53 protein-coding genes and 2 tRNA genes (2 of these 55 cut by a window edge) are annotated in these 57304 nt (G+C 58.1%); 32 read left to right on the top strand and 23 right to left on the bottom strand.

Annotated elements, in window-relative coordinates; translation table 11 throughout:
* A protein-coding gene (locus tag DIC75_RS10530) for a hypothetical protein (RefSeq protein ID WP_250987997.1) crosses the window boundary here: on the bottom strand, positions 1-11 show its 5' portion. The gene continues 358 nt to the left of window position 1, outside the view; 11 of the gene's 369 nt are visible here — the first part of the coding sequence; it begins with the start codon at positions 9-11; the stop codon falls past the left edge of the window.
* Between the two features lie 45 nt (positions 12-56).
* Positions 57-1010: a methyltransferase domain-containing protein gene (locus tag DIC75_RS10525; protein WP_250987996.1), complete on the bottom strand. Its 954-nt coding sequence runs from the start codon at positions 1008-1010 to the stop codon at positions 57-59.
* Between the two features lie 71 nt (positions 1011-1081).
* Here DIC75_RS10525 and DIC75_RS10520 point away from each other — a divergent pair, with 71 nt between their 5' ends.
* Positions 1082-1264 carry a hypothetical protein gene (locus tag DIC75_RS10520; protein WP_250987995.1) on the top strand — a complete coding sequence of 61 codons (183 nt, stop codon included), beginning with the start codon at positions 1082-1084 and terminating at the stop codon, positions 1262-1264.
* Here DIC75_RS10520 and DIC75_RS10515 read toward each other — a convergent pair.
* Positions 1243-2010 (bottom strand): class I SAM-dependent methyltransferase, encoded by a 768-nt coding sequence (locus tag DIC75_RS10515; protein ID WP_250987994.1) that lies wholly within the window; start codon positions 2008-2010, stop codon positions 1243-1245. The genes DIC75_RS10520 and DIC75_RS10515 overlap by 22 nt on opposite strands.
* A 166-nt stretch (positions 2011-2176) precedes the next feature.
* Between DIC75_RS10515 and DIC75_RS10510 the strand changes: the two genes are divergently transcribed.
* Positions 2177-2389: a hypothetical protein gene (locus tag DIC75_RS10510; protein WP_250987993.1), complete on the top strand. Its 213-nt coding sequence runs from the start codon at positions 2177-2179 to the stop codon at positions 2387-2389.
* Positions 2390-2477: 88 nt separating this feature from the next.
* Here DIC75_RS10510 and dnaJ read toward each other — a convergent pair whose 3' ends face one another.
* From dnaJ to DIC75_RS10495, 3 genes are read right to left on the bottom strand one after another with little or no spacing between them, the layout of a single operon-like run.
* Complete coding sequence (gene dnaJ / locus DIC75_RS10505; RefSeq protein WP_250987992.1) at positions 2478-3620, bottom strand: molecular chaperone DnaJ; 1143 nt, start codon at positions 3618-3620, stop codon at positions 2478-2480.
* Between the two features lie 5 nt (positions 3621-3625).
* Positions 3626-5449, bottom strand: a complete 1824-nt coding sequence (dnaK, locus tag DIC75_RS10500) for a molecular chaperone DnaK (RefSeq protein WP_250987991.1) — start codon at positions 5447-5449, stop codon at positions 3626-3628.
* A 4-nt stretch (positions 5450-5453) separates the two neighbouring features.
* Positions 5454-5963, bottom strand: a complete 510-nt coding sequence (locus DIC75_RS10495; RefSeq protein ID WP_250987990.1) for a nucleotide exchange factor GrpE — start codon at positions 5961-5963, stop codon at positions 5454-5456.
* Between the two features lie 294 nt (positions 5964-6257).
* Between DIC75_RS10495 and purH the strand changes: the two genes are divergently transcribed.
* The 20 genes from purH to DIC75_RS10395 all read left to right on the top strand — a co-directional run bounded on the left by purH (position 6258) and on the right by DIC75_RS10395 (position 27223).
* Entirely contained in the window at positions 6258-7742 is a 1485-nt protein-coding gene (gene purH, locus DIC75_RS10490; protein WP_250987989.1) for a bifunctional phosphoribosylaminoimidazolecarboxamide formyltransferase/IMP cyclohydrolase, read from the top strand.
* 75 nt (positions 7743-7817) lie between these two features.
* Entirely contained in the window at positions 7818-8261 is a 444-nt protein-coding gene (locus DIC75_RS10485) for a GNAT family N-acetyltransferase (RefSeq protein ID WP_250987988.1), read from the top strand.
* Positions 8262-8442: 181 nt separating this feature from the next.
* Positions 8443-9147 carry a DUF4013 domain-containing protein gene (locus DIC75_RS10480; RefSeq protein ID WP_250987987.1) on the top strand — a complete coding sequence of 235 codons (705 nt, stop codon included), beginning with the start codon at positions 8443-8445 and terminating at the stop codon, positions 9145-9147.
* Positions 9148-9356: 209 nt separating this feature from the next.
* Positions 9357-10007: a DUF4013 domain-containing protein gene (locus DIC75_RS10475; RefSeq protein WP_250987986.1), complete on the top strand. Its 651-nt coding sequence runs from the start codon at positions 9357-9359 to the stop codon at positions 10005-10007.
* 252 nt (positions 10008-10259) lie between these two features.
* Complete coding sequence (locus DIC75_RS10470; protein ID WP_250987985.1) at positions 10260-10955, top strand: DUF4013 domain-containing protein; 696 nt, start codon at positions 10260-10262, stop codon at positions 10953-10955.
* Positions 10956-11056: 101 nt separating this feature from the next.
* Positions 11057-11734, top strand: a complete 678-nt coding sequence (locus DIC75_RS10465) for a DUF4013 domain-containing protein (RefSeq protein ID WP_250987984.1) — start codon at positions 11057-11059, stop codon at positions 11732-11734.
* A 96-nt stretch (positions 11735-11830) separates the two neighbouring features.
* The gene (locus DIC75_RS10460; RefSeq protein ID WP_250987983.1) at positions 11831-13342 is read left to right on the top strand and encodes a 2-isopropylmalate synthase; all 1512 of its coding nucleotides are present in this window, start codon (positions 11831-11833) and stop codon (positions 13340-13342) included.
* On the top strand, positions 13314-14990 hold the full coding sequence (ilvB, locus tag DIC75_RS10455) for a biosynthetic-type acetolactate synthase large subunit (protein ID WP_250987982.1): 1677 nt from the start codon (positions 13314-13316) through the stop codon (positions 14988-14990). The genes DIC75_RS10460 and ilvB overlap by 29 nt, the downstream gene beginning before the upstream one ends.
* Positions 14987-15490 (top strand): acetolactate synthase small subunit, encoded by a 504-nt coding sequence (gene ilvN, locus DIC75_RS10450; RefSeq protein ID WP_250987981.1) that lies wholly within the window; start codon positions 14987-14989, stop codon positions 15488-15490. Before ilvB ends, ilvN begins: the two co-directional genes overlap by 4 nt.
* A gap of 204 nt (positions 15491-15694) precedes the next feature.
* Entirely contained in the window at positions 15695-17275 is a 1581-nt protein-coding gene (locus tag DIC75_RS10445) for a sodium:solute symporter family protein (RefSeq protein ID WP_250987980.1), read from the top strand.
* Positions 17276-17505: 230 nt separating this feature from the next.
* Complete coding sequence (locus DIC75_RS10440) at positions 17506-18348, top strand: EFR1 family ferrodoxin (RefSeq protein ID WP_250987979.1); 843 nt, start codon at positions 17506-17508, stop codon at positions 18346-18348.
* Between the two features lie 9 nt (positions 18349-18357).
* Complete coding sequence (locus tag DIC75_RS10435; RefSeq protein ID WP_250987978.1) at positions 18358-19017, top strand: DUF4332 domain-containing protein; 660 nt, start codon at positions 18358-18360, stop codon at positions 19015-19017.
* Between the two features lie 323 nt (positions 19018-19340).
* Positions 19341-20099, top strand: coding sequence for a 4Fe-4S binding protein (locus DIC75_RS10430; RefSeq protein WP_250987977.1), 759 nt, complete (start codon positions 19341-19343; stop codon positions 20097-20099).
* Positions 20100-20123: 24 nt separating this feature from the next.
* Positions 20124-20891 (top strand): 4Fe-4S binding protein, encoded by a 768-nt coding sequence (locus DIC75_RS10425; RefSeq protein WP_250987976.1) that lies wholly within the window; start codon positions 20124-20126, stop codon positions 20889-20891.
* A 169-nt stretch (positions 20892-21060) separates the two neighbouring features.
* Positions 21061-22461, top strand: a complete 1401-nt coding sequence (locus tag DIC75_RS10420; RefSeq protein WP_250987975.1) for an NAD(P)H-dependent oxidoreductase — start codon at positions 21061-21063, stop codon at positions 22459-22461.
* A gap of 79 nt (positions 22462-22540) precedes the next feature.
* Positions 22541-23659 carry an epoxide hydrolase family protein gene (locus tag DIC75_RS10415; protein WP_250987974.1) on the top strand — a complete coding sequence of 373 codons (1119 nt, stop codon included), beginning with the start codon at positions 22541-22543 and terminating at the stop codon, positions 23657-23659.
* Positions 23660-23800: 141 nt separating this feature from the next.
* Complete coding sequence (locus DIC75_RS10410) at positions 23801-25120, top strand: protoporphyrinogen/coproporphyrinogen oxidase (protein ID WP_250987973.1); 1320 nt, start codon at positions 23801-23803, stop codon at positions 25118-25120.
* Entirely contained in the window at positions 25117-26094 is a 978-nt protein-coding gene (locus DIC75_RS10405; protein ID WP_250987972.1) for a glycosyltransferase family 4 protein, read from the top strand. Before DIC75_RS10410 ends, DIC75_RS10405 begins: the two co-directional genes overlap by 4 nt.
* Positions 26091-26789, top strand: coding sequence for a glycosyltransferase family 2 protein (locus DIC75_RS10400; RefSeq protein WP_250987971.1), 699 nt, complete (start codon positions 26091-26093; stop codon positions 26787-26789). The genes DIC75_RS10405 and DIC75_RS10400 overlap by 4 nt, the downstream gene beginning before the upstream one ends.
* An 8-nt stretch (positions 26790-26797) precedes the next feature.
* Positions 26798-27223, top strand: coding sequence for a PaaI family thioesterase (locus DIC75_RS10395; protein WP_250987970.1), 426 nt, complete (start codon positions 26798-26800; stop codon positions 27221-27223).
* Positions 27224-27654: 431 nt separating this feature from the next.
* Here the strand turns inward: DIC75_RS10395 and msrA are convergent, their stop codons facing one another.
* Entirely contained in the window at positions 27655-28146 is a 492-nt protein-coding gene (gene msrA / locus DIC75_RS10390; protein ID WP_250987969.1) for a peptide-methionine (S)-S-oxide reductase MsrA, read from the bottom strand.
* A gap of 92 nt (positions 28147-28238) precedes the next feature.
* Between msrA and DIC75_RS10385 the strand changes: the two genes are divergently transcribed.
* Entirely contained in the window at positions 28239-28784 is a 546-nt protein-coding gene (locus DIC75_RS10385; RefSeq protein WP_250987968.1) for a ferredoxin domain-containing protein, read from the top strand.
* A gap of 12 nt (positions 28785-28796) precedes the next feature.
* Positions 28797-29879 carry a GHMP family kinase ATP-binding protein gene (locus tag DIC75_RS10380; protein WP_250987967.1) on the top strand — a complete coding sequence of 361 codons (1083 nt, stop codon included), beginning with the start codon at positions 28797-28799 and terminating at the stop codon, positions 29877-29879.
* Between the two features lie 205 nt (positions 29880-30084).
* On the opposite strand, the gene DIC75_RS10375 is transcribed toward DIC75_RS10380, so the two are convergent.
* The 4 genes from DIC75_RS10375 to DIC75_RS10360 form a co-directional block, all read right to left on the bottom strand.
* Positions 30085-31839 carry a PKD domain-containing protein gene (locus DIC75_RS10375; protein ID WP_250987966.1) on the bottom strand — a complete coding sequence of 585 codons (1755 nt, stop codon included), beginning with the start codon at positions 31837-31839 and terminating at the stop codon, positions 30085-30087.
* A gap of 841 nt (positions 31840-32680) precedes the next feature.
* The gene (locus DIC75_RS10370) at positions 32681-33862 is read right to left on the bottom strand and encodes a bifunctional 5,6,7,8-tetrahydromethanopterin hydro-lyase/3-hexulose-6-phosphate synthase (protein ID WP_250987965.1); all 1182 of its coding nucleotides are present in this window, start codon (positions 33860-33862) and stop codon (positions 32681-32683) included.
* A gap of 374 nt (positions 33863-34236) precedes the next feature.
* Positions 34237-34440: a hypothetical protein gene (locus tag DIC75_RS10365; RefSeq protein ID WP_250987964.1), complete on the bottom strand. Its 204-nt coding sequence runs from the start codon at positions 34438-34440 to the stop codon at positions 34237-34239.
* 284 nt (positions 34441-34724) lie between these two features.
* Positions 34725-34878, bottom strand: a tRNA-Trp gene (locus DIC75_RS10360).
* Between the two features lie 92 nt (positions 34879-34970).
* On the opposite strand from DIC75_RS10360, the gene DIC75_RS10355 reads away from it, so the two are divergent.
* Together DIC75_RS10355 and DIC75_RS12305 are read left to right on the top strand one after the other, a co-directional pair.
* Positions 34971-36671: an AMP-binding protein gene (locus DIC75_RS10355; RefSeq protein ID WP_250987963.1), complete on the top strand. Its 1701-nt coding sequence runs from the start codon at positions 34971-34973 to the stop codon at positions 36669-36671.
* A 274-nt stretch (positions 36672-36945) separates the two neighbouring features.
* Entirely contained in the window at positions 36946-38208 is a 1263-nt protein-coding gene (locus DIC75_RS12305; protein ID WP_284738485.1) for a hypothetical protein, read from the top strand.
* Between the two features lie 98 nt (positions 38209-38306).
* Here the strand turns inward: DIC75_RS12305 and DIC75_RS10340 are convergent, their stop codons facing one another.
* Together DIC75_RS10340 and DIC75_RS10335 are read right to left on the bottom strand one after the other, a co-directional pair.
* A complete protein-coding gene (locus DIC75_RS10340) occupies positions 38307-39614 on the bottom strand; it encodes an amidohydrolase family protein (RefSeq protein WP_250987962.1) in 1308 nt (435 codons plus the stop codon).
* Positions 39611-40282, bottom strand: a complete 672-nt coding sequence (locus DIC75_RS10335; RefSeq protein WP_250988322.1) for an MTAP family purine nucleoside phosphorylase — start codon at positions 40280-40282, stop codon at positions 39611-39613. The genes DIC75_RS10340 and DIC75_RS10335 overlap by 4 nt, the downstream gene beginning before the upstream one ends.
* Positions 40283-40427: 145 nt before the next feature.
* Between DIC75_RS10335 and DIC75_RS10330 the strand changes: the two genes are divergently transcribed.
* From DIC75_RS10330 to DIC75_RS10315, 4 genes are all read left to right on the top strand, one after another.
* Entirely contained in the window at positions 40428-41564 is a 1137-nt protein-coding gene (locus DIC75_RS10330) for a nicotinate phosphoribosyltransferase (RefSeq protein WP_250987961.1), read from the top strand.
* Positions 41565-41622: 58 nt separating this feature from the next.
* Positions 41623-41694, top strand: a tRNA-Ala gene (locus DIC75_RS10325).
* A gap of 340 nt (positions 41695-42034) precedes the next feature.
* A complete protein-coding gene (locus DIC75_RS10320) occupies positions 42035-43429 on the top strand; it encodes an ATP-binding protein (RefSeq protein WP_250987960.1) in 1395 nt (464 codons plus the stop codon).
* A gap of 111 nt (positions 43430-43540) precedes the next feature.
* Positions 43541-45517: a protein NO VEIN domain-containing protein gene (locus tag DIC75_RS10315; RefSeq protein WP_250987959.1), complete on the top strand. Its 1977-nt coding sequence runs from the start codon at positions 43541-43543 to the stop codon at positions 45515-45517.
* Between the two features lie 161 nt (positions 45518-45678).
* On the opposite strand, the gene DIC75_RS10310 is transcribed toward DIC75_RS10315, so the two are convergent.
* The 10 genes from DIC75_RS10310 to DIC75_RS10265 all read right to left on the bottom strand — a co-directional run bounded on the left by DIC75_RS10310 (position 45679) and on the right by DIC75_RS10265 (position 56098).
* Positions 45679-47430, bottom strand: coding sequence for a radical SAM protein (locus tag DIC75_RS10310; protein WP_250987958.1), 1752 nt, complete (start codon positions 47428-47430; stop codon positions 45679-45681).
* A gap of 62 nt (positions 47431-47492) precedes the next feature.
* Positions 47493-49043: an ATP-binding protein gene (locus tag DIC75_RS10305; protein ID WP_250987957.1), complete on the bottom strand. Its 1551-nt coding sequence runs from the start codon at positions 49041-49043 to the stop codon at positions 47493-47495.
* An 11-nt stretch (positions 49044-49054) separates the two neighbouring features.
* Positions 49055-50737 (bottom strand): ATP-binding protein, encoded by a 1683-nt coding sequence (locus DIC75_RS10300; RefSeq protein WP_250987956.1) that lies wholly within the window; start codon positions 50735-50737, stop codon positions 49055-49057.
* A gap of 12 nt (positions 50738-50749) precedes the next feature.
* Positions 50750-51937: a hypothetical protein gene (locus DIC75_RS10295; RefSeq protein ID WP_250987955.1), complete on the bottom strand. Its 1188-nt coding sequence runs from the start codon at positions 51935-51937 to the stop codon at positions 50750-50752.
* 214 nt (positions 51938-52151) lie between these two features.
* The gene (cas1, locus tag DIC75_RS10290) at positions 52152-52481 is read right to left on the bottom strand and encodes a CRISPR-associated endonuclease Cas1 (RefSeq protein ID WP_250988321.1); all 330 of its coding nucleotides are present in this window, start codon (positions 52479-52481) and stop codon (positions 52152-52154) included.
* A 176-nt stretch (positions 52482-52657) separates the two neighbouring features.
* Complete coding sequence (locus DIC75_RS10285; RefSeq protein ID WP_250987954.1) at positions 52658-53425, bottom strand: hypothetical protein; 768 nt, start codon at positions 53423-53425, stop codon at positions 52658-52660.
* 173 nt (positions 53426-53598) lie between these two features.
* Positions 53599-53847, bottom strand: a complete 249-nt coding sequence (locus DIC75_RS10280) for a type II toxin-antitoxin system HicA family toxin (protein WP_250987953.1) — start codon at positions 53845-53847, stop codon at positions 53599-53601.
* On the bottom strand, positions 53840-55288 hold the full coding sequence (locus DIC75_RS10275) for a DUF4062 domain-containing protein (protein ID WP_250987952.1): 1449 nt from the start codon (positions 55286-55288) through the stop codon (positions 53840-53842). Before DIC75_RS10275 ends, DIC75_RS10280 begins: the two co-directional genes overlap by 8 nt.
* Before the next feature lie 235 nt (positions 55289-55523).
* Positions 55524-55838 (bottom strand): hypothetical protein, encoded by a 315-nt coding sequence (locus DIC75_RS10270; protein ID WP_250987951.1) that lies wholly within the window; start codon positions 55836-55838, stop codon positions 55524-55526.
* Complete coding sequence (locus tag DIC75_RS10265; protein ID WP_250987950.1) at positions 55835-56098, bottom strand: hypothetical protein; 264 nt, start codon at positions 56096-56098, stop codon at positions 55835-55837. The genes DIC75_RS10270 and DIC75_RS10265 overlap by 4 nt, the downstream gene beginning before the upstream one ends.
* A gap of 399 nt (positions 56099-56497) precedes the next feature.
* Between DIC75_RS10265 and DIC75_RS10260 the strand changes: the two genes are divergently transcribed.
* Positions 56498-57196, top strand: a complete 699-nt coding sequence (locus DIC75_RS10260; protein WP_250987949.1) for a ribonuclease III family protein — start codon at positions 56498-56500, stop codon at positions 57194-57196.
* A gap of 77 nt (positions 57197-57273) precedes the next feature.
* On the top strand, positions 57274-57304 hold the 5' portion of the coding sequence (locus DIC75_RS10255) for a type II toxin-antitoxin system HicB family antitoxin (protein ID WP_250987948.1). 236 nt of this gene lie beyond the right edge of the window; only the first 31 of its 267 coding nucleotides appear in the window; its start codon is at positions 57274-57276; the stop codon falls past the right edge of the window.

The raw sequence follows: 57304 nt of genomic DNA, 5'->3' as shown, positions 1-57304 counted from the left end.
TTTACTTCCACATATAAAATTCAGCGGGACCCCTCATAAATCCGGGGTCTGCACCGTCACCCGAGCACCAGGATCCGGCGGGTCAGGCTCTTGTGCACCCGCTGCTCGTGTTCCTGCAGGACGGTGAAGTGGCGGGCGGCGATTGCCGTGATGTCGCGGTGCGTGACGACGACCGCGCGCCTCCCCGGCCGGAGGATGCGCCGGATCTCCGCGAGCGATCCGTCGTAGAGCCGGTCCATGCTCTCCGCCCTGATCCGGACCGATTGGCCGTAGGGGAGATCGGTCACGACCGCGTCGAGAGCGCCGTCGCAGACCGGGACCGCCGTGGCGTCGGCGATCACCACGTCCGACCCGGGGAGGTTCTGCCGGTAGCCGGCGACCATCGCGGGGTCGAAGTCGCTCCCGAGGATCCGGACCCCGATCTCACGGGCCTCGAGGAGGATCCCGCCGGTGCCGCAGAAGGGGTCGAAGACCATCTCCCCGGGTGCAACAAGGGAGATGTTGACGAGCGCCCGGCCCATCCGGGGCATCATCACGCCGGGGTGGAAGAACGGCCGGCGCATGGGGTTCCGCGCCTCGAACGCCCCCCGGTCGATCCGGAGGATGACCCGGCCGAAGTAGCAGCGGTCCTCCGAGACGACGGCACGGTACTCTTCGATTGGGTCACGGAGCGAGACCGGGCCGGCGATCAGGGTCCCGATCAGCCGTTCCAGGTCGAGGTGCGCGGCATCCATCCGGCTCCCCTGGACCGTCTTCACCCGGCCGGCAAACGGCTTCTCTGTCCGGATGGCAAGGTCGCGGAGGAGATCCGCAAACGCCGCCCTGGTTGCCTCGCACTCCCCGAGGTACTCCATCACCACGTGCGTCAGGGCAAGCCGCCCGGCGGCCTCCGGTTCCGGGCACTCGGCGACCGCGACCTGAGTCCGCCGGTCGAGGACGGTGCCCACGCACTCCAGCTCCGCGACCGGGAGGTCGGGGTGCTCGCCGGAGAGTTCGAAGAGCAGCTTCATTCTTATGATATTGGCCCCGCGGGGCGATAAAGCGGGGGGATGGGGGATGCGACTGCCGGAACGGCAGGAGCATGAGAAAACGCGAAGCGTTTTCGAGCAGCGACGGAAAACTTCCGGAGCATGAGAAGCCGCCAGGCTTCGAGCGACTGGATGCTATAGGGGTCGAGAGCCTTGCAGATCTGGTTGGCCGGGACTTGAAATCCGGCGAATTCTCGGACTCCCGGAAACAACTTTACATCTTTTTCCCGATATAAAATACGTATCCATAATACTGTTTGTATTTTGAATACAGGTCCGCCTCGTGCCTCATAAACGCAATCATATCCTCAACGGTTTTATTTCCCGCATGTTGTTTCAAGAATTCCTCTTGCCTTGCTTTTTGCGGAACAAAATAATTGTCTATCCAGCAACTTTCAGGCAGCGTAAATGCGGCAACAGGAATGTAACCTGCTTTTTGCATGATGGAAATATTATGTGCTATCGTGCCAATTTCAGGAACTGCGTCCAACCACCACTTCTCAATCTCAGCGGGGCGTTCATCGGTATACCATGACTCATAGGTTACGGCAATATAACCATCTTTTTTGAGGAAGCGTTTCCAGTGATTCAAGCCTTTTTCAAAACCTATACTGGCAATAGCCCCCTCAGACCATATAAGATCGAACTCCTCGTTCTGAAACGGCAGATTATCCATCGAACCGACAATACCTTTCACCCTGTTCTGCAAACCAAGTTTTCCGGCTGTTGCATTGAGTTTATCAATCGAGCCGGCGCAAAGGTCGAGGGCGGTGATGGCTGCTTCTGTATTTTGTGCCAGAACCATTGTTTGAAAGCCTGTGCCGCAGCCTAAATCGGCAATTTTTGTTTTGTTTGAAAGATTGCCGATAAAACCTAATGCCCTGATGGTTTCTTCGGGGCTGCCGGGTCCCTGCCGTTCAAGTTCTGTGAAAAATTCATTGATGAGGGCAAAATCAAATTCGTGGATTGTTATATCTTCCATTGTCATACTCCTATCTTCTAATTACACCCTTGGCTTTTTCTGTCTTAACGATTTTTACCATGTTGTTGCGCTTCTGCTCCTTTGCCACAAGGTAGTTTTCAGCGTCCTCAGCATAAGCGTTTTCAGCCTTTAACTTTTGATAGGACTGCCAACACTCTACCTGGGATTGGAACACCGGTCGGCCTACCTGAACGCGCTCGCAAAAGCGGATGACGGGGACTATGCGCCGATCATCGAGACGCTGTATACCATCTACAGAGAACAACACGGGCGAATCGCAGATGCGGTCGGGCAGAAACTTTCCGACGGAAACAGCAGGATCCGGGAGGAAAACGCCAGGATCGTCCGGCAGTTCGCTGAACTGAAGAAAAAAGTCTGATACCCGGTTGAGCAGTCGCGACGACCCGGGCTCACACCGGAACCGTTACCCAAAAAAACCGAACCGCCGAAGCGAGAGGGCCCCCCCCTCACTTCACCGACTCTTTCACCTTGTCGACGACGTCCTGGAAGAAGCCCTTGCCCTTCTTCGCGGAGGGCTTCTTCCCCTCCATCTCGAGCAGGCGCCCATAGAGTTCGCGCTCCTCCTCCGTCAGGCGGTCGGGCACGACGATGCGCACCCGCACCAGCATGTCGCCGGGCCGGGTCTGCCACCGGACGCCCTCGCCCGGTATCTTTAACCCGGTGTTGTACTGCACGCCGGCCGGGATATCCAGGACGACGGTGCGCCCGTCGATCGTCTGGACCTCGACCTCGGAGCCCAGCGTCGCCTGGGCCGGGGTGATCTCGACGATCGTCTCCAGGTCGTCGCCTCGCCGGGTGAACGTCCTGTGCGGCGCGACGCTGATCTCGATGTAGAGGTCCCCGCTCGGCGCACCGTACTCCCCGGCGTCGCCGTAGCCCTCCATCCGGAGGCGCATGCCCGTATCCACGCCCGGCGGGATCCGGACCTTCACGGTCTGCCGGGCACGCCGGTGCCCGCTGCCGTTGCAGGCCTTGCACCGGGTCTCGGGTATCTTCCCCCGCCCGCCGCAGGCGGTGCAGGTGCTCATCCGGACGAAGTTCCCGAAGATGGACTGGCTCATCTGCCGCATCTGGCCGCTACCGCCGCAGGTCGGGCAGGTGGTGGTCTTCTTCGTCTCGCTCCCCGACCCTTCGCACGCGGGACAGGGCTCGACGTGGTCGACGCCGACCTCCTTCTCGGTCCCGAACGCCGCCTCCTCGAGCGTTATGCGCATCTTCATCAGGAGGTCGGCCCCGGGGCGTGGGCCGGAACGCTGCCTGCCTGCGCCGCCGAAGAAGGTCTCGAAGATGTCCCCGAACCCGGAGAAATCCGCGTTGAACCCGCCGGAGAACCCTCCCCCGCCGGAGTACGAACCCCGGGACGCATTGCTGTAGGCGTCATGCCCCAGCTGGTCGTACTGGGCGCGCTTCTGGGAGTCCGAGAGGACGCTGTAGGCCTCGTTGATCTTCTTGAACCTCTCCTCGGCCCCGGGCTCCTTGCAGACGTCGGGGTGATATTTTCGTGCCAGGTCCCGGTAGGCTTTCCTGATCTCCTTATCGTCGGCGTTTCGCGAAACACCGAGAGTATCATAGTAGCTGTCCGGACCCATCGACCTCACTCTTTGACTTCGTAATCGGCATCAACGACGGTATCATCCTTCTTTTCGGCACCCGTCGCCTGCTGCTGCTGGGCGGCCTGCGCCTGCTGGTACATCTTCGTCGTGACAGCATATACCGCTTCGGTCAGGGCGTCCATCTTCTGTTTGACCGCCTCGAGGTCGTCGCCCTCGAGCGCCTTCTTGAGGTCGGCTATCGCGCCCTCGATCTTCTCTTTGTCCGCGGCGTCGATTGTGTCCTTCGCATCCTTTAACGCACGCTCGGCGGTGAAGATGGCGGTGTCGGCGGTGTTCCGGAGATCGATCTCCTCGCGCTTCTTCTGGTCTTCCGCCTCGAACTTCTTCGCGTCGCTCATCATCCGCTCGATCTCGGCTTCCGAGGGACGGGAGTCCTGCGGCTTGATGGTGATCGACTGCTCGTTGCCGGTGCCGAGGTCCTTTGCCGAGACGTGGACGATACCGTTTGCGTCGATATCGAACGTGACCTCGATCTGCGGGATGCCCCGGGGTGCCGGCGGGATGCCGGTGAGCTGGAACCGGCCCAGGGTGAAGTTGTCCTTCGCGAGCGCCCGTTCGCCCTGCATCACGTGGATCTCGACCGATGTCTGGCCGTCGGCGGCGGTCGAGAAGACCTGGCTCTTCCTTGTGGGGATGGTGGTGTTGCGTTCGATCAGCTTCGTCGCGATGCCGCCGAGCGTCTCGATGCCGAGCGAGAGCGGCGTCACGTCGAGGAGCAGGACGTCTTTCGTCTCGCCCGTCAGCACGCCTGCCTGGATGGCGGCGCCGAGAGCGACGCACTCGTCGGGGTTGATGCCCTTGTCGGGCTCCTTCTTGAGGATCTTCTTCACCGTCTCCTGCACGAGCGGCACCCGGGTCGACCCGCCGACGAGGAGGACGTGGTCGATACCGTCAGGGCTCAGTTTGGCGTCGGCGAGCGCCTGCTTCACCGGCCCGAGGGTCGAGTCGACGAGGTCGCCGATGAGCTGCTCGAACTTCGCGCGGGAGAGATCGATGTCCATGAACTTGGGACCGCTCTCCGTCGTGGTGATGTAGGGGAGGTTGATGTTGGTCTTCTGGACGGTGGAGAGTTCGATCTTCGCGTTCTCGGCCGCATCGCGCAGCCGCTGCATGGCGACCGGGTCCTTCCGGAGGTCGGCCCCCTCTTTCTTCTTGAACTCATCGACCAGGTAGTCGACGACCAGTTTATCGAAGTCGTCCCCGCCGAGGCGGTTGTTGCCCGCGGTCGATTTGACCTCGAAGACGCCGTCGCCGAGCTGGAGGATCGAGACATCGAACGTGCCGCCGCCGAGGTCGTAGACGAGCACCGTGGACTCGCCTTCCTTGTCGATGCCGTAGGCGAGGGCGCTCGCGGTCGGCTCGTTGATGATCCGGAGCACCTCGAGGCCGGCGATGGTCCCTGCGTCCTTCGTCGCCTGCCGCTGGGCGTCGTTGAAGTAGGCGGGCACCGTGATGACGGCTTTCGCGATCTTCTCGCCCAGGTACTCCTCCGCATCCAGCTTCATCTTCTGGAGGATCATCGCGGAGATCTCCTGCGGCGTGTAACTCTTGTCCCCGATGGCGATCTTCTCGCTCGTGCCCATCTTTCGCTTGATCGACTGGATGGTGCGGCCCGGGTTGGTGATCGCCTGCCGCTTTGCGACGGTGCCGACCAGCCGCTCGCCCTCCTTGGTGAACGCTACGACGGACGGGGTGGTCCTGCCGCCTTCGGCGTTGGCGATGACCGTCGCCCGTCCGCCTTCCATGATTGCCATGCACGAGTTGGTTGTCCCAAGATCGATACCCAGAACTTTTTCTGAAACCATTGTGTTATTCCTCCAATCCTCTAGATACAACAACTTTTGCGCATCTGATGACCTTGTCCTGCATACAGTATCCGCGAACGACCTCGTCGATCACGGTCCCCTCCTCCGCATCCGAAGGGACGTAGGCTATCGCCTCGTGCCGTCCCGGGTCGAAAGGAAGGTTCCGGCATTCGAGGGGCTTAATACCGTGCCGCTCGAGGATGGTGATGAAGAGTTTCTTGATCTGCTCCATCCCTTCCGTGAGGGCTGCACCGTCGGCTCTCTCCGCCCGCTCGAAGTTGTCTATGACTTCGAGCAACTCCACCGCAAACTCCTCGATGGCGAACGTTGTTCGGGCGTCGAGTTCCCGGTCCATCCGCTTCCGGTAGTTGTCGAAATCTGCCGCAAGGCGCAGATAACGGCTGTTAAGGTCGCCATATGCCTTCTGCAGCTCTTCAAGCGCCGGAGATGCTGCATCCGCCGATTCAGCGAGATCCTGTTGTTTCTCGTTTGGTCCGGATGTATCCTCCTTCATACGCCTAACCTGCTTCAAAATGATGTTAATGTAGTAGTTCGATTATTTATTGTAATGTGGTTCTATATAATATTAACGGGTGCTGCAGGCATCCGGCTCCTGTAGCGGTCCAAATCTTCGATTGGACACTCATCTGCTGGTATTCTCCCGTCGATATGCGGATCCGCGGGAGTAAGGCAGCCTTCCTCCCCACAGCATCCGCCCTCCCGCCTCCCGGGACCCGGCGGGGTGAAACGCGGCCGGTTTCGTAGGCTGCGCCAAATATATATCTCTCTACCCCGCTCACGTGTAACCATGAAGTGGGCACTGCTGTCTGTCTGGGATAAAGCAGGCATCGTCGATCTTGCAAAGGTGCTCGCCGAGCACGACTACCGGCTCCTGAGTTCCGGCGGCACCGGGGCCGCGCTCGCGCAGGCAGGCGTCCCGTACACCGACGTCTCCACCCATACCGGCTTTCCCGAGATGATGCACGGGCGGGTAAAGACCCTCCACCCGAAGATCCACGGGGGTATCCTCGGGCGCCGCGGCATCGACGACGCCGTGATGCAGGAGCACGGCATCGAGCCGATCGACCTTGTGGTAGTGAACCTCTACCCCTTCGAGACGATGCGGGACGCGGGGCTAACGCTTGAAGAGATGATCGAGTACATCGATATCGGCGGCCCGGCGATGGTGCGGGCAGCGGCGAAGAACCATAAGTACGTCGCGGTCGCGGTGGACCCCGCCGACTACGGTGCGGTGGCGGATGCCGTCCGGCGGGGCGGGTTCTCCCCCGAAGAGCGGCTGAACCTTGCCGCAAAGGCGTTCGCCCGGACGGCTGCCTACGACGGCGCGATCGCGAACTACCTCGCCGGCATCGACCGCCCGTTCCCCGATGTCCTCACGGTCCAGTTCCGCAACGGGAGGCCGCTCCGGTACGGCGAGAACCCGCACCAGGCGGCGGCGGTCTACGGCGATGCAGGCATCGCGGGAGAAGAGCCGCTCCAGGGCAAGCAGATGTCCTACAACAACTACCTCGACGTCCACGCCGCGGTCGGCCTGCTCAGGGAGTTCGACGACTGCGCCGTGGTCATCGTCAAGCACAACAACCCCTGCGGCGTTGCAACGGGCGACGCCCCCCTTCCGACCTACATCGCCGCCCGGGATGTCGACCCGGTCTCGGCCTACGGCTCGATCGTCGCCCTGAACCGCGAGGTGACGGAGGACGTCGCCCGGGAGTTTGTCGGGACGTTCGTCGAAGTCGTGGTCGCCCCGTCCTATACCGCAGGAGCGCTCGAGATCATGAAGGCGAAGGAGAACATGCGGGTGCTCCGGCTGCCGAAACCCGTGGTGCAGGACGAGATCCGGACCATCGACGGCGGCGTCCTGGTCCAGCGCACGGAGCCCTGCCGCGAGGACTGGCGGGTCGTGAGCGAGCGGGAGCCCGACGCCCACGAGATGCGGGCGATGCAACTTGCCCTGAAGGTCTGCAAGCACACGAAGAGCAACGCCATCATATTTGCCGATGAGAAAGCGGTCATCGGGATCGGCGCCGGGCAGATGAACCGGGTCGAGTCTGCGGAGATCGCGGTCCGGAAGGCCAGGAAGCCCCTTGCCGGCTCGGCGGTCGCCTCGGACGCCTTCCTCCCGTTCCCCGACACCCTGGAGGTCGCGGCGGCGGCAGGCGCGACGGCGCTCGTCCAGCCGGGCGGCTCCATCCGCGATGCGGAGGTCATCGATGCGGCGAACCGGCTCAACATCGCAATGGTCTTCACCGGCGTGCGGCACTTCCGGCACTGAAAGGCCGGCCACGGACCACTCCTATTTTTTATGCCGGAAGCCCCGTTCGAATCGATCACACCTGCCGGGTCTGCCATGAAGATTGAAAAAGTCCGGGAGAACAAGAAGCAGTTCCTTGACCTGCTGCTGATCGGGGACGAGCAGGAGGATATGATCGACCGCTATCTGGACCGCGGGGATCTGTTTGCCCTCTACGACGGCGGCTTGAAGAGTGTCTGCGTGGTGACGTGCGAAGGCGACGGCATCTATGAACTGAAGAACATAGCCACGTACGAAGAGTGCCGGGGGCAGGGCTACGGCAGGCGGCTCGTGGAGCACATCCTCGAACACTACAGGGGTAAGTGCCGCGTCATGGTCGTCGGCACGGGAGACCGTCCCCGTAGTCTCCGGTTCTACGAGCGTTGCGGGTTTGCCGTATCCCATCGCGTCAAGAACTTCTTCATCGACCATTACGACCACCCGATCTTCGACTGCGGCGAACAACTCGTCGATATGGTCTACCTGAGGAAGGAGTTCTGACTGTCCGGGAGTCCTGCCGGATCCCGGTTTCGGAGCCGGAAGGCCACCGACACGGCAAGCCGGCTCAAGAACGCGGCGTTCTTCGCGGCCTCGCGTGAGACTTCACTGCTCTCTCTATGACAGCCCTTCGGCCCGTCGCTACCAAAAACTTATATCCCCCGCCCTCTCTCCACGGCCGAAGGTGGTATGTGATATGGACTACGGTAATCTTGTCTCCGGGTCGCTTAGGTACACGAAAGAGGCTCTCTGGGGCGAATGGGGACGGTGGGTGCTCCTGGTCATCCTCTCGCTCATCCAGACGTTCACGCTCTTTCTGGTCCCGCTTTTTAACGGCTACATCGTCCGGGTGCTCTCCGGCAGGACGCCGGCCCCCGAGGTGGACGGATGGGGCAGGCTCTTCGTCGACGGGTGGAAGTGGAACATCATCAACCTGATCTACCTGATCCCGGTCATCCTGATCGTGATCTTCTTCGGGGGGGCTGCGGTCGCCTCCGCCATAGCGACAGAGGGCGCCACAAACCCGGACGCCTGGGCCCCGGCCGTCGCCGCCGCCCTCTCCGGGCTCCTGATTGCGGTCGTCGTCGGGATCATCATATCGATCATCTCTCTCTTCGCGGTCGTGCGATTCGCCCACACGGACAGCCTCGGCCAGGCGTTCAACTTCGGTGCGATCTTTTCGCATATCGGGCGGATCGGGTGGGGTTCCTGGATCGTCGCGATCATCGTCCTCCTCCTCATCGGTCTCGTGTATGCGGTCGTGCTCGGCCTCATCGCCTCGATACCCATCCTCGGGTGGATCATCAACCTCTTCCTCGGGGTGGCGTTCGGCATCTTCCACGCCCGCTACCTCGCCAGGGCCTACGAGAGCGCTCCCGCACCGGCGTGATGCGGGCCCCCCTCTCCCCACCCGCATCACCGTCGTCGGTCTCGTGGCCACATCATACGCCACGGCGCTCCGGCTCCCCCAGAAACACTCTTCACATCGATTATCCTGCAATAATCGCTCTGTTTCTGCAAAAGAGGGATGTGGACAGAGGAACTACAGCAATGCTTTTATACCATATTGCCTCAAAGTAAATCGTAGGCGATTTACCTATGGATTATGGAAACATGCTGGGCGATTCGTTCAGCTATGCAAAAGACGCCGTCTGGGGCAAGTGGGTTCAGTGGATCCTGCTCGTCATCAGCACGATCATATTCCCTGTCATCATGGGGTATATGGTCCGCATTTACAGCGGTGTAAAGCCGGCCCCCGAGGTTGAGGGCTGGGTCGGGCTCTTCATCGACGGCCTGAAACTCCTTATCATCGGCTTCATCTACGCCATCCCGGTCTTCATCGTCATGGGCATCTTCTTCATACCGGCGTTCTTCGCCGGTAATAACGGGGACCCCATGCTCGCCCTCGGGTCGATAGGCATCGGTCTTCTGGTCATGTTCATCGTCGCGATTCTCATCACGCTGGTCTCGGCGATCGGGACCATCAGGTTCGCACAGAAGGACAGCATGGGCCAGGCGTTTGCCTTCGGCGCCATCCTCGAACACATCGGAAAGATCGGCTGGGGGAGCTACATCATCGCTCTCATCATCCTGTGGATTGTCGGGTTCGTCTTTGGTCTCGTCACCTCCGTGCTGAACGCGATCCCGGTCATCGGCTGGCTGATCTCACTCTTCCTGTACCCCGTCTGGGGCATCTTTGCGGCACGGTACATGACGCTGATCTACGAGAGCGCCCCGGCACCGGCGTAAAACACCCTCCCTTCTTTTTGGACCGGGATCGCCGTCAGGGAGGTTCCGGATACCGCGGGCACGGCACACGCCGTCCCCGTTGTCGAGATCCGGGTATTTAAACGTCCCGGCGCTCCGACTCCTGCCGGAACGATCTGTGCTGTGGTTCTCCGATTTATACCGGTGTAATCACCTATTTTTCGGAAAGCTATATGGTGAGCGATTAATTTTCACCAACACATTTATATCGCCCGTTCTCAAAATTACACGTAGGTGTTACACCTTATGGACTACGGTACTGTTATTTCCAGATCATTTGAGTATACCAAGGATGCTCTGGTAGGAAAGTGGATGGACTGGGTTATCCTGGCCGTCCTGGCACTCGTGCAGGCTATCACGCTCTCCCTGATTCCGCTCCTCAGCGGCTACGTCGTGCGGGTGATCTCCGGCAAGACGCCTGCCCCCGAGGTTAACGAGTGGGGCAGGCTCTTCGTCGACGGATGGAAGGCGAACATCATCGCGCTGGTCTACATGATCCCGGCGATCCTGGTCTTCCTGCTCCTCGGCGGCATCGGCCTCATCGCAGGGATGGCAACGACCGACCCGACCGCGGCCGGCGCCGCAGTCCTCGCTGCACTGGCAGGAGCCTTCCTCGCCGTCATCGTCGCGATCGTCATGTCGTTCATCGCCCTGTTCGCCCTGATGCGCTTTGCGCACACAGACAGCCTCGGCGAGGCGTTCAACTTCGGCGCGATCCTTTCGCACATCGGCAAACTCGGGTGGGGAACCTGGATCATCGCGGTCATCGTACTCATCGTCGTCGCGTTCGTCTACGGCTTCGTTGTCGGTATCATCAACATGATCCCGTTCCTGGGCTTTATCATCGGCCTCTTCCTCAACGTTGCATTTGCCGTCTTCTACGGCCGCTACCTTGCCCTGGTGTACGAAGACACGCCCGCTCCCGCGTGATATCGGAATAACCCTTCTTTTTTTAGTGTTTCGCCTGCGAACAAAGCAGCGCGTTTATCTCCATGAACGCAAGATTCTTACCCGAACATGCGGTGATACACATGGATTACGTCCGATTACTCAGCGAGTCCTTTGAATACGCAAAGGACGCCATCTGGGGCAGGTGGGTCCGCTGGCTCCTCCTGCTCATCAGCACGATCATATTCCCGCTCATCTACGGCTACACGGTGCGGGTCATGAGCGGCACAAAGCCCGCCCCCGAACTCGAAGGCTGGATCGGGCTCTTCATCGACGGCATCAAACTGATCGTCATCACGATCGTCTACTCGATCCCGCTCATCATCCTCACGCTCCTTCCCTTCGCGATGTACTTCATCCCGATTTCATCGACGGTAACCCCGGCGGGATCAGGTCCTGAACCGCTCCTCAGTCCGGAGCTGGCCGTCTTCGCAGCCCTGGCAATCTTCGTTATCTTCATCGTCGCCGCCATCATCATCGGCATCCTCTCGACCTTTGCGGTGGTCCGGTTCTCCCGGACGGGGAGGATGGGCGAGGCCTTCAGGATCCGCACTCTCCTCACCCACATCGGCAGGGTAGGGTGGCTCAACTGCTTCATCGCCCTTCTCGTCATGGGCATCGTGATCGCGATCGTGCAGTTCGTTCTCATGCTCATCCCGGTCATCGGCTGGCTCCTCACGCTCCTCCTCACGCCGGCGTTCATCATCTTCTCCGCCCGGTACGTCGCCCTCCTCTACGAGAGCGCCCCGGCGCCGGCGTGAACCGCCCCCTCTTTTTCTGCTCCGCACCAGAATCCCCGACTGCCCAACATTTAAGTAACGACGCCGCCAATTCTCTGACGGTGAATTGCACTATGTGTGATCGTTTTATTTGGTGAATCGATTCGCTTTTTTGACACTACCTTACGGGACGGCGAACAGACACCGGGTGTCTGCCTGACGCCGGCCGAGAAGCTTGAGATTGCAACGCATCTTTCCGACCTCGGGGTCCACGTGATTGAAGCAGGCTCAGCTGCCGCATCCATCGGAGAACGCGAGTCCATCCGGGCCATCGCCGACGCCGGCCTTGCCGCCGAGTGCTGCACCTACGTCCGGGCTCTGCCCGGGGATATCGACCTCGCCGCCGATGCCGGTGCCGACTCCGTCCACCTCGTCGTCCCGGTGAGCGATCTGCATATCAGCACGAAGCTCCGCAAAACCCGCGAACAGGTCTGCGAGATGGCGTGGAGCGCCGTCGAGTACGCGAAGGACCGCGATCTTGTCGTCGAACTCTCCGGGGAGGACGCATCCCGCGCCGATCAGGCGTTCCTTGCAGAGGTCTTCCGGGAAGGGGTCGAGCGGGGCGCAGACCGGCTCTGCTTCTGCGACACCGTCGGCCTTCTCACGCCCGAGAAGGCCGCAGAGATCGTCCCGCCGCTCCTCTTCGCCCCGTTCTCCATCCACTGCCACGACGACCTGGGGTTCGCGCTCGCAAACTCCGTCGCCGCCCTCCGTGCGGGGGCATCCTGTGCCCACGTCACCGTCAACGGCCTCGGGGAGCGGGCGGGCAACACGGGGCTTGAGGAACTGGTGATGGCGCTCGAGGTGCTCTACGGGGTCGATACCGGGATCAAGACCGAAGAACTCTACCCGCTCTCGACGCACGTCGCCCGGCTGACCGGGGTGCCGCTCGCGACCAACAAGCCGATCGTCGGCGAGATGGCCTTCACCCACGAGAGCGGGATCCACGCCCACGGGGTGATGCGGGACGCGAGCACCTACGAGCCGCTCCGGCCTGAGAGGGTCGGGCGGAAGCGCCGCATCGTCCTTGGGAAGCATTCCGGGTCGGCGGCGGTCGAGGCCGCGCTCAACGACATGGGGTATGCCCCGGACAGCGCGCAGCTTAAGGAGATCGTCGCGCGGATCAAGCAGGTCGGAGATGCCGGGATGCGGATAACCGACGCCGATATCATGGCGATCGCCGACACCGTCATGGAGATCGAGTTTACGCCGTGCATCGAACTGCGCCAGTTCACCATCGTCTCGGGCAGCAATGCGATGCCGACCGCCTCGGTGACGATGCTCGTCAACGGCGACGAGATCACCGGCGCCGCAGTCGGGACCGGGCCGGTGGATGCGGCGATCCGCGCGCTCCAGAGATCGGTAGCGGACGTCGGCAGCGTAAGGCTCGACGAATACAGCGTGGATGCCATAACCGGCGGCACTGACGCCCTCGTCGACGTATCGGTGAAACTCAGCAAGGACGGGAAGACCGTGACTTCACGGGGTGCGAGGACCGACATCATCATGGCAAGCGTCGAAGCAGTTATCGCAGGGATGAACAGATTACTCAGGGAAGAGCATGAAGACCGGAGCCAGGACTCTGATTGAAGCGCTGCAGCGTGAAGGGGTGGATACCATATTCGGCTACCCCGGCGGCGTGGTGTTGCCGATCTACGATGAACTCTACGACTCGTCGATCCGGCACATTCTGGTAAGGCATGAGCAGGCAGCAGCGCACGCGGCCGACGGGTACGCGCGTGCGAGCGGCCGCGTAGGGGTATGCCTTGCCACCTCCGGCCCCGGTGCATGCAACCTGGTCACGGGGATCGCGACGGCGTATATGGATTCCATCCCCGTCGTGGCGCTCACCGGCCAGGTGCCGACCGGACTCCTCGGGAACGACGCGTTCCAGGAATCGGACATCACCGGGATCACGATGCCGGTCACCAAGCACAACTACCTGGTCAAAGACGTCGCCGATCTCGACCGCGTGATCCAGGAGGCGTTCTACATAGCGCGAACCGGCCGCCCCGGCCCGGTGCTGGTCGACCTCCCCAAAGACGTCACCACGAGCCCGGTGAAGAGCACGAAGCCCGTCCCGGAAAGAGTCTCCCTCCGGGGCTACCAGCCAACCTACGAGGGGCACGTCCGCCAGATCGACAAGGCGCTCGACCTGATTGCGAGAGCAGAGCGCCCGCTGATCTACGCGGGCGGGGGAGTGGTCCTATCGGGGGCGTCGGCCGAACTCCTGGAGTTCACGGAGACCGCTGCCATCCCGGTGACGACGACCCTGATGGGGCTCGGCGCCGTCCCCGGCGACCACCCGCTCTGCCTCGGGATGCTCGGGATGCACGGCACTCAGTCCGCGAACTACGCCGTCACGGAGTGCGACCTCTTAATAGCCGTCGGCGTCCGGTTCGATGACCGGGTCACCGGCAAGATCGAGACCTTCGCATCGAACGCTGCGATCGTTCACATCGATATCGACCCGGCGGAGATCGGGAAGAACAAGAAGGTCGACGTCCCGATCGTGGGCGACGTGAAGGCAGTGCTTCAGGCGCTCATCCGCCGGATGCAGAAACGCGGTGATACGGCGAACTGGGTGGCGAGGATCAACACCTGGAAGACGCAGTACCCGCTCGGTTACCGCGACGATGGCCATCTCCGCCCGCAGTACGTCGTCGAGCAGCTCTCCGACGTCCTGAAGGGAGAGGGGATCATCGTGAGCGAGGTTGGTCAGAACCAGATGTGGACCGCTCTCTACTACAACTTCAAGAAACCCCGGACCTGGATCACCTCGGGCGGCCTCGGGACGATGGGCTACGGGCTCCCGGCAGCCATCGGCGCCCACTACGCCCGGCCGGATATGCCGGTCGTCGACGTCGCCGGCGACGGCAGCATCCAGATGAACATCCAGGAGTTCGGGACGGTGGCGCAGTACGACATCCCCGTCAAGGTCATGATCTTGAACAATATGTACCTCGGCATGGTGCGGCAGTGGCAGGAACTCTTCTACGACCGTCGCTACTCCTATACGGAGCTCCCGCCGGTGGACTTCGTGAAGATCGCGAACGCCTACGGGATCGAGGGGATCACGGTCGAGGAGAAGGACGGTGTCCGGGGAGCGATCGAGACCGCGCTCGCCACCGACGGGCCGTTCGTCCTGGACTTCAGGGTCGAGCGGGAGGAGAACGTCTTCCCCATGGTCCCTGCCGGGGCTGCCATCAACGAGATGATCGGGGTGCGTCAGCGATGAAGCCGCATACGCTGAGCATCCTCGTGGAGAACCGGGCGGGCGTCTTGAGCCGGGTCGCCGCGATGTTCTCCCGGCGGGGGTTCAACATCGAGAGCCTCGCCGTCGGGACCTGCGAGGAACCGGATATGAGCCGGATCACGATCGTGGTGAACGGCGACGACGGGGTCGTCGAGCAGATGATGAAGCAGACCAACAAACTCATCGACGTCATCAAGGTCTCGGACCTGACGGAGCGGGAGAGCGTGGAGCGGGAGCTCGCCCTCATCAAGGTGGCTGCGGAGTCCGGCCCGGCCCGCGCCGAGATCCTGCAGATCGCCGACATCTTCCGCGCTCAGGTCGTGGACGTCGGGGCAAAGACGCTGGTGCTCCAGGTAGCCGGTGATACCAACAAGATCGACGCGCTGGAGAAACTCCTGCGCCAGTACGGCATCAAGGAACTCGTCCGCACGGGGAAGATTGCTCTCCTCCGGGGGCTAAAGACAGTAAAGAGTTCCAAATAATATTCTTTTTTGTGTGCCGGGTTCTTCGCTTCATCGGGACGATCTCCCTGTCCCGTGCGATCGTGTTATATGTTAGCACGCCTCACATTGACATGATATGCTCTTCGGATTACCACTCCATACGGAACTCATCGTGGGCGGTGCTGTCGCCCTGATCATCGTGTTGCTCGCCATCTGGGGGCTCCTGTTCAGGGAGGCCTCCTGATGGCGGATCTGATAACGTTCGCCCTGATTGGGCTCTACTTCGTTGTGCTCATCGGCATCGGGAACTGGGCCTCGAAGAAGATCCACAACACCGAGGACTACATCCTCGCTGGCAGATCGCTCGGGTTCTGGGTCTTCACGATCCTGATCGTCTGCTCCATCTGCAGCGGCATGACCCTCCTCGGCGTCAGCGGATTCGGTTACACGTCGGGTTGGCCGGGGATATGGGAGCAGATCTTCGTCCCGCTCGCGGCCGCGTTCTGTATCATCTTCTTCGGGGTGAAGTTGAACGCCATCGGGAAGGAGCGGGGCTACCTGACCATTCAGGATTACCTTGCTGAACGGTTTGAGAGCCCGCGGGCGCTCCGGGCGCTCTCCGCAGTATCCGGGATCATCGTCTCCCTGATCTACCTGGTGGGGCAGTACGCCGCGATCAGCATCGTGCTTGTCTGGCTCTTCGCTATCCCGCACTGGCAGGCGCTGCTCATCGCCGGGGTCATCATCACCGCCTACACGGTCGTCGGGGGGCTCTACGCCGTATCCTGGACGACCCTCTTCCAGGGCGGCATCCTGATCCTCGGCGTGCTCCTGATGGCGCCGTTCGTCATCGTGAGCGCCGGCGGGCTTGACCACATCGATACCGTGCTCGCCGGGGTCGACCCGAACTTCGTCCAGGCCTGGTACCCGAGCCCGGTCTACGCCTCCTACGCCTACGCGACGCCGGAGTTCCTGGTTTCGTTCGGGGTCCTCCTGATGGTTGGCCTCGCCTGTGCGCCGCACGTCATCAACAACGTCCTGGCCGCAAAGGAGGCCCGCTACTTCAAGTGGGCGCCGCTCGTTGCGTTCGCCATCTACGCGGTCGTGATGTTCCTGGTGAAGTTCACCGGGTTTGCCGTGCGGTCGCTCGTCGAGGAGGGGAAACTCGTGCTCCCCAACGCCGTGAACGCCCAGGACTTCGCCTTCATATCAGGCGTCGAGTATGCCATGCCGAACGTGGCGTTATGGGCGTTTTTTGCCGTGATCGTCCTTGCGGCGGTGATGTCCACGACGGACCGGCTCATGCTCACCGTCGGGACCATGTTCGCGTGGGACATCTACAAAAACATCTTCCGGCCCTCGGCGCCCGACAACGAGGTGCTCCTCGTTTCGAAGATCGCGGTTGTCGCCGGGGCCGGCGGCACGCTCCTGCTCGCCATCAACCCGCCGCCGATGCTCGCGTGGCTGATCTGGATGGGCATCGGGGTCATGCTCGCGACGTTCGCGGTCCCGCTGCTCGCCGGGCTCTACTGGCGCGGCGCCACCGGACAGGGAGCGATCGCGAGCATGGCGGCCGGGCTCGTCGCGGCCGCGGCCTTCGGCTACTGGCACCAGTTTGTGGCAAAGCTCCCGGTGCACTTCAGCCTCTACGCGCTCGTGCTCTCGGCCCTCGCCATGGTCGTCGTGAGCCTTCTCTCCGCCCGGAACTCCTCCGACGTGCTCGACGGCACCCGGACCGGCTGGTTCATCCAGTCGTCTGGTCTCTCTCCACAGGCCAGCACCCCGGGAGATTCCTTGCTTGTCGAGCGGGACTCACACCGTTAACAGTGCTGGCGGAGCGATCCCGGCATTTCTTTTTTTCACGCCTCTGCATGAGATCGTGTCGCAGTGATGGTGCGCCACGCTGAGAGTGATCCCGGTCTGCCCGCCCGATCGTCTTCGCAAAGTCCATATCCATAAACACTTAGACTCCTGATACGACCGGTGGACAGCGGGATCGATACGGTGACGGTCGGCGTGCAGGCCCCGGCTGGATCGGATTGTTTGAGGTTGCCATGAAGACCATCATCTACTATTTTACCGGCACCGGCAACTCCCTTGCCGCTGCAAAGAAGGCCGCCGAATCCCTCGGGGACTCCGACGTCGTCCCGATAGCGGCGTTCCGGAATACCGCGGGCGAGATCACCCCCGACGCCGAACGGATCGGGATCGTCTGCCCGGTCTATTTCTCCGGGCTCCCGGCGATGGCGGCATCGTTTGCCGGCCGTCTCAGGGTTGCTTCTGCACATTACGTCTTCTCGATCGTCACGCACGGAGGGGGCGGAGGTTCCGCGGCTCTCCGGCAGCTCGATGAAATCCTGAGAGAGCGGGCCGGAAGGGGACTCGATGCAGGGTTCGCGGTGAGTATGCCGGGCAACTACATCCTGATGTACGGGTCGCCCGCGGGAGAGAAGCGGGATCGCCTGCTTGCCGCGGCGGACGCGGACCTCGAGGCGATCGCGGGCCGGATCCGGCAGGGCGAGAGGGCGAAGCTCCCGAATTCGCCGGTTGCACGGCTCGTTAAGGCTCTCATATACCCCCGGTTCCGCTCCCGGGTCCACGGGGACGACCGCAAGTTCACGGTGACCGAGAGGTGTACATCCTGCGGCATCTGCGCAGCCGTCTGCCCGGCGGGCAACATAGAGATGGTCGAGGGAAGACCGGTCTGGAACCACCGGTGCGAACTCTGCTGCGGGTGCATTCACCTCTGCCCGGCGGAGGCGATCCAGGCCGGAAAGGGTACCGAAGGAAGACAGCGCTACCGGCACCCGGGCCTCACCATTGCGGATATGGAGGCGCAACGCGGGGACGGAGCCGCACGAGAAAACCAGGTGACAGGTTCCACGGACTGTTCGTAAGGAGTGGCTATGTCGTACTACATCGATGCCGAAAGAGTAAGCCTTGACGACCTGCAAAAGAGAATTGAAGAGACCGATCTGGTCCCAAGCCGCTGTTCTCTGCTGGAAGATATTGGTGGAACATTTTCGAAGCTAAAAGCGCATGGCTTCGTAACTCTCGCGGATCTACGGCAGGGCTTGAAGAATCCAAAGAACATACCCGCTCTTTCAAAGGAAGTCGGAGTCGATACGGCGTACCTGACGCTACTGCGCCGGGAAGTCGAGGGCTATTTCCCAAAAGCATGCCCCGTAGGCGCTTTTGATTGGTTCCAGAAGACCTACCTCGATAACCTGGAGAACAGGGGTCTGAAGAATACCGTTCTCCTCTATGAAGCTCTGATCTCCCCCGAAAAACGAGAGGAGGCTGCAATCGCTCTCGGCGTCGATGCCGATGTTGTCGATTCCCTATATGCGCTGGCCGATCTTACGAGAATCCAGTGGGTAAGTCCTACAGCAGCCAGAATGCTGGTCTCTGCGGGGTATACGGATGTAAATGCGGTCTCGAATGCAGATCCGGAGGAATTATGCAGCGATCTCGATCGAGTCAATAAGGAACATAAGTACTTCAAAGGAACGATCGGCCTTAGAGACGTCAGGCGACTGGTGAAAGCGGCGTCGTATGTTTCGTAACTCGACAGGGCAGCGCGACGTTGCGGGAACGACAGCCGGTTTATCCGCAACGACTCGCGGCTGACCGTTTCAAGAGATGGGCAAAACCCCTTATAGTGGATAAATGGGCATCTAAGCGGTAATAATCGCTTATTTCCGCAAGCGCTGCTCATCCGGGATGGAATCGCCATGCAAAAGTGTTATTGCAGCCCTTTGATAGAAATAGGAATGCTGCTCTGTGCGTGCACTCACAGCCCTCCGTACCGGCAGATCCCATGATAGAGGGACTGTTCCGGCGGTGTGAGAGACCTGCACGACCATCAGATCAACGCAAGGAAATCATCATGGCACAGGAAACCCTGTCACAGAAGTCGCGACTCTCGCGCCAGACGATCCGGAAGGCTATCCTCATCGTCTCCTTCCTCCTCATTCCGGTCACGCTCTTTTATATCTCGCCCATCGTCATCCTGATGGGGGCGGCCAGAGGCATTGCCACCGGCAGCCTGCTCCTCTTTGCCGCACTCGCCGTCCTCTCGCTCGGCGTCTCCCGCCTCTGGTGCGGCTGGCTCTGCCCCATGGGAGCATGGCAGGAGATCTGCTCGCCCGTCGTGAAGCGTAGCGTAGATGACCGGCGGGACCGGGTCAAATACGGCGTCACGGTCCTCTGGCTTGGGCTGCTCGCGTACCTCTTCATCGGTGCCGGCGGGATCCGTGCGGTCGATCCCTTCTACGCCACGGAGAACGGCGTTTCGATCGCGTCGCTTGAGACCCTGGTGATCGCGGGCGTCATCTTCCTCGCGATCTTCGCTGCCGCATACTTCATGGGCCGGCGCGGCTTCTGCCGTGTCATCTGCCCGACAGCCGTCCTGATGATCGTCGGCCGGAAGATAAGGAACGCCGTCGGCTGGCCGGCCCTGCAGCTCGCCGCCGATGCCGGCCGCTGCATCGATTGTGAGAAATGCTCGAAGGCGTGCCCGATGGGCCTCGACGTCCACGGCATGGTCAGAGAGGGGCGGATGGAGAGCACCGAGTGCATCCTCTGCGCGAGTTGCGTGGACGCCTGCCCGGAGGGTGTGATCGTTTACGGCGCAGGAGGCCGGTGAGCGCCTGCGGCGGAGGGCTGCGTTATGGAACCGGAACGGGGAAGTATATCCAGGAACCGCCCGGCGCTGCGCCAGAGGGTGCGAATAGCCCTCCTCATCTTCTCGTTCGTGCTGATGCCGGTGACCTTTGCCTACGTCTCCTGCCCGCTCATCACCGAGGGTGCGTCGCAGGGGATCGCCACCGGCGGCTTGGTGGTGTTTGCGCTGCTCTTTGTCGGTTCGCTCTTCTTCGGGAGGCTCTGGTGCGGCTACCTCTGCCCCGCGGGCGGTCTGCAGGAGATCTACACCCTGGTGAACGGAAGACCGGTGACGGCCGGGTGGCTGAACTACCTCAAATACCCCATCTTCCTCGGGATCTTCGGCTCCATCGCGCTCGCCGTCTACTCCGCCGGGGGCCTTTCAACCATCGACCTCTTCTACCAGACCGGCAACGGGATCTCGGTCGACCGGCCGGGCGCATACGCCCTCCTCTACGGCCAGATCGCGTTTATCACCGTTTTCGCCCTTCTCGCCGGACGGCGGGGGTTCTGCCACAGTTTCTGTCCGATCGCGGTCATGCTGATCATCGGGAGGAAGGTCAGGAACCTCGTCGGCTGGCCGGCGCTCCACCTCGCGGCCGCACCGGATCGCTGCGTGGATTGCGGGAAGTGCTCCGAAACCTGCCCGATGAGCCTTGACGTCCGCGGCATGGTCCGGGAGAGGCGGATGGAGAATACGGAATGCATCCTCTGCGGCGGATGCGTGGACGCCTGCCCGGAAGGCGCCGTCGGGTACGCGTGGAGGGGGAGATGATCATGAAGCCCCCTGTTGCAAGATTTAAGTCCTATTCGTTCGCCTCTATCCGGTTGACGAGCTCTTCGGTGCTGAGGGGCGGGTATGCCGCTTAATATCCGTCCATTTTCGCAAGGTATATCCGCTCACCTGCCTTACGCCCGTACATCGAACCCGAGTGGACGGTATCATGCGTATCTCTGTCATCTCCGGGAGCCCCAAGGGGGAAAAGAGCGTCACCCTGCAGTACGTCCGGTTCCTCGAGGAGGCGTTTTTGGATCATACCTTCTCCGTGGTGCACGTAGGCCGGGATATCAGGACGATTGAACGGCAGGAAGAGGGGTGGAGCGGGCTGCTCGCCACGGTAAAGGAGTGCGACGGCGTGCTCTGGGCAACCCCGGTCTACGTCATGCTGGTCCCGGCCCAGTTGAAGCGTTTTATCGAACTGGTCGGCGAACGGAACGTGACGGAGGCGTTTTTTGGGAAGCACGCCGCCTGCCTCACCACCTCCATCCACTTCTTCGACCACACCGCCCACGCCTACCTGCACGGGGTCTGCGACGATCTCGGCATGCGCTACATTGGTTTCTGCTCGGCCCACATGCAGGACCTCGAAAACGAGGCATTCCAGGAGCAGCTTATCCGCTTTTTCTCCGACTTCCTGGAAGCGATCGCAGAACGGCGGCCGATCCAGAGGGTATTCCCGCCGCTGCCCGCTCCCTCTCCGCCCTACGCCCCGAAGAGCCCGCCGGCCGCGGTGGATACCCGCGGAAAACGGGTGGTCATCCTCCACGATGCGGAGCCCGGCTCCGGCCAGGAGGCGATGGTCGGCGGGCTCGCGGCGTGTTACGCAGGTCCGGTCCGGGTCGCCCATATCCGGGACGCCGGGATGAAAGGCGGCTGCCTGGGGTGCTGCCGGTGCGCTTTCGATAACACCTGCGTCTACGACGACGGGTTTTCGGCGTTCTGGGAGGAGTACATCGTCCCGGCGGATATCCTGGTCATGGCCGGGACCGTCCGCGACCGTTTCCTCTCGGCCGCCTGGAAGCAGTTCTTCGACCGGAGTTTCTTCAACGGCCATGTGCCGGCGTTCAAGGGGAAGCAGGTCGCGTACCTGGTGGAAGGGCCGCTCGGTCATCTCCCGACCCTCCGGGAGGTCCTCAGCGGCCTGGTGATGACGGAGAAAGCCAACCTTGCAGGGATCGTGACCGACGAGCCGGGAGACCCGGCCGGGATCGATGCCGCCCTGCACGCCCTGGCCGAGCGCTCGGTGAGGCTCGCGGACCGGGAATATATCGCACCGCCCACCTTTCCGGCCGTCGCCGGCCACAAGATCTTCCGCGACGAGCTCTGGGGAGGAATGCGGGCGACCTTCAAGGCTGATGACCGGTATTACCGGCAGCATGGGCTCTATGACTTCCCCACCCGGAATTACCTGGAAAGGATCAGCACCCGGGCGACCTCTCTCATGATGTGCATCCCCGCCGTCAGGCGGGAGGTAGTGAAGAATATGCCCACCTATATGATCCAGCCGCTACAGAAGGCGATCGAGTCGAGCCGGGTTCTCGCGGAGAGGAAGACGCAACGGTAGCGCACCCGGGCGCTCTTGAAGATGGCAAGCAGCCTCCCACGGGAAATGTATAACCGGATGAAGACCGTCCACCCCGGGCATGCAATCCTTCACCATAGCCGTCCCGGAGACGACCCTCGACGACCTGCGCCAGCGGCTCGCCAATACCCGGTGGCCCGATGACGGCGCCGGCTGGGAGTACGGCACCGCTCTTCCGTACATGAAAGACCTCGTCGACTACTGGGAGCACCGGTACGACTGGCGCAGGCACGAGGCGTACCTGAACCGCTTCGCCCAGTTCAGGACGGAGGTCAACGGAGTGGGGATTCACTTCATCCACGAGCGCGGGAGGGGACCGGAGCCGACGCCGCTCCTTCTGCTCCACGGCTGGCCCGACTCCTTCTACCGCTACCACAGGGTCATCCCGATGCTGACCGATCCCGCCCGGTTCGGCGGCGACCCCGATCTCTCGTTCGACGTGATCGTCCCGTCCATCCCCGGACAGGGGTTCTCCGACCGAAAGCCCATGACCACGGACGACACCGCGGATCTCTTTGCCGGACTGATGACGGAAGAGCTGGGCTACGGGAAATTCGTCGCGGCCGGCGGCGACGCCGGGACGCTGATCGCTCAGTCCCTTGCCGGCCGCCACGCCGACGCCCTGATCGGCATCCACCTGACCGACGTCGGCTACCCTGACCAGACGACGGATTTTTCGACCCTCACAGAACCCGAGATTGCGTTCGCGAACTACATTCAACAGTGGTGGATGAACGAAGGCGCCTTCAATATGGTCCAGTCGACCAAACCGCAGAGCCTCGCCTACGGGCTGGCCGATTCGCCCGCAGGCCTCGCGGCCTGGATCATGAGTTTCATGGCCTCGGGCACGACCGGCGAGGAACTTGAGACACGCTTCACCCGCGACGAACTGCTCACGAACATCACGATCTACTGGGTTACCCGGACGATCGGCTCGTCCGTCCGCCGGTACTACCTCGATGCGCACGCGGCCTCCGGTCCCTGGCAGCGCACACCGGTCCCGGCGGCCGTCGCCCACCCTCCCCGGGACGCTCCGCTGCCGCGTGAATGGGCCGAGCGCCGGGTTAACCTTGAGCACTTCACAAAACTCCCCAGCGGCGGGCACTTCGCGGCCTGGGAAGAGCCCGAACTCTACGCAAAGGACGTTTGGGAGTTCGTCGGGGAACTGCGCAATTCTTAGGAGGTTCCTCCGTGCAGGCCGGACGGCACAACAGAACCTGCACTCCGCGTTCCGGCCCTGATAACTCCTGATTTTCACCCCCGGGTGCGGCAACCGCGGGAAAACGGATGGTCAACCATATATGGTTTCGGCATAAACAGTATGAACGTGAAATCGGCGGTACTGGGTGGCGGTCTCACCGGGATTACGCTGGCCCGCCTGCTCCGTGAACAGGGCGACGACGTGACCGTTCTTGAACGGAACGAGACGATCGGGGGGCTCTGCCGCTCGAGAACACAGAAGGGTTTCACGTTCGATGCCGGGGGCTCGCACATCATCTTCTCCCGCGATACGGAAGTCCTCTCCTTCATGCTCTCGGTCCTCGGCGAGAACGCCGACCGGCGGAAGCGGAATACGAAGATCCTCTACAAGGGCCGCTACGTCAAATACCCCTTCGAGAACGGTCTTTACCAGTTGCCCGACGAAGACCGCTTCTTCTGCATCAACGAGTTCGTGAAGAACCTCATCGCCGTCGAGAAGGGCGAAGTCCCGCCGCCGGAAAACTTTGCGGAGTGGATCGCCTACACCTTCGGCCGGGGGATCGCCGAATGCTACATGGTCCCCTACAACGAGAAGATATGGAACTTTCCGGCCAACCGGATGTCGCACCACTGGGTGGAGGGACGTATCCCCCGCCCGCCGGTCGAGGATATCATCAAATCGGCCATCGGGATCGAGACCGAGGGTTATGTCCACCAGGCGGTCTTCTCCTACCCGGTGACGGGCGGGATCGAGGCGCTGGTCCGGGCGATTGCGGAGCCGGTCCTCCCTGCCGTCCGGACCGGGTTCTCTGTCGCGTCCGTCCGCGAGGAGAAGGGCGGGTTTGCCGTCGGCGACGGCAACGAGACTGTCCATGCGGACCGCCTGATATCGACCATCCCGCTCCAGAACCTGCTCCCCTGTTTATCAGACGTCCCGGCCGGGGTGCAGGCGGCCTGCGACGCTCTCCGCTACAACTCGCTCTGCTCGGTCTTCATCGGCCTTGCGGCGGATGTCCCCGATATATCCTGGCTCTACGTCCCTGATAAGGAGACGGGCCTCTTCAACCGGATCTCGTTCCCCTCGAATTACAGCACGGAGGTCGCCCCTCCCGGCCACTCCTCGATCCTCGCCGAGATCACCTACAATGACGGCGATGTGGTCTCGCGGATGCCGGACGCCGACGTGATCGAGCATACTATCAGTTCTCTCATCGCTGCCGGGATCATCCCTTCACGGGATAACGTCGTCTACACCGGCCTCGCGCGGGAGAAGTTCGCCTACGTCGTCTACGATACCGATTACCTCGAAAACATCGAGATCGTCCGGGCGTTCTGCCGGGAGCGGGGCATCGACCTTGTCGGGCGGTTTTCGCAGTTCGAGTACCTCAATATGGATGGCTGCATCAGGAGTGCGATCGACTTCGTGAGGGCGAACGGATGAAGGTCAACATATTCGTCGAGGACTTCCGCTTCCTGCGCTACATCGGGTGCGCGACGGCGGCGAGGACGCTGTATAACCATCTCGCCCGGCTCCCCGATATGGAGGTTGCCCGCAACCTGTATCACGGCGACTTCGACCTGACCCACTACCACACCTTCGGGCCCTGGGCGATGTACCACCTGAAGTTCACCGAGGGCGCAAAGGTCCTGACCGCCCACTCGACCCCGCGGCTGAACGAGGGGAACGTCGCCTTCTCGAAGAGGATAAACACGGTATACCCGAAGATCTACCGGCAGTTCGACCACATCATCACGATATCGGAGCCCTGCCACCGGGAGACCGAACAGCTCGTCCCCGATGTCCCGATGACCCTCATCCCGAACGGCATCGACCGTGAGTACTTCAGGCGGGACAAGAAGAAGCGCAAATCATTCCGCGACGAGTACGGCATCGATCCCGGCCGGCGAGTGGTGCTCTCCGTCGGCCAGCAGACTCCCCGGAAGGGCATCTACGACTTCCTCAAACTCGCCGACCAGCACCCCGATATGACCTGGGTCTGGGTGGGCGGGTTCCCGTACGGGACGTTCTCGAAGGACTACGCGAAGATCCAGATGCTCAAGACCCATTGCCACGAGAACGTCATCTTCACCGGCGTCATCGACGACATCTCCCGGGCATACAGCGGGGCGGACATCTTCTTCATGCCGTCACACGCCGAGACGTTCGGCCTCGTGATCGTCGAGGCCCTTTCGGCCGGCCTCCCCGTGATCGCCCGGGATATCTTCGAGTTCAGGGAGATCTTCGGGGACTCGGTCCTCTTCTTTTCCGAGGTCGACGAGGCGCGGGACATTCTCAAGGACGATGCGGCCCTGCAGCGCTGCGCCGCGAAGGCACGCGCCTCGACGGAGAAATACGACATCACGCTTATAGCAAAACGGCATCAACAACTATACCGGGAGTTGATCGAGGGATGATCTCCATAGTCGTTCCGACCTACAACGAAGAGCAGAACATCGAGCGCTGCCTGCGGTCTCTCGCCGACCAGACGGTGCCGAGGGAGACCTACGAGATCATCGTCGTCGACGGAAACTCGAAGGACCGGACCCGGGAACTGGCCGAACCCCTTGCGGACAGGGTCTTCATCCAGACGAGCAAGCGAGTCGGCGGGGCGCGAAACGACGGGGCGATGGCCGCCTCGGGTGAGATCGTCGCCACGACGGATGCCGACTGTATCCTCCCCCGGGACTGGGTGGAGCGGATCGAGAGAACCTTTGCAGAGCGCGATATCGTGCAGCTCTACGGCACGGTCTACCCGATCGAAGGAGGATTCAGGAATAAACTTTCGCTTCTTGGCGCAAACATCTTCTCGCGCCTGGGCTACTACACCCGGACGATCTACTTCACGCTCGGGTGCAACACGGCGTTCGACCGCGATGCGTTTCTCCGGGCGGGGATGTACCGCTGCATCGACGCCGGGGACGACCTCGAGATCGCGCAACGGATGCGGAAGCTCGGAAAGGTCTACCTCGATACCGGTCTCGCGGTCGGGTTCTCGATGAGGCGCTACCAGCAGTTCGGGACCCTCAAGTCCATCCTGGAATGGTTCTATATCGTTCTTCGCGGCGGCGACGCCGGCGGCGTCTCCTACTCGCAGCGGGAGTACAAGTAGATCCTGTCATGAAGAAAACCGCATCCATCCCGGAGATCTATGCCGCGGCGGTGCACCGGTCCGACACCTGCGAGTTCGCACGCCTGCTCGGCATGGAGGTTACGGAGATCGAGGGCGGCTGCGTCAGGGTGGCGATGTCGACCGAGGGCACAAAGAACGCCCACGGCACGACCCACGGGGGTGCGATCTTCGCCATCGCGGACCACGCTTTCGGCATCGCCGCGAACATGGACGGGATCGACCAGATAGCGATCTCCGCGTATATCCGCTACTTCTCCGTGCCGGCGGCAGGCACGCTCGAGGCGGTCGCCCGCAGGGTCTCGGAGACGGAGAGGACGTCGGTATATACTGTCGACGTCTACTCGGGTGAGCGTCTGGTCGCCTCGTTCGAGGGCGTCGGGTTCAAGATTGGGGTTCCGGGGAAGAAAGGGTGAAGAGGGCTGTTTTGTCGGCCCGGAAGTTTTGTCCCCGAGGCCATCATCTGCATCTTCAGGCTTGAACTCAACTCTATAGTAGTGCCTTTCTTCGGAACATCGCTTATCCCCATGCACGGATTTCGAGGGAGTCTCGCCACGGGGGTGGGGACAATGGGGAGTGCGAACGAAGTGAGCATGAGAAACCCGGAGGGTTTCGAGGGGGGAGACCCCCCTCCCCACCTGACGGTGGTCGAGCTCCGTTCCTTCGGAACGTCGCACTCCCCGTCAGCCCCTTCCCCCAGACGCGATATCCTCCACGGTCCAGTGTACTGGGACCCCTCTACACTTTTTACGGTTCCAAGAGGTGCGAAGAACACGGACGGAGTGCAACACCCGGCAACGACGGGACCCTTAAGACCCCGGGTTTCTTCCGGCCGCTCTCGCCACCCCTACCACACCCTGCAATGCCCTCCCCCGCGCTTCGCGAAGTACTGCTGGTGGTACTCCTCGGCCCGCCAGAACGTCCCCGCGGGCTCGATGGCGGTGACGATGGGGCGCCTGAACCTGCCCGATCGGTCCGCCTCCTCCTTCGACGCCCGGGCCTCCTTCTCCTGCTCCGGGGTGTGGTAGAAGATCACCGACCGGTACTGCGCCCCGATATCGGGTCCCTGCCGGTTGGGCGTGGTGGGGTCGTGGGCGTTCCAGAAGACGTCGAGGAGTGCCCGGTACGAGACCTCGCCGGGGTCGTAGGTCACCTGCACGACCTCTGCGTGCCCGGTCCTCCCGGTGCAGACCTCGGGGTAGGTCGGGTTCTCGACGGTGCCGCCCATGAACCCCACCGCCGTATCCACGACGCCCGGCACGCGCCGGAACGTCTCCTCGACGCCCCAGAAACATCCCGCGCCAAAGGTGGCGCGCTCGAGGCTCTTCTCCGGTGCCATGACAGTCCCGTCTCCTGGCGGATCTGTGAAAAAGGTATCGGCGTCCCTCCTTGGGGGCATACCCTTATCCCCGGCCGGTGCCACGTACTCACATGGCCTTTGAATCGGAAGCCGTAGAGATGGTCGCCCGGCTGATGGCGCTCTCGGCGCGCACCGCCCCGAAGGCACGGGGCATAGACGTCATCAAGACGATGGTCGTCACCGGAGAGGAGAAGACGGCGCTCGCGGAGGCGATGCGGGAGTACGGCGAGAAGCACAACGTGGGGTTCTTCATCAGGGATGCGGGCAACGTCGCGGCAAGCGACGCCTGCCTCCTCATCGGGTCGCTGCTCCACGATGCCGTGGGCCTCGACTGCGGCGGGTGCGGCTACGCCACCTGTGCAGAGATGCTCGAAGCGCAGGGACATCCGCCGGCCACCCCGTTTTCGGGTCCGAACTGCGTCGTCAGGATGGCGGATCTCGGAATCGCGGTCGGTTCCGCGGCGAAGACCGCAAGCATCCACAACGTCGACAACCGGGTCATGTACTCGGTCGGTGTCGGTGCGCTCTCGCTCGGGTGGCTGGAGGGCTGCGGCGTCGCCTACGGGATCCCGCTCCGGGCATCGGGAAAGGATATCTTCTTTGACCGTACACGCTAACCGAGTGACAGCATGCCCATAATGAAGATCCGGGGCGGGGATCTCGACCTCGTCGAATACGAGTTCTCCTCCTTTTCCCCCGGCGAGAATATCCGGCCGTGCGGCCTCCGGAAGGAGTACCGGCTTGAACCGGTCTTCGGCACCGTCGTCGTCCGCGCCCCGGCGAGGATTCACCTCACCGTGCTCGACATGAACCGGTTCTCCCCGGACCGTCCCGGCGGGGGCGGCATCGGGTTTGCCATCGGAGTCTACTGCACCGCCGAGGTCGAATGCACGGCATCGGGAATCGAGATCGATTACTCCCGCGAACCGATCCTCCGGCACTTCGTGGAGGCCTTCAGGCAAGTCGTCGGCTACAAGGGAGGGTTCCGGATCCGTGCCCGCGACCACATGTACGAGCACGTGGGGCTCGGGTCGACGAGCACCATCCTGATCGCGGTCGCAAACGCCCTCAACACCGCGGTGGGCTCGCCGCTGACGAGCGACCAGCTCCGCCTCCTCCTCGGCTGCAACTTCGTCGAGGAGACGGTGGCCGGGAGCGTCGCGTTCGGGTTCGAGACCGGCGTCGGGCCTGCCGCGAGCACCCACGGCGGCATGGTGGTGATGGGCGACGAACTGGCGCTCATCTACCGGCACGCCTTTGCCGAGGGCAAGAAAGTCTACATCGCCATTCCGTCCTCCGAGATCTCGTCGGCGGGGGAGAAGGAGTTCGACCTCCTGATGAACAAGGCCCGGACCCTCGACTACCGCGACCGCGAGCTGAAGTCCTACCTCGTTCTGATGGACCTCATCCCTGCGCTGGAACGGGGCGACCTCCGGAAAGCCGGCGACGTCATCTGGGAGATCGAGTTCCGGGGTTCGAAACGCGCCGAGGTCGAGCACCACGGGTTCGAGATCTACCGCTACATGGCGGCGCTCCGCGACGCCGGCCTCGAGTTCGTCGGCATGAGTTCGGTCGGCCCTTCCATCGCGGTCATCACCGGCCGCCCGGAGGAGGAAGTTACGGAAATCCTCGCGTCGGCGGGCCTCCGGGTCGCGATCGCGACAGAGGTCGATAACGAGGGACTGAAGATCCACCTGGAAGAGAAGGCGTGAGACAAGGTCCTGCCGAAAACCCTATTTTTAAAAACGCCCTTAAGCACAGGCTATCAAAAGCCCGCCCTCCTCAGGCCCCGGAAAGGAAAAGGATGCCGGCCGACTTCCGTGCGAGTCGCAATTTTGAGAGTCGGTACTGCAACGGGTTGCACAGCCCCTCGCACGAAAAAAAGTGGGTAAGAAAGCCTGCCGGCACTTTCGCAGCCTAAATGCTGTCGATAATCCTCTGCGCCATGGCGATCAGGGCGTCGGCATCTTCGGCGGTCAGTTTCTTGTCTTTCTGCGCCTTCACCTGGTTAATGAAGGCACTGAGATAGTTGCTGGCTGCATGCTCGTTTCCGCTGTCCAGCACCACGATGGCATTATCCAGTTTAACGGTAAGGCCATTTCCAATCCCGCCCGGTAGTTCGAGGCTCTCCACCTGCTCGATCAGATCCGCTGTCGCTTCGGCAGGCGTCTGCACGGTGATGGTTGCGGTCCCGGAGCCCGAAGCGCCTTCGCTGTCCGTCACGGTCAGGGTGATCATATAGGTCCCGGGCGCGGTGTAGGTGTGCGAGCCGGTGACGGTACCCGTTGCCTCGTCCACCGGCCCTTCGCTCGTTACTCCGTCACCCCAGGCCCATAGCGCCGTATGCGAATCCCCTTCATCAGGATCGGTGAACGTGCCGGTAGCCTGGATCAGGCTTCCCGGGAGCTGGGGGTCTGTGGGCGCCGTCACCGTCGTGACCCCGGGCGGGCTGTTCGCGGCTTCTGTCACGGAAAACCCGTCCGCCAGGGTGACGGGCTGGCCTCCGGGGTTCGCCACCACGACGTTCCAGGAACCCACGGCAGCGCCGGTCAGGTCCAGCGTGCAGGTGATCTGTGTTGAGGAGACGACGGAGACATCGGTTGCTACGATCTCCGCCTCGCCTGCCCTGGTGAGTTTCACGGTCGCGCCGTCGATAAACCCGGTGCCGGAGAGGTCGGTGATGCTCACGGGGCCGGTGTTGGGGCCGGAGTCGGGAATGATCCCGGCGATTGTCGGTATGGGGATGGGGGCGAACTTCTGGATGCGGTTGTTGTAGAAATCAGCCACATAGACGTTGCCAGCAGCGTCAACGGTAATACCGCACGGGGTTCTAAATTTTCCGTCATCAGACCCAAATGAACCCCATTTCGTGAGGAAGATGCCATTTGAATCGAACTTCTGGATGCGGTTGCCGTCCCAATCAGTCACGTAGATATCACCTGCAGCGTCGACATCAACGCCATATGGGTGATAAAACTGCCCATTTTCGGATCCTGATGATCCCCACTTGCTGAGGAAAGCGCCGTTGGAGTCGAACTTCTGGATGCAGTTGAGTTCCCAGTCTGTCACATAAATGTTGTCGGCCGCGTCCACGGCAACGTCAATCGGAGACCCAAATTGCCCGTCGCCAGACCCCTGTGAGCCCAATATAGCGAGGAAGTTCCCACTGGAATCGAATTTCTGGACGCGGTGGTTCCAACTATCGGCTACATAAAAATTGCCGGCATTGTCAACGGCAATACCCCCGGGCCTCACAAACTGCCCGTCACCAGATCCGTATGATCCCCAGATACTGAGGGAGTACCCACTGGGATCGAACACCTGAATGCGGTGATTATCAGCCTCGACCACATAGACGTTGCCAGCAGCGTCAAAGGCAATACTAATGGGTTGGATCAGTTGTCCGTCGCCAGACCCGTATGATCCCCACTGCCCGAGGAAGTTCTCATTTGAATCGAACAACTGAATGCGGTGGTTGCTGTAGTCAGCCACATAGATGTTGCCGGCAGCGTCCACGGCGACATCGTTTGGGTTTCTAAACTCCCCCTCACCTGACCCCTCTGATCCCCACTTCGTCACAAATACATACTCCTCCGCCGCCGCAACCGGCGCTGCCAGCACGGCGACGGCAAGAAGCAGCAGGAGCGCTCCTGCCATCACATGCACTTTCATGCTTCATACCTCCTTAATCGAGCCGCCTGACGGAGCCTCCGGTCGCTGGGCTTCGTGCATCCTCTTATTCCCGGGAAAACGGCGACGCGAAGGAGGAAACCCGGCGGCACTGCGCCGGGTTCCGTTCATTCCTCACGCCGACCGAATACCTCCAGGGGAGTTCCCACACCCTGCGGGCCTGCTCCTCAGACAGCCATATTCATCCGCGTTTCATGTCTCGTCGAACGGACGGAGTGCAGGCGGGCAGCAGCGGTGCGGCTGCGGTCCAAGATCAGGAAGCCGTGGAGAAACTGGCGCGAGCACGGTGGTGGAGCCAAATAGTGTAGTGGCACCACCTGCTGTGGCAGAGGGCTGGTGAAAAGAACGAAAATTTGGTTATATTCACGATCGATCCCCGCTTGACCTATCCGTCCCATCAGAGGACAGAGGAGGAAATTATGTGTCCAATTATATATTTGTTTGCATATCTGATTGTGTTTGATGTATAATATAATAAAAATAAAAATCCTCTGGCTTATTTTGCTGATATGGGTGGATTCGCTTTTGTAGATGATCTATCCCACACGAAAGGGGAGTTGAAAATTCCGATATGGCTTGAATCGCGTTCGAGGAACCAGATATTGGTTGACATGGTGCAGCAAAGCGATACCAGATGCAGCGGGGTTTCAGCACACCCGCATTATGGACCCGGGCCAGCGGCAGGGCCGGATAGTGCCCCATGAGGGGTAATGGAACAAATGGGTTAAACGAATGCCGCTTTATGCACCCCGACATGTTATCGTCACAGGGGAGAGGTTCACGGCTAAAAAAAGGTTTTTTAAATATCGTTGCCATGGCCGACTCAGAAGTCGGTCATAATTCTGAACTGGTCGATCTCTTCGGTGCTCAGTTCCTCGAGGAACTCTTCGGCCGCGTGCTGGATGTTCTTGCTCGCGGTGATGGCGCGGCCGACGACCAGAATGTCGGCGCCTGCCTTGAGCGCGTCCTTCACGACGTCCTGTCTGATGCCGCCTGCCGTCGCGACCAGCAGCCGCTCGCCGCCCGCCTTCTTGATCGCGGGGATGTCGCCCCAGGCGTACGCGGTCTCCTCGACGTCGATGCCCCGGTGCAGCTCCACGACGTCCGGCTTCACCTTCAGCTGCTTGACGACGGCGACGGGGTCTTTGACGTTGAGCATGTCGACCACGGTGTAGATGCCGGTCTTCCGGGTGTCCTCGATCGCCTTCTCGATGGTGGAGAGGGGCGCAAGGCCGGAGATCACGACGGCATCGGCGCCGGCGTCGGCGGTCATCCGGGCCTCGAGGTTGCCCGTGTCGAGCGTTTTGAGGTCGGCGACGATGAACGCGTTCGGGCGGAGTGCGCGGATCTCGGAGATGATCGAGAGGCCGAACTTCTTGATCAGGGGTGTCCCGGCCTCGATGATCAGGTGGTCGTTCGTGGGCAGTTCAGTGAGAACCCTGTTCATGTGGTTTCTGTCGACGAGGTCCATCGCGACCTGGAGGTACGGCGGATTCCAGAGGCGCTGGACCTTGAATCCCATGACCGCGTGGGCCGCCCGGTCCTTCTCGTGCAGGAGCGTATCTACGTCGGGGAACCGGTCGAGGGCCCGGCGGAGCGCGAGTTTCATCGCGCCGTAGTTGAACCGGTAGATCTTGTTGTAGTCCTCTGCGGTGGGGTGGACGAAGACGCTCGCCATGATCACGATGTCCTCGATGTCGAGCCCCTCAAAGACGCCCTCCTCGACCGCGTCGGCGACGGCCTTCGCCACCGCGGCCTGGACGGGCCCGAACATCTGGTTCACCTGATACTCCTTCTTTAAGGTAACCTTCGGGATGATGAGCGTCGAGGGCTTCGTCGGCAGGTTCGGCCTGATGACCGCGAGGAGCGGCGTGTGCCCCTTCGAGAGCTGCGAGATGGAGTTCGCAAACGCCTGTCCTACCGCGCCCTCTTTGTTTCCCATTATCAGATCTATGTGCGCAAGTTCTGCGCCGTCTCCAACCAATGCTTCACCGATGAGATACATATGCGTGCCCTCAGATAGTGCTGAAATATTGGTGAAACAGGTATTAAAGACCTCCCGGTTCGATCGATACCATTAAGCGCAGAACATCCTGTTTGAGAGGCAGGCCCTATCTGCGTACTGTCGACTGTGCACGTCTCCACGGCGGGGTTTCGTGTGCAAAGGTTCCCTGCCGTACCCCTGCACCGGGCGTGAACCCCCTCAAAACGGGGAAAGGTATAATCCGGTCCCGGATCACCCACGCCCACCATGTCGGAACTCTTCGTCCTCCAGACGCCGCTCCCCGAACTCATCCTCCGGGCGGCCGTGATCTACTTCTTCCTTCTGCTTGTCATGCGGGTCATCGGCAGGCACGAGTTCGGGCAGCTGACGCCCTTTTACCTGATCCTCCTGCTGATCATATCCGAAAGCATCTCGGAGGCACTCACCGCGGGCGACGAATCGCTCCTTGCCGGGCTGGTCAGCGCATCGACGCTTCTCTTCCTCTCGGTGCTCGTCTCCGTCGGGCAGTACAAAAGCCGGCGGATCCGCAGCATCGTCTCCCCGGGAGCGCTCAAGGTGATCGAGAACGGCCGGGTCATCGAACGGAGCCTCAAAAGGGAACTGATGACCCGCGAGGATCTCGTCGAGCGGCTCGCACTCTTCGAGTGCTCAAGCTCCGGTTCTAATGAACCGTCGCACTCCGTGCAAGAGGTATCGATGGAATCGAGAAGGTGCGGGTCGCCTACATCGAGAGCGACGGCGACATATCGGCGCTCACCTACCGCGAGAGCGATCTCAACCGGGCCGCGGCTGCCGCCGAGGAGGAGAAGAAGGCGGAATGACCGGAGATACCCTGCGGTATCGAATAAACGTCATGAGAATGTGGGGTCGGTGAGATTTGAACTCACGATCGACGGGTCTCTCCGAACATGCATCAGTGCTCCAACGGGTCATCATCTCTCAATCAGGAGACCCATTGTTCATCACGTGCAAAGACCGCTGGAGCCCGTCGCCATTCCGGACTAGGCCACGACCCCCCGTCCTCCATATTGTTGACGCCATGCGGTATAAGGGTTACGCTGGAAAAAACCAGTAATCATATAACCGTACCGCTACTCATTTATATAGAATGGTTGAGGGCAGTTACGCGTGTGGGAACTCGCAGATACCCCTGCTCGGCATCACCATTGGTGAAATGCTGAACCGTATAGCAGCGGCGCACCCGGATAGCGACGCACTCGTCTCCATCCACCAGAATATCCGGTGGACCTATGCGGAGTTTCTCGAGCGCGTCGACACCCTGGCACGCGCCCTCATGGCGCTCGACGTGGAGCGTGGGGACCGGGTCGCCATATGGGCGCTGAACTACGCGGAATGGGTGCTTGTCCAGTTCGCCACGGCAAAGATCGGCGCCATCATGGTGAACATCAACCCGGCGTACCGGACCTACGAGTTCGAGTACGCCGTCAAACAGTCCGAGGTCCAGACGCTCTTCATCCAGGGGCGGTTCAAGACCTCCGACTACGTCGGCATGTTCTACGAGTCCTGCCCCGAGGCGTTCGAGGCGAAGCCGGGCCGGATCCACAGCGACAAGTTCCCGTTCTTAAAGAACGTCGTCTTCCTCGGCGACATTCCCTACAACGGCATGTACACCTGGGACGACCTCCACGAGAAGGCCGACCTCATCACCCCCGGCGAGCTCCGGGAGCGCGAGGAGTCGCTCGACTTCGATGACGCGGTCAACATCCAGTACACCAGCGGGACCACCGGGTTCCCGAAGGGCGTCGTCCTGACCCACCACAACATCCTGAATAACGGCTTCATCATCGGCGAGGGGATGAAGTTCACCCACGAGGACCGGCTCTGCATCCCGGTGCCGTTCTACCACTGTTTCGGCATGGTCCTCTCGAACATGGCGAGCGTCACCCACGGCGCCGCGATGGTCCTGCCTGCGCCGGTCTTCAGCCCCGAAGCGGTCCTCAAAGCCGTGCAGGACGAGCGGTGCACGGCGGTCCACGGCGTGCCGACGATGTTCATCGCCGAGCTCTCCCACCCGGACTTCCCGAAGTACCGGCTGGAAACGCTGCGGACCGGGATCATGGCCGGGTCGCCCTGCCCGACCGAGGTGATGCGGGAGGTCAACAAGAAGATGAACATGTCCGAGATCGTGATCGTCTACGGGCAGACGGAGACCTCCCCCGGCGTCACGATGACGACGACCGTGGACCCCCTAGAGCGGCGCGTCTCCACTGTGGGCAGGCCGTTCCCGCACACCGAGATCAAGATCATCGACCCGAACACGAAGAAGATCCTCCCCCGGGGGGAGACCGGCGAGATCTGCGCCCGGGGCTACTGCGTGATGCGGTGCTACTACAACAACCCGAACGCCACCCGGGCGACGATCGACGAGCACGGCTGGAACCACACCGGCGACCTCGGGACGATGGACGAGGAGGACTACGTCAAGATCGTCGGGCGCTTGAAGGACATGGTGATCCGCGGCGGTGAGAACATCTACCCGCGCGAGATCGAGGAGTTCCTCCACAATCACCCGTCGATCGCCGACGTCTACGTGATCGGGGTGCCGGACCAGAAGTACGGCGAGGAGCTGATGGCCTGGATCAAGCCCGACAACGGCGTGGTCCTCACGGAGGAAGAGGTGAAGGAGTTCTGCCGCGGCAAGATTGCGCACTACAAGATACCGCGCTACGTCAAGTTCGTCGACGACTTCCCGATGACGGTCTCGGGCAAGATCATGAAGTTCAAGATGCGGGACGCGGCGATCGAGGAGCTCGGTCTCGAGAGCGAGTCGAAGATCGAGACCGCCTGATCCTGCCCCTCTCTTTTTCAGCTCGTCCTTTGCGTTCTCCGGGAGGGACGGCCCGGCCCAATGTATATATGCCTTGATTACCACGGAGCGTGCAGCCCGGGAGTTCCGGGCCGGGCTGCACCCTTCGGGGATCCGTCCTGCCGGTCGGCACTCTCCCGGATCATGCCGCAGATTCCGGCATTCGACGCCGTAACGGGGGCCGGGCACTTATGTCCTCATGCCTTCGCATCGTCCGGGGCGGTGAGGCTCGCATACGACACAGGAGGTAATGAGTATGAAACGGCTCATAGGACAGATGGGAATCGTTGCAGTCATCGTCATCGCCGTTGCGCTCGCCGCGGGTGCGGCTTTCGCACAACCGGTCCCGCCGGGACAGACGCAGGTGCCGGGAGCGTCCGCAATCACGAGCGGGCCGGGAGACAAAGAATTTCCGGCGATCTCGGGAGATACCGTCGTCTGGCTCGACAACACCACCGGATCGGTCCGGGTCGCGAACGCCTCATCCGGGCAAACCCTGACGATCCCGGGAGACGGGACCAACGCGACCGTCGCCATGCGGGAGGTCGACGTTTCGGGAAACTACGTCGTCTGGACCGGCACGAGACCCATGGAGACGTCGACGGATATCTACCTTTACGATACCGTCGCGGGTTCGCTGACTCAGGTCACGAACGATTCGGCTTTCAAGATGTCCCCGTCCGTATCGGGTAACGTGATCTGCTGGAATGCCGTCAACGTCACGACCGGAAGAGGCGAGAACCACTGGTACGGGATCGATACCCGGGATAGCGGCCTGCTCCCCGGGAATACTACGTCCAACCGGACTTCTCCGGCCATCGGCGGCGACACCGTCGCCTGGCTCGACGACAGCAGGGTCGGCGGCCATTTTGATGTCCTGTGGAGTTCTTTCCCCGGTGGAGACCCGGTGCGCGTCAGCCTGACGGGCAACATATCAAGCCCCCCTGCGGTATCGAGTGACGGGAGGCGGGTTGTCTGGCTTGCCGAAGAGGGCGGCCTGGTCTCGTTGTACATGGCCGAGACCGGCACCCGGGAGGTGCGCCGGATCGGAGGAGAGGGAGCAATGCCGTTCGCTCCCGACGTCGACGTCGACTACGTCGTCTGGACCGATTACCGGAACGGGAACGGCGACATCTATCTTTACGACATACAGACCGGTCGGGAGAGGCAGGTCACGTCCGATAGTGCCGAACAGGTCTACCCGGCCGTATCCGGCAGCAGGATCGTCTGGATGGGCAACGACGACGGAGCCTGGAACATCTACCTTGCCGAGATCGGTGCAGGGCAGCAGCCGACGATGACCGGGACCCCCGCTCCCACCATGGCGCCGGGCGGCCAACCGCCCTCCTATCCGATCTGGCGACCGCCGTATCCCCCTGCCGTACAACCGACCTCCATCCCGACCGGACAACCGACCCCCTCCCCGACCGGTCAGCCGACCTACACCCCTACCTCTACCCCGACCGCACAACCGACCTACACCCCGACTGCACAACCAACCTACTACCCGACCACGTAGCCGGCCTCGACATCCTCTCCCTGCGGGTGCCGGGACGCAACGGCGGATGAGACCCCGTATGGGACAGACCATACGGGCATGCATCCGGCGAAAAAAGATCAGGAGGTCGTTTCTGTCCGCCCGACCAGCGACCGGGCCGTGGCGGCGGCTTCCCGGACGATCTCCTCTGCTCCCGGCACCTCCCGCTCGTGCATCAGGACTCTGCCACCGCAGAGGACGGTCATGACCGCGCCGCCGTTGCAGGCGTAGACGGTGTTCGAGTCGGCGTGGAAGAGCGGGGTGTTGCAGACTGCACGGGCGTCGAGGAGGACGATATCGGCCGGGGCGCCCACGGTCAGGGTCCCCGGGCCGGTGCCGAGCGCCCGGGCGCCTGCGCTCGTCGCCATCGCGAGCGCCTCGCCTGCGGGGAGGAGGGTCGGCGAGTTCCAGGCGAACTTCTGCAGCAGGGCGGCGAACTTCATCTCCTCGAGCATGTCGAGGTTGTTGTTCGAGGCGCAGCCGTCGGTCCCGAGGCAGACATTCGCCCCGGAAGCTTTCAGCCAGTGGTAGGGCATCGCCCGGTTGACGGCGAGCTTCATGTTGCTCGCCGGGTTGTGAGAGGCGGAGACGCCGCGCTCCCCGAGGAGCCGGCACTCGGCCTCGTCGAGCCAGCAGCAGTGCGCGGCGACGGTCCTTGGGGTGAGGCAGCCGCACTCGTCGAGGAGGACCGCGGGGCGTTTGCCGAACTGGGCGACGCAGTCGACGACCTCTTTCTCGGTCTCGGAGAGGTGGACGTGGATGCCGATCTCCTGCTCTTTTGCATATTCGCCGCACCAGGCGAGGCCTTCGGGGGAGACGGTGTAGACGGAGTGGGGGCCGACGGCCGCCTGGATCCGCGGGTTGCCGAGCGATTTTACGTGGGCAACGAGGGCTTCGGTCGCCTTGATCTCGGCCTCGCGTTTCTCCTCCATGCCGAGGTCGATAAACCCGTAGGCGAACGTTGCCCGCATGCCCGTCTCGTCGACCGCCTGCGCCGCCCGGTCCATGAAGAAGTACATGTCGTTGAACGCGACGGTGCCGCTCCTGATCATCTCGAGGCACGCGAGTTTCGTTCCCCAGTAGACATCGTCGCCGGTCAGGTGGGCCTCGAGCGGCCAGATCTTCTGCGAGAGCCAGTCCTGCAGCAGCATGTCGTCCCCGTAGCCCCGGAGCAGGGTCATCGCGGCGTGGGTGTGGGTGTTCACCATGCCGGGGACGGCGAGCCGGTCGGAGCCGTCGATGACGATATCAGCGTCGATGGCCTTCCTCGCGTCCTCACCAATCCCCGCGATCATGCCGGTCTCGTCGATCGCGATATCCACAGTCGATCCGTCGATGGTGACCCCGGCGATCAGGACCGATCGTTGGGCGTTAAAGATCTCGTTCATGCAAGTCGCTCCACGATATTCTCAAGGATCTTCTCGGTCCTCCGGCAGTTCGCGCGGGAGGTCGCGAGGATGTGCTCGTAGGTCAGGGTCTCTTCCCCGAGGCCGTTTGCGTAGTTGTCCACGGTGCAGACGGCGGCAAACCGCATCCCGAGTTCGAGAGCGAGCGTCGCCTCGCTCGCGACCGTCATCCCGACGATGTCGGCGACCTTTGCAAGCGCTCTGACTTCGGCGACGGTCTCGATCCGCGGCCCTCTAGTCTGGGCGTAGACCCCGCCCGTCCGGGCCTCCGGCACCAGTCCGGAGAGGGTGCGGACCAGGTCCGCGTCCAGTTCCGGCCGGACGTGGTCGATGGTGCACTCGTGGATGGACGGGATGTCGGTGACGCTCAAATAATCGGTGGGGATGACGATCGAGCCCGGCGGGATCTCGTGCTTCAGGGAGCCGGCGGAGCCGAACGCGACGATCTCGTCCACCCCGAGGATGGCGAGCGCGGCGAGGCACGCCCGGTAGTTGATCCGGTGCGGGGGGAGGTTGTGCTGGTGGCGCAGGAGGAGCGCGAAGGCTCCGGTGTGCACCTCCGCCTTCCCGTAGGGCGTGGCGACGGTCTGCTTATCGAGCGGCGGCAGGTCGGCGAAGAGGAGGCTCGTGCCCCCGATGATCCCGAGCACTAGATCCACCTCACTATGGCGGCATACGCTTCTCCGTGCGACATTCTCTCTAGAGGGTAGACGTCCTATGGGAAAAGATTCACCGTTGCGTTGCCACGGGATCGGTTCAATAAAAATTTACGCTTCCGCGACGACCGGAATATTCATGGGCAGGTTTCAGATGGTCGATGAAGACGCCATCCGGGATGGGAAGTGTACGGACGTCTACTTCCGGCGGGTCGTGGAGGTCATGGAGCGGGACGGCGTGAACCCGCACGTCACGATGGAGGTGACGGCGGCAGCGCTCCCCGACCCGTGGGGGGTCTTCTGCGGGCTTGACGACGTCATCAAACTGCTCGACGGCCTCCCGGTGGACGTGGACGCGATGCCGGAGGGGTCGGTCTTCTACAAAAACGAGCCCGTCCTCCGGATATCGGGACGCTACCGGGACTTCGCCGTCTACGAGACCGCCATCCTCGGGTTCCTCTGCCACGCCTCGGGGGTGGCGTCGGCGGCCGCCCACATGAAACTGGCCGCGGGGGACCGCCCGGTCTACTCCTTCGGCTCGCGCCGCCAGCACCCGGCGATCGCCGCGATGATCGAGCGGGCGGCCTGGATCGGCGGGGTGGACGGGGCGAGCAACACCTGCGCGCCGGAGGATATCCCGCTCGCGGGCACGATGCCGCACGCGTTCGTGATGTGTTACCCGGAGCAGGAGGACGCCTGGCTCGCGTTTGCGCAGGGGGCGGGCCCGGAGGTGCCGCGGATCATGCTCGCGGACACCTTCTCCGACGAGAAGGACGAGGCGGTCAGGGCGGCCGCCTGCGGGGCGACGGCCGTCCGGCTGGACACGCCGCGGTCGCGCCGGGGCGACATGCGGGCGATCATCGAGGAGGTGCGCTGGGAGCTCGACGTCAACGGCTACCCGGACGTGAAGATCTTCCTCTCGGGCGGCCTGTCGCGCGCAGACGTCGCCGCCTACCGCGACGTCGCCGACGCCTTCGGCGTCGGGGGGGCGATAGCAAACGCCCCGGTGATCGACTTCGCGATGGACATCGTCGAGCTCAAAGGCAGGCCCTTCGCGAAGCGCGGGAAGCGGAGCGGCGTCAAGCAGGTCTACGACCTGCCCGGCGGCGGCCGCCTCATGCTCCCCGCCCGCACCCCCGCGCCGAAGGGCGCGGTGCCGCTCCTTGCCCCCTGCATCAAGAACGGCATCGCCGGCGTCGGCCTCATGCGCCCGGACATGAAGGATGCGCGGGAACGGGTGCTCTCCCGGCTCCCGGCCCTTGCCGGGGAGGGATAGGGGGGCGGCCCGCCCCAATCCTTATTATGTGATCGCGATCAACATTGTAGGGTAACAGGGGCCGATAGATCAGGGGTAGATCGCTACCTTGGCATGGTAGAGGCCGCGGGTTCAATTCCCGCTCGGTCCATGTTTGCTGTTTTGAGTGTGCCTTTGGCGATGGTTGTACCGATAGAGTAGCGTTGCGTATGGCCGGGTCGATGAATCGGTTGATGGTGACGACTCGGTTTTTAGGTTGGATCTGGTTGACAATACTCTAAGCTCATCGATGGGACATTAAGTCAGTTGGGGAGTGTCGTTGAGTCCGACGCTGGTGTGTTGTGCATGTAGTGACATCAACTGTCATTACGGTTATGATGACGCTTATATCGCTTATAACGGTCAGGATGAAGAACAGATGTTTTAAAGACGATTTCAAAATGTTTTTCTCCCTGGACAATTGTTAACAGTTATTCAATGCCGGGGATATCATGACCTTTAACAAGTTTGATCTCAATGTCGAGAAGATATTAGAAGATTGGGAAGTCTACCACGCAGTCAGAGAGATTATTGCCAATGCTATTGATGAAGAACTACTCACCAAGACCAAGAAAATTGAGATATTTAAAGATAAAGCGAATTGCTGGCACATCCGCGATTATGGAAGAGGACTTAATCATCAACACTTGACACAAAAAGAAAACGATGAGAAACTTAAAAACCCTCATGTCATTGGAAAATTTGGTATCGGGTTGAAAGATGCTCTTGCAACATTCAATCGAAAGGGCGTCCAGGTCTCGATAAAATCAAAGCATGAAGATATTACCTTAGAAAGAACAAAAAAACACGGTTTTGATGATATTATCACATTGCACGCACAAATTTCTCCCCCTTCTGATAATAACTTCCAAGGAACAGAGTTTATCCTTAAAAACTGTTCAGACAGTGATATTTCAAGAGCGAAGGATCTGTTCCTGCGTTTTTCTGGTGAAAAAGTGTTAGAAACCACATCATTAGGTCAGGTTATTAAAAAGAAATCTGATCCCGCAAAAATATATGTTAACGGGGTTCAGGTTGCGGAAGAAGAAAACTTCCTCTTTTCATACAATATTACGGCCCTCAACAAAGCTATACAAAAGGCATTGAATCGTGAGCGTACGAATGTCGGTAGAACGGCTTACGCTGACAGGGTTCAAAAGATCCTTACTGCATGCGAAAGTCAGGAAGTTGCGCACGAATTAGTAAATGATCTGGCCAACTATGATGCCGGGGAGCACCATGACGAGTTAGGCTGGTCAGAGGTGTCTGTTCATGCATGCCGATTACTCAATGATCGTTCTAAGGTTGTATTCTTCACCTCCGACGAGGCCATGTCCGCACCGAATCTTGTTGATAGGGTCAGAAATGATAAATATGACGTCATAATTGTTCCCCAGAAGATTAAAGGTAAATTACAAGGCGCAGTAGACGTCTCGGGCAATCCGATCAGGGACGTAGAGCAATTCAGCAGAGATTGGAATAATAGTTTGAAGTTCTCTTTTGTGTCTGAGAGGCAGTTTACCGCAAAGGAAAAACAGGTTTTTGAACAAACTGGACAAATATTGGACTTCGTTGGAGGCCGGCCTGAATGTGTGAAAGAAATCCTGATTTCAAAAACAATGCGACTCGATCCAGATTCATATCTGGAAGTAGGGGGGTTGTGGGAGGCTTCTGAAAATAGGATCATAATAAAACGAGACCAACTGAAAGACATCCAGAATTATGCAGGTATCTTACTTCACGAAGTTGCTCACGCTACAAGTGACGCATCTGATGTATCCCGTAGTTTTGAGAATGAATTAACCAGGTATCTGGGACTTGTGGCGGAAAAAGCAATTAGAAAATGATGGACTTTGTTGGTGCAGAGGCAAAGAAATGCTAAAAGACAAGCAACCACTGCACCGAACCCTTTCAGCAGGGTTAAATAATCTCTTCATCTATCACTCAATTGTGGTGTTATGAGAGCCCAGATTCCCTCAAATATTCAACGAGAGCATATCCTTAGAGCAATAACTGAAATAAAAGAGCAGGGATGCCCTCCCCACAACAAGTCTACAAAATATGACCTAATCTACCTCGGAAAGCGTTATCCCCCGAAGTATGTCATCAGTCTGGCAAATGAATTTGCCAATGGGGAACTTTTCAATGTGTCAAAGTTTTCCGGCGGAGAAGAGACTAATAAAAGATTACGATTGCTCGGGTTCGAAATTGTGGAAAAAGAGGATGATACCCGATACCCCACAAATTCTTACTCATGGACAGTAACTTCAGACAATAATGCGCTTAAACGAATGGATAAATCTGTTTTCCTCCATCATGGTACAGTGATTCCCTTCGAAATGCGTTCCTTTTTTGGGATAGAAGACCTCAACGCAGGCGAAAAACGGTCAGTCAAGTTATTTTTTGATGGTATAGCGTACTTTGCTGATATTGAGATGACAAAACATGACTCCTCCCGGTCGCGATTGATCTGGAAGACTGATTTTAGCTCCGAACTGAGGGCAGCATTCCCCTCAATTTATGACCTATTTCGCCACGAAGAAGATAAGGTAACTGATGCGCCATGCATGCAATTTGAACGGACTGCTGCACAGGATGAGTACATCGTGAGTTTTGATATGGCTGCTCAAGAGCGTCAACTGGAGGGGAAAACTCGCCGGGCGGATAATTCATCTCTCTCTCAGGAGACTGATCTACCTCTGTGGATCTTCCACCAGCGGTTTATTCAGTTTCAGGAAGCAGTGAAACAAAAGTCCGGAAAGGAGTTTGTCTCTTTTAACGAGGGGCTGCCATCGGAATGGGAAAGTTATAAGCAAGACATCTATGAAGAAGGGCGGAGTAGGCTAAACTTTAGAAATTGGGTGAAAGAACAGATAGGTACGGGACACCTACTCAAATGCGTAATTTACGCGATTGAGATCGACATCAAGGCTACTAAGTTACGAAACAACCTCGTCAGGTGGGAAAACCGCTGGGGGGAAACGGCACGTGCACAACACTCCCTTTACCAAGCACTGGAGGATAGCAAGCGCTGCGAAGCATTTGAGTCGGCACTATTCGATTTTTATAGGGATATCATCGCTCCGGAAAGCGCTTTTGATGCCTTTGCGAACCTTATGGGAAGGCGATACAACCTTCTTGCGTACCTGTTTTTCCTGAAAGACCGGGAAGAATACACTCCCATTGCACCTCAGCAGCTCGATAAAGCCCTTACTTTACTCGATGTACCTCTTAAAACGAATAGAAGGTGTTCTTGGGAGAACTACCGCTCGTACAACCAAGTCCTGAAGCAGGTACTTAAGGCCCTGGAAGGGGAGGGCTTAGAGGACGTATCACTGCTTGATGCTCATTCATTCTGCTGGATGATTTCACACCTGGTCAGTGACAGCCAGCAGGAAATTCCCCCAGCCGCCACAGTTGAACCGCTTATTATCGATCATTCAGTTGAAGTTCTGCCTCCTTCGATGTTCTCCAACGATAGCGACGAGGAGTTGGAAAATGGACAATCATCTGGTGTTGATTACGGGGAGAAACAGAGGTTGAATGAGTATTTCGGCAAGCTTGCAGAGGATGAAGCGCTGAGGTGCGAAAAAGAGAGGCTTCGGCACGCGGGGCGGGAAGACCTCGCTGATGCCGCTAAGTCTGTGTCAAATGATCCTCGTCTCGGTTACGATATTGCATCTTTCAATGAGGACGGTTCAAAACGATATATTGAGGTTAAGGCAGTCCGACCACATAAGAGATTCGCCAGATTTTACCTATCCTCGAATGAGCTTCAGAAAAGCCGGGATCTGCAGCCAAATTATTACTATTACTTCGTCTTCCAAGTGAAAACGAAACCATATGTCAGATGTATTGAGGCTAGCGAACTTGAAGAGAGATTTTTAAGACCTAATCAATACTCTGTGACTGTTCCCTTCAAGATTCATCGCTAATACATTTCGCTTTTTTCGTGCTCTTTCCAATCAGTTAAATGAATAATGCAACAAATGAATTCCGCTTTCGACTTCTTCGGAAATTCCGATCTCATTTCATTTGATGTGATTGGGAAGTACCTCTATTGGTACGCTCCAAGACAATGGCAATGCTATGAATGCTATGACGATCTATCGCGTTGGATATAATAATATTTTAACACGCTATCAATGGCATTGTCTCCCGTTATGATTTTTTCCTCAAATTGATTTTTAGCCACTATCTCATGTAATTGAATCAGCTGCATTTCATCAAGTTGTTTATACAGATTCCACCAATCAGCAGTCAGATTTTCTTTGTATTTAAAACGGTGAATGATAAACGCTTCCGGCATCCATAAAATCTTGTAAAATTCGTCTATATTTTTTCCGAAAGCCTCTTCGAAGAACGACTTTCCGCGACCTATCTTTCCCTTAGTAGCGTTAAGAACAGCCTGAACTGATCGAATAAATTTGCGATTCCAATGTTTGCCAATGTACTCTCGATTATCATAATATTCTGGGTCGTCAATAGGGTGATATTTCATGGGGAAAGAGAAAATATTCACACCAAGATCGTCACATAGATCCACGTTAAGTTTCATCCGATAGTACAACTCATCAGGCGTGTCTTCGAAATTATAAAGCAGATAGTTGGATAAGTCGGTTATACCATTCTTGGCTGCAATCCGTATTGCAGACTCATATTTGTCTTTCATTGAATAATAGTCAAAAGCGATACGCAGCGGTCGAATGTTGATCTCAGCCAATTTCTTCATTTTCTTTTCAGTTACAAGGCGAGCATCCACGCCCTGGTTGAAATCAATAATGCGCATTGAGGGGCGCTTAAACCGCTGGATATACTTCTCATAGAGTGGCCGCGCTATGTTATCGAACTTAATGATCGCCTCAAGACTTGCCACTTCGGCATAAAGAAGATTCTGTTCTTCACGTGTTATATAAAAATCCGCTTGTTCAGATTCTGGAAGTTTTTCGGAGATTTGATCGTATAGTCTGATGATTTTTCTTGTATATGCCCTCACATTGTATCCAACGCGTATGTTTTTCATCGCAATGTCATAATCGCTTACGGGATTGCACTTGGCGCCGCGCTTAAACCCACATTTTTTAATTTCATCTATAATTTTATCAAAATGTTTGGATGCTAAGATATTGTTGTCCATTAGAAGCAGATCCTTTTGCGGACCAAATCGCTCTGCAGCTTGTTTGATTTGCTTTACCAAACTTATGTAGTCAATATACACTGGCTCCAAACGAGGAACGGCACAAAAGGGGCATTTTCTCGGGCAGCCTCGCGTCATATAAGCAAAATAGGCGTTTTTTGCCGGATATTGATAGTCGATTTCCTCCAAGATCGAGTAATCTAAAGGCATCTCGTCGATGATGTCAACACTATCAGCGTCCAGCATCCCGGGCTTGTCTAATAGCCCTTGGATGGGGTCAATTCCAGTTTCTTGAAGAATTCGCTCATGAAGTATGGTTGAAGCTATTCCACCAACAAATATTCTGCCAGTTTTTGAACAGAACTTTTTTGCAAAGTTAATAGTATCGATTGTTATACTCCAATAAAAGGTAAAAAGAGTAGTGATGTGAATAATGTCGAACTGAGGGAAATCACCGTCCCGATAACGAAGACGATATTCTTTTAGAAGCGTCTCTTGTGCGCTGTTCCTGAAGTCCGGAATTGTATCGAGCGGAGCATACTTTCCTGTCTTTATATGCTCAATGAGTTTAGGCACATGCTTTCCCAGTTTGGGTTCATTCACTTCAGAAAGAAATTCTTCACATAGCAAATGAGCTGCGAAATATCTCAGATCGCCTTTGAAGAAGCGTACATCATCACCTCGGTTGCGGTAATAAGTCGCCAGCTTCATAAGGCCCATTGGGGGGTATTTATTCCTATAATTTGGCTCAATCAAGAGAATTTTTCGACTCATTAGAGTTCTTCCTCTATCTTCTTGGTGATTTTGTCAGCAGTTTCAGCATCAACTGCGGCTGAAATGATACGGAATATTTTTGAAATTAGATTACGTTCATTTTTGCTGTACTTTGAAAGTTTGTCTCTTTGGCGAGAAAGTTTGGCACTTTCGAGAGCCTTTGATTTAGGTGATACGGATTTGGCAACTGACTTAGCCCGCTCAGCCTCTATTTGAGAAATAACTCTTTGTGTTAGGCTGTCGGCTTTGCCCTTCGCTTTTTCGATTTTTATTTGGGCGGCCTCAGCTTCTTTCTCTGAGTCTTGAACAGATTTTAGCTCGTGTTTGCGGTGAGCACTATCGATAAAGGTGCTATTAGCGTCTTTTGCTTTGAAATCAGTCTCTTTTTTCTCAAATGAGTCAATTTTCCTATAGGCACTATTAATCTCAGATCCGGCGTAATATACTTTTTGTAGTTCTTCGTTAAAATATTTTTTAAGCTCGCGTTCAAAGTCTATCCGGGCTCTGTTTTCATTGAAATAATCACGCTGCGAATTAGGGATTAACCCCTTGTCTACGGCAAAAACTTCACCAACAAAATAGCTGTTTCCGCGGCTTTCTTTGAAGAGTTTTTGGAGTGAATCTTCTCCCCCAATTTGTATATTCTCCTTACGCAACCGCAGGCCACGCATCGGGTTGTTTTTTGGCGGAATGGCTTTTTTAAACTGCGAAAGGCCGACCCACATCCACGCGAACAACCTATCATCTGCATCAAAGAAATCCTTAAAATGCACGTCGAAGATTTCGTCGTATTTGGTGTCTGTTACGTCTTTCAGCACAGTTGTATATTTTTTAAAAATTGGCTCACCGTTGAGAGTGATATTATACTCGTCTATTATGGTGCCCAGGTCGTTAGCATGCTTATAGATTTTTTTACGATAATTAAAGCTGCTCTGGTAGGGTGCAGGAGCAACAAATGAAAGATAATCCTTAACTTGCTGAAAATCGAGAAGATCAGTATTCTCACTGTTAATATCGATAAGATCTACTTTAAAGAAATGTGAGTCAATATTTTTTTCTTCCTTCTGCTCAAATCGGCAGATAGACTGAAGCACTTCGTTTGCAGTGTGCTTCTTGCCACGCGCATGCTCGTCGATGAACCTTCGCATTTTCTGTGCATCGCACACCAAAATTGATACTATATTTTCCCCCTTGGATGATGACGTAATAACAAGCTGTTTGCAATAAGCCAAACCACACAGTCTTCCAATGCCCCGGAAACCTTTATTTTCGCCGATTTTCTTGTCCGAGTCAGCAATATTTAATAGAGTGCTTTGAAACTCCTCCGCGGAAATACCTGTGGCGTTATCTTCGATGGCAATGGTGCGCTTCTCACGATCCAGCCATATTTTGATAGAGCCTTCACCTTGTTTTAGGATCCCGTCTCTGATAGCTTTATCAATCTGATCAGAGGAATTTTGGATGTACTCACGATAGATTACTTTTGAGTCTTGATACATTCCCGTTGTGAGAATTTCTAGAATATGTGCCCCAAAGATAACATCCTTCATAATACATCACATCATTGTTTAAACTGCTTGTAGATGGGTTTCGGGAAATTTATTTTTAAGATGGAACGGAAGATCGGGTTTTGAACTAGATAATCCCCCTGTTCCAACCGTGTCAGCATGTTTTTGTAAGTACTCGGAAGGCTGCTATAATCCTTAGCCGAGGTTTCGATGGAGTTTGTTCTTCCATAGGCATGTGTGGCGCAGTTGCCAGTTACACGGGCATGGATAGCAGAGCGGAATTGTTCGGCGGCAAAGAGAACAACGCCTAATGACCGTCCACGTTCGGTCACGTCCAGTATTTCACGCAGAATTGGTGACGTCTTCGGGACATCTTTTGAAGCGTATTTGTTCAGTTCGTCGATGAAAATGATGATTCTGGACGGAGGATCGATTGACTCGGCGTCATACTCTCCGAGCTTTAAATTATAGATCGTGCGTACGGCGTCACCAAAGACAAATGCTTGTTTGTCTTCGGGTAACTTGGCAATGTCGACGACATACACCTCGTTCTTCCTGATTTGCTTCAATTCATCAGCTAAACGGCATTCCGCTCCATGATTATTGACCCTGTTAGCAAACATCTCGTCCTGAAGGGCCTTGCGAATTACCCGTTTAAATTTTCGCCAACTCAATACGGAAATGTCTCCCTTATCCCCGGGAGAGCCTTTTTGGGTTTTTTCCGTGACTTTATCCATGAAGTCTTTCCAGGTTGAAAGACCCCCGAAATCGTTGTCCTCTTTATCAATGATTTTGCTAATTATTGACTCCATAGTTTGGGTCGGGTCGTCAATGTCCGCAAACATCATTTCGATGTTCTCCTTATCGTCCGAGTAGATGTACTTGAACTTCTTCAGCTGACCGGCGTCGATATTGTTCTTAATTTCCCCTTTGGTCAAATATGTGCTCTGTTTGGCAGATTTTGGATCTGTGAAGGGAATGTAATATTTCACATTTTTAAACGGGTCGGTGGACAAACCCAGTGCTTCGTACTCCGCAAGAGTTCGCTCTTTTTCATCAGGGTTATCTGATGAAAAGTCATTCGGCTTATCAATCGCCATCAGGTCCTTTCCCTTAACGTTAAAGATAACAAAGGCCACGCTGTCGTCCATATCGTCGCTCTGGTATCGATCCTGGATGGCTTTCATGAGAAACATAGCATACGATGTCTTCGCTGCGAGCCCGGAAATGCCAGAGATGTTCAGGTGCGCACCTTCTGGGCCTAGGATAAATTTCGAGTTCAAACGTACGGGGACTGTTACCTCCTCTGGAGTCCCTTCATACATTCTTAAAGACCCACAAACCAGCGGATTTTGAATCCTGTCAAGGCCCAAAGCCATCGTGATCTCTTCTGCGCTGGCAAGATACACCTTAGCGTTGTTATGTACCGGGGTGTACAGATTCCCGCTGTTGAAGGAAACTTTGGCTTTAGCATAGTTCATGCCAACTCGCAAGGTTGGTTCATTAATATTTACATCACCGAAATCACTGGAAATGAAGTTGGTCAGAAAACTCTGGGCGTCCGTGATGTGGGAGATGTTCTCGATCATCCCAAAAGTGTAAGACCCGTCGATATGCTCAACCTTGACTATATCAAACGCACTGAGTTTCAAGTCCGAATTCGTCCAAAAATTAAATTCATCGATTGTAGTAGGGTTTTTTTCAGTTGCCAAAATCCGTCCAATTAGTTTACTCATATCGTCTCTCCTTTAGAATAAATGTAGAAAACTTTCCGTACTCAAATACCGAGATTTCACAAAAGACTCTGTCAGATGGATAGGGTATATGTGATTCGCCCAACGGAGATCTGAGCCATAACAAACAGGATTCCTTTCGTTTATTAGATAAGCGCTCACCGTATCAACGAGTTCGCTTTCTATCCCGTGCTCATTCTCCTCCTCTGTCACGAGAATTTTTTCCACTTTAAGAATACCATCGAACGGAGTTCGCGTCTGGTTTTTATCCCGCAATCGAATATACCATACTGCAAATTTAATATCACCTAGCATATCATTCTCATATTCCGCCACAGGTGTACGATGGTAAAGTGGCAAATCTGCAATAAATTTGGGGTTTGGCTTGCCATAAACATCCATACAGACTTCCGGATTAAAATTTTTTGATGCACCAATAACCCAGTTGTAGTTGTTCTTGAAGGTCTGATATTTCCTCTTATCAGATTTATCTTCCTTAGTAGGACGATATTCCAAAGACCCATCCTTAACTAAGTAGTTATCTTGATTCAACATGCCCTCGCGGACGAGTTCTGCTACTAATTCTTTCTCACGTTCAATCATTCTATCTTGGATAGAAGCCGTGGCTCGATCCTCGTATTTTTTATCATCGTTTTTAGATGTCTTATACGGAAGAATAGTCGAGAAATCAATTCCGAGTCTTTTTAATTCAGCACACTCATTAAGTTTTTTTACTGTCGCTGGCCAAAATCCTGATTTTCCGTCAGCATCTGCCACATCAGGCATGGACAATACAAACTCGCGTTTGAACCTAGCCGGAACCACCCTTTTGTCAATACGACGGCAACATCCGATTCCTATCTGCCCGGCCACTACAGGATAAATCACACCTCGACCACCCGAGTGTGTGTAAGCCATATCATCAACTTTAAAAATCCTGCGCGAACCGTCCAAGAAATAGCTCAAAATCTGATCATCCTGACCGGCGAGCGTCTTACACCTCTCAGATAAATCTATGTAGGTTCTATGCGGGGTAGTCTCAGCTCTTCGTTTCCAAACAATCTCACTAGGGCCATAATCCACCGAAGGCCGTTCCAAGTGGTCAAGAGCATATTTGTGTGCCTTGTAACTCATACCGCCAGTCACTTCGGCTAAAAGATTCATGATTTTGTTATCTTTTGATTTGCCAATTGTCTCAATCATACTACCAACAATCTTCTGCTCTCACACAATTGTATACGGCTTAAACGTCCACTTACCTACGTCAAGAATCTCAAAGGTCACGAAAAGGTGCCGATCGATTCCACTTTGAGATTGTTGCTTGTTCCACTGCTCCCGGGGAATCCGCTATATATTCCTATCTTTCATTTCGTTGACATTAAATCTAGCGAAATTAAATTCGTCCTACAGAAGTAGATCAATCTTCAAGATCAGCTGTTGATCCACACTTATTGAACCCAGCGTTAATCTCCTCCGTCATCTTCCGCGCACCAGTTGACCGCAGCCGCAGCGCGTAGATCTCTGTCCTCACGAAGTCCTTCGCGTTCATCGCACTTTTTTCAGCAAGGTTGATAACCGCCAGATTCACAAGGAACCGGAACAACTCCTGGATATCGTAGGCCAGACTGTTTTTGCCCGCCTGCATCTCGTGGAGGTATCCTACATGCGCACCGAGCCCCACGCTGTTGATAACCCGCAAACATTCGACCTCCAGCAGCGAGTAGCCGTAGTTCAGCATACAGTTCATGTAGTCCACCTCACCCCCACCCCCATTCCCCTCCCGCGCCAGCCGGGCATAACACCCCTCGCACCTTCGGTGCTCATGCTCCGGTCCTGCGAACCGTCGCACCTCGCACCTTCATGCACAGAGCCCGGGCAAGCTCGTTCTCGATGCGGATAACCTTCCTGGTAGTTTCACTCATGCTACCCTTTGGGATTTTCAAGATTCGATGGTAGCCTATCGCCGGTTACCCAGCATTTCTTATATGGTTTTGAATACTCTGACAGCAACGTTTTCAGCTTGGCATGATCCCCACCGCTTTTTACCACAAAGAAGAAGACGATTTCGTTGTCTGAAATCCACAACGGATCTGAATTCGTCTCGTTTCGGAACTGTTGCACTCTCCAGTCGATATAGTCGTTATGTTCCTTGCGGGGAAAGTGCTGGTAGATCATCAGGAGAGAATCATCGCTCATGCGCTCAAGCAGTGACCTGACTTCCGAGTACAGGGTGTGCTTGTGGGATGACTTTTTCACCTCCAGGCCGTTGTCCGGATCGACAAAAACCAGCGCTGATTTTAAAAGACTATTGGGGACATTAGAGAAGTATTCATACCGTTTTCTGTGCGTAAAGTATTCTTCCAGAGAGTGATCAGGTGGATTATAGATCTCCGTTTGGACTCCCTTCTTTTCGAAAAAGTACCTAATCTCTGTAAAATCTCTGTCTTCCGGCGCAATCCGATGATATTTATGAAGGTACTGAAGGTACTCCACCAGTTCATCATTCTCTGATCCCGGACGACCCTTCATACGCTCATCAAAACCCCGTTTGTTACCGTCGGTTCGGTTATCGTTTGCCGTGAGCATGGGAATAAAGGAAAACTGCTTGAGGCTTGGGCACTGTTGCATGATCTGCTGAATCAAGTCGTATTTGAACAGGTCTCGATAATCGCCGAAGTATTGGTTCTTCATGACCGACAGCCTCACATCAGGGCGCTAATGGGGTACTGGGGGATGAGGCGGCATTACTTTTTCTCATGGTAATGTATCGAGCGCGAGGAGGAGACAGACAGAAGGTATCTCGGCGAACAAAGAAGGATCGATCAGAGAGCAGAGATAAACAAATTTCAAAGCACTGAGATGCGTTACAAAAGATCCCCAATCTCTTCCCGCTCAATCCCGGCCTGCTTGAGGATCTCCAGGAGCGTGCCGGCCGGAAGATCCCGCCCGTGCACCGGGACGACGGCCCGGCGCTTTGTCTCCGGGTGATAAAAGAGGTGGTGAACTTGCACCTGATCTTTTGCCACCTCTTTCAGCCTGCCTTCACGCATCCCCTGGAAGGAGACGACGACCAGCATCTGCGCGAAAATCCCACGCTCACCGACGCTACTCATCTCCGCCTTCAGTAATCTCCCAGCGGCCACCTTTTGCCGGGCCGATGCGTTGCACCTTTCCGGACTGTTTGAGTTTTGCGAGTTGCATCTCTATAGCCCGGGTGCTCTTGCCCAGTGCTTCGGCCATCTCCGGTATGGTGATCTCTGGCTGTCGCCGGATCATGTCCAGGATTAACCCCGAAGTTTTCCCCGAAGTTTTCCCCGAAGTTTTCCCCGAAGGTTCTTCCCCTCCCTGGACCCGGCGAACGATCGTCCGGAACCCATCACTGACGGCAAACTCCGGCTCCGGCAGACCTGCTTCGGAGCAGCGGCGGATCATGTCCCGCGTCCCCGTGCCCATCCGCTCGATGTAGCCGGCGAGGTACATCGGCTCGGCGAGGAGGGGGTTCGCCGGCACCGAGCCGTGGGCCTGCCGGAGTTTCTCGAGCGTCAGGGACGGCGGGAGGGTGCCCGGGTTCCAGACCTCCAGGCGGTTGGCAAAGAGCATCACCTGGACGCTGCCGTTGCTGGTGTAGTCGCGGTGGGCGACGGCGTTCACGATCGCCTCCGCCACCACCTCCTTCGGGATCTCGTAGCGCACCGGCGCCTGCGGCCCGGCCTCGCGGGTGCCTACCGAGAGGGCGATCTTGCTGAGGACGAAGTCCACCGCCGCGTCCACGAGATCGAAGACGGTGCCCTTGTAGACCTGGTAGGAGGGGATCGGTTTGGCTACCTCGGTGCCGTGGAAGTGGGCACACTTGATCTCGGAAGAGAGGAGATATCGTTGCGGTTTTTTCCCGAAGAGGAGAACCGCGGCGTTCGTCACCCGGCCGTCGTCAAGCAGATTCAGGTGCTCCAGCAGTTCAGCGGGAGAGGCATCCCCGGCGAGGGGGAACCGGCGGGTCGCTCTGGCCGTGCGGATGAACCACGCCATCCGTTCGGGATCTAGGTCGTCGAGCGTCGCCTTCGTGCACGGGGCCGCGTCGAAGGGGCCGGAACGGATGAGCTGCTTCTCCTCCAGGTACTCAACGAGCGCCGCATACAGCCTGGCGACCAGTTCCGAGGGGGTGTTGAACCGCTTCCGGATCAGCCCGCCCTCTGCCCTGTGAACAAGCGCACGCATCTTCGGGTGGCGTGCGGCGTCGTCCGTGCCCCTGACGTAAATGAGCCGGTACTTCCCCTCGGCGGTGGCGAGGTCGAACTCCCGCTCGGTCGGGGAGAGCCCTCCGGTGTTCTCGGAACCGTAGTCGTTCCCGAACAGCCCGACATAGATGTCGCAGCGCCGGACTTCGTCGAGGTATGCGACGTCGGTGCGGCGGTCGGCGGCGGGGAGTTCCTCAAAGAGGAAGACCTCAAAGAAACGCCGCATCAGTGCGTCGCCCCGCAGGTAGTCGCGGAGAGCCGCCCGCTCGTCGGCGAACTCCTTCTGCACGCTGCTGATGAAGATGCGGACGGGGTTCATGCTGCTGCTCTTATAGATGCGCCCAAACGAGTCCGAGCGCCGATCTTTCCGACTGCCATGCCTCCCCTCTGTATGCCTCTGATTTCTTTCTGAGTATTCTCTCGGGAGTGAAGAAGAATCTAATGCCGGTCGATCGCGGCATCCTCTCGCGAGAGGGGTATCGTCGCGCTACCATATCACATCATGTATCCGCCGCCGGCGAGGACCTCGATCGCCCGGCGAACGTCACCGCGCATCAGGCAGCCCCCGGCACGAGGGGGAAGAGCGGGGCGGAGACGGCCTCCCCGCGGGCGACCCGCTGGAAACTGACGAGCGGGATGATGTAAGAGCCGACGCGGGTATGGAGCATCACCGCCTTGCCGGAAGCGTTCATCGCCGCGTGCCCCTTGATGGCGGTCCCGCCGGGGGCCGCCTGCGTGATCGGGATCACCCGGCCGTAGAAGAGGAGGTTCCTGAGATCTCCGGCCTCGATCAGGTAGCGCTCCGCCTCGACGGAGATCCGGAGCGCTCCGCCGGCACTGTGGCTGAGCGTGCCCGGCTCCGGGATCATGGCCGCCCCCGCTCGACGCTGATCGCGTACTGGTGGTTCCGGGTCCGGCGGACGTTGATCTCCCGCACCGCCCGGCCGTGCCGCCGGATCTCGTCCGCCACCGCTCGCGGGACGAGGAAGAGCGGCACCGGGGAGACGTTTATCTCTTCCGGTGAAGATGTACCAGTGGCGGCCTGGCCGACGGTGCGGTCACACTTCTGGTCCGGGCTGCCGCCGCTGGTTTTCTGTTCGGTCTCTCTATCGACTGTTCTCTGCTGCATGGTTCTGTACCTCACGCACCGGGATGGTTCCCGGCGCATGCATCATCCTCGGGAACCGGGGGTTAAAAGGGTGAGCCAATGGCCCTGAACGGAACGACAGGCTCCATATATGCGTTTCTTTATTGCGAGGATGTGAAACCGGGGGACCGGCCCGGGATTTCCAATCGGGGGCAGGAGCCGGGAGGATCACTAATCCGGAATTGTTCGGCCACCCGCAGGCGACCACATTGCAAGCCCTGGTACGATAATAACGTCTCTTTTCGCGGATCACTTCACGCCTTTTCTCTCCGGAAAACCGGTTCTTCCTGCTCGCGGGCTCACCGGCAAGGACGATACCGGGAGCAGAAGCATGGAGAGCAGAAAACCAATGGTTAAATCGCCATAGGTGCATCGACATCTATGGAAGAGTCCCAGAAGGCGAAAATACTCGATATTCTCCGTGGTCCGTATTTCAGGATAGAACCTCACGAAGATTCCCTCGCTCTTTACGATACAGCACTCACACACAGCTCATTCTCCAACGAGAGGAAACAGGAGAACATCCCCTGCGAAGATAATGAGAAATTAGAGTTCTTCGGCAATTATCTCCTCGATTTTGTAATTGCCGGATATCTGCATGACTTTAACCTGTATGATCCCAAAGAGATGAACAAACGGATGAAAATAACCGCGAATGCAAATCTGGCAGATGTCGTCGTGAGAAATAATCTCAAGATCGACGACGCGATACGCTTCCGGGGATGCAGGAAGCCGACGATGAAGATGACTGCCAATGCATTTGAAGCGTTTATTGGAGCAATTTATTATGCTGAAGGGATAGAAAAGGCGCGGGAGGTTATCCTTGGCATATTTGCTGAAGAGATCAAGACCTTCGATCCTGAGGGCAACTATGCAGGCAGACTTAAAGAGTATGTTGAACGGCACCCATTGGGGGAATTAAAATACCAGCCTTTCTCCGAGGGCCCCGACCACAAGAAGGTGTGGAAAGCGGCTGTCTGTCTTAACGGGAAAGAACTTGCGCAGGGTATCGGTTGCACCAAAAAGCGAGCCGAGATGGATGCTGCACGCAAGGCCCTAAAGGAATTACCCGCCGGATAGTCGTTTCGAGAAATTTTCAGAGACTTTCCCGCGGCATCGTGTGCACACTCATAACAGACGAGATGGCTGGCCAGGATATGTTGGTCAAGTATTATCACGACAAAGAGA

The organism is Methanoculleus oceani, from assembly GCF_023702065.1.
Taxonomy (GTDB): domain Archaea; phylum Halobacteriota; class Methanomicrobia; order Methanomicrobiales; family Methanoculleaceae; genus Methanoculleus; species Methanoculleus oceani.
The sequence above is the reverse complement of the archived record's forward strand: the minus strand, read 5'-3'. Positions and strand labels throughout refer to the sequence as shown.

What these genes read in the sequence shown, in the direction of transcription:
- DIC75_RS10380 (WP_250987967.1), top strand. Translation starts at nt 28,797, where the DNA reads ATGCCCATAATGAAGATCCGGGGCGGGGATCTCGACCTCGTCGAATAC.
- DIC75_RS10435 (WP_250987978.1), top strand. Translation starts at nt 18,358, where the DNA reads ATGTCGTACTACATCGATGCCGAAAGAGTAAGCCTTGACGACCTGCAA.
- dnaK (WP_250987991.1), bottom strand. Translation starts at nt 5,449, where the DNA reads ATGGTTTCAGAAAAAGTTCTGGGTATCGATCTTGGGACAACCAACTCG.
- DIC75_RS10285 (WP_250987954.1), bottom strand. Translation starts at nt 53,425, where the DNA reads ATGAAGAACCAATACTTCGGCGATTATCGAGACCTGTTCAAATACGAC.
- DIC75_RS10280 (WP_250987953.1), bottom strand. Translation starts at nt 53,847, where the DNA reads ATGAGTAGCGTCGGTGAGCGTGGGATTTTCGCGCAGATGCTGGTCGTC.
- DIC75_RS10465 (WP_250987984.1), top strand. Translation starts at nt 11,057, where the DNA reads ATGGATTACGTCCGATTACTCAGCGAGTCCTTTGAATACGCAAAGGAC.
- DIC75_RS10340 (WP_250987962.1), bottom strand. Translation starts at nt 39,614, where the DNA reads ATGAACGAGATCTTTAACGCCCAACGATCGGTCCTGATCGCCGGGGTC.
- DIC75_RS10525 (WP_250987996.1), bottom strand. Translation starts at nt 1,010, where the DNA reads ATGAAGCTGCTCTTCGAACTCTCCGGCGAGCACCCCGACCTCCCGGTC.
- DIC75_RS10355 (WP_250987963.1), top strand. Translation starts at nt 34,971, where the DNA reads ATGGTTGAGGGCAGTTACGCGTGTGGGAACTCGCAGATACCCCTGCTC.
- DIC75_RS12305 (WP_284738485.1), top strand. Translation starts at nt 36,946, where the DNA reads ATGAAACGGCTCATAGGACAGATGGGAATCGTTGCAGTCATCGTCATC.
- DIC75_RS10305 (WP_250987957.1), bottom strand. Translation starts at nt 49,043, where the DNA reads ATGAAGGATGTTATCTTTGGGGCACATATTCTAGAAATTCTCACAACG.
- DIC75_RS10425 (WP_250987976.1), top strand. Translation starts at nt 20,124, where the DNA reads ATGGAACCGGAACGGGGAAGTATATCCAGGAACCGCCCGGCGCTGCGC.
- DIC75_RS10385 (WP_250987968.1), top strand. Translation starts at nt 28,239, where the DNA reads ATGGCCTTTGAATCGGAAGCCGTAGAGATGGTCGCCCGGCTGATGGCG.
- DIC75_RS10405 (WP_250987972.1), top strand. Translation starts at nt 25,117, where the DNA reads ATGAAGGTCAACATATTCGTCGAGGACTTCCGCTTCCTGCGCTACATC.
- DIC75_RS10310 (WP_250987958.1), bottom strand. Translation starts at nt 47,430, where the DNA reads ATGAAGCTGGCGACTTATTACCGCAACCGAGGTGATGATGTACGCTTC.
- DIC75_RS10520 (WP_250987995.1), top strand. Translation starts at nt 1,082, where the DNA reads ATGAGAAAACGCGAAGCGTTTTCGAGCAGCGACGGAAAACTTCCGGAG.
- DIC75_RS10415 (WP_250987974.1), top strand. Translation starts at nt 22,541, where the DNA reads ATGCAATCCTTCACCATAGCCGTCCCGGAGACGACCCTCGACGACCTG.
- DIC75_RS10300 (WP_250987956.1), bottom strand. Translation starts at nt 50,737, where the DNA reads ATGAGTAAACTAATTGGACGGATTTTGGCAACTGAAAAAAACCCTACT.
- DIC75_RS10475 (WP_250987986.1), top strand. Translation starts at nt 9,357, where the DNA reads ATGGATTATGGAAACATGCTGGGCGATTCGTTCAGCTATGCAAAAGAC.
- DIC75_RS10260 (WP_250987949.1), top strand. Translation starts at nt 56,498, where the DNA reads ATGGAAGAGTCCCAGAAGGCGAAAATACTCGATATTCTCCGTGGTCCG.
- DIC75_RS10430 (WP_250987977.1), top strand. Translation starts at nt 19,341, where the DNA reads ATGGCACAGGAAACCCTGTCACAGAAGTCGCGACTCTCGCGCCAGACG.
- DIC75_RS10515 (WP_250987994.1), bottom strand. Translation starts at nt 2,010, where the DNA reads ATGGAAGATATAACAATCCACGAATTTGATTTTGCCCTCATCAATGAA.
- DIC75_RS10375 (WP_250987966.1), bottom strand. Translation starts at nt 31,839, where the DNA reads ATGAAAGTGCATGTGATGGCAGGAGCGCTCCTGCTGCTTCTTGCCGTC.
- DIC75_RS10295 (WP_250987955.1), bottom strand. Translation starts at nt 51,937, where the DNA reads ATGATTGAGACAATTGGCAAATCAAAAGATAACAAAATCATGAATCTT.
- DIC75_RS10420 (WP_250987975.1), top strand. Translation starts at nt 21,061, where the DNA reads ATGCGTATCTCTGTCATCTCCGGGAGCCCCAAGGGGGAAAAGAGCGTC.
- DIC75_RS10440 (WP_250987979.1), top strand. Translation starts at nt 17,506, where the DNA reads ATGAAGACCATCATCTACTATTTTACCGGCACCGGCAACTCCCTTGCC.
- DIC75_RS10275 (WP_250987952.1), bottom strand. Translation starts at nt 55,288, where the DNA reads ATGAACCCCGTCCGCATCTTCATCAGCAGCGTGCAGAAGGAGTTCGCC.
- DIC75_RS10400 (WP_250987971.1), top strand. Translation starts at nt 26,091, where the DNA reads ATGATCTCCATAGTCGTTCCGACCTACAACGAAGAGCAGAACATCGAG.
- DIC75_RS10330 (WP_250987961.1), top strand. Translation starts at nt 40,428, where the DNA reads ATGGGCAGGTTTCAGATGGTCGATGAAGACGCCATCCGGGATGGGAAG.
- DIC75_RS10315 (WP_250987959.1), top strand. Translation starts at nt 43,541, where the DNA reads ATGAGAGCCCAGATTCCCTCAAATATTCAACGAGAGCATATCCTTAGA.
- purH (WP_250987989.1), top strand. Translation starts at nt 6,258, where the DNA reads ATGAAGTGGGCACTGCTGTCTGTCTGGGATAAAGCAGGCATCGTCGAT.
- DIC75_RS10445 (WP_250987980.1), top strand. Translation starts at nt 15,695, where the DNA reads ATGGCGGATCTGATAACGTTCGCCCTGATTGGGCTCTACTTCGTTGTG.
- msrA (WP_250987969.1), bottom strand. Translation starts at nt 28,146, where the DNA reads ATGGCACCGGAGAAGAGCCTCGAGCGCGCCACCTTTGGCGCGGGATGT.
- ilvN (WP_250987981.1), top strand. Translation starts at nt 14,987, where the DNA reads ATGAAGCCGCATACGCTGAGCATCCTCGTGGAGAACCGGGCGGGCGTC.
- DIC75_RS10395 (WP_250987970.1), top strand. Translation starts at nt 26,798, where the DNA reads ATGAAGAAAACCGCATCCATCCCGGAGATCTATGCCGCGGCGGTGCAC.
- DIC75_RS10410 (WP_250987973.1), top strand. Translation starts at nt 23,801, where the DNA reads ATGAACGTGAAATCGGCGGTACTGGGTGGCGGTCTCACCGGGATTACG.
- cas1 (WP_250988321.1), bottom strand. Translation starts at nt 52,481, where the DNA reads ATGAACTGTATGCTGAACTACGGCTACTCGCTGCTGGAGGTCGAATGT.
- DIC75_RS10485 (WP_250987988.1), top strand. Translation starts at nt 7,818, where the DNA reads ATGAAGATTGAAAAAGTCCGGGAGAACAAGAAGCAGTTCCTTGACCTG.
- DIC75_RS10265 (WP_250987950.1), bottom strand. Translation starts at nt 56,098, where the DNA reads ATGCAGCAGAGAACAGTCGATAGAGAGACCGAACAGAAAACCAGCGGC.
- DIC75_RS10365 (WP_250987964.1), bottom strand. Translation starts at nt 34,440, where the DNA reads ATGACCCGGCCGTTCTCGATCACCTTGAGCGCTCCCGGGGAGACGATG.
- ilvB (WP_250987982.1), top strand. Translation starts at nt 13,314, where the DNA reads ATGAAGACCGGAGCCAGGACTCTGATTGAAGCGCTGCAGCGTGAAGGG.
- DIC75_RS10370 (WP_250987965.1), bottom strand. Translation starts at nt 33,862, where the DNA reads ATGTATCTCATCGGTGAAGCATTGGTTGGAGACGGCGCAGAACTTGCG.
- dnaJ (WP_250987992.1), bottom strand. Translation starts at nt 3,620, where the DNA reads ATGGGTCCGGACAGCTACTATGATACTCTCGGTGTTTCGCGAAACGCC.
- DIC75_RS10320 (WP_250987960.1), top strand. Translation starts at nt 42,035, where the DNA reads ATGACCTTTAACAAGTTTGATCTCAATGTCGAGAAGATATTAGAAGAT.
- DIC75_RS10270 (WP_250987951.1), bottom strand. Translation starts at nt 55,838, where the DNA reads ATGATCCCGGAGCCGGGCACGCTCAGCCACAGTGCCGGCGGAGCGCTC.
- DIC75_RS10495 (WP_250987990.1), bottom strand. Translation starts at nt 5,963, where the DNA reads ATGAAGGAGGATACATCCGGACCAAACGAGAAACAACAGGATCTCGCT.